The sequence below is a fragment of the Variovorax sp. DXTD-1 genome, assembly GCF_003984625.1.
In the GTDB taxonomy this organism is placed as follows: domain Bacteria; phylum Pseudomonadota; class Gammaproteobacteria; order Burkholderiales; family Burkholderiaceae_C; genus Variovorax.
In genome coordinates, this window is the sequence record NZ_RWKH01000012.1 from 1 (window position 1) to 56454 (window position 56454).

The following is a 56454-nucleotide window of genomic DNA, read 5'->3' on the forward strand; positions in this document are numbered from 1 at the left end:
CGCATCGCTCCGGCTCTGAACGCGCAGGTCGGCGTCGGCACTTTTCCAGGCGCGGTGTCCCTTGTCTCGCACGAGGGAAAGCTGGTGCACCATGAGGCGGTCGGCTTCCTCGACGCTGCCAAGACCAAGCCCATGCCGCGCGACGCCATTTTCCGCCTCGCCTCCATGACCAAGCCATTGACCTCCGTCGCCACAATGATGCTGACGGAGCAGGGTGTGCTGAAGCTCAACGACCCGGTCACGAACTGGCTGCCCGAGCTCAATAATCTGAAGGTCGAGACGCCGGCGGGTGACGTGCCGCTGTCTCGTCCAATCACCGTGCAAGACCTGCTCATGCATACGGCAGGCTTCGTCTATGGCCCAGCCAGCCCGTCGCCGCGCATCGGCAAGATGTACGCAGACTTGGGTATCGAATCGCTGGAGACCGACATCACCGGCGACGAGATGCTCAAACGCCTGGGCACCATCCCACTGGCGTACCAGCCAGGCACGACTTGGTTCTATTCGATTGCTACCGACGTGCTGGGCTTGCTGTTGGAGCGCGCCACCAAAAAACGTCTGGACGTGCTGATGCAGGAGATGCTGATCGGCCCGTTGGGAATGACCGACACCGCCTGGTGGGTGCCACCGGCCAAACGCAGTCGTCTGGCAGAGGCGCTGGAAAGTGACGCGCAGAAGGCGTCGATGCTGCGCGCCTACCGCCACGACACCGACCCGGCGCCACGCACCTACCTCAAAGGCGGCGCCGGATTGGTGGGTACGGGCGCGGACTACCTGAAGTTCGCGCAGATGGTCCTGAACGGTGGAACCGACGGCCAGACCCGATACCTGTCGCGCAAGACGGTCGAATTCATGCTGTCCGACCATCTGATCGGCAAGGCCGGGGTGCCCAATGCGACCACTGGCCCGGGATACGGCTTCGGACTGGGATGGGGCGTTCGCCTGTACGACGGCGTGGGCTGGACGCCTGGCAGCGTGGGCGATGCAATGTGGGCCGGCGTCTGGGGAACGAGCTTCTGGCTCGACCCGCGCGAGCAGCTGGTCGGCGTGCTGATGGCGCAATGTCCCTCCAACCGGATTCACACACGGATGTTGTACAAGAATCTGGTCTATGGAGCTGTGTCTTGACGGGTGGCAACCAGGCTAGCCGATAGTTATTCCGCCGCCCGTCGGATCACCGGTGCTTCGGCTGAATATCAAGGGCGTGGGCCAACGCGCGCGTTCAGTCTGTTGCGTCGCGCCCTAAGCCTGTATCGGTAATCTGCTGCAGCTGCGAAAACTGCATACCGTCGTACTGCCAAAAATGAGCGGACGGGGCGCGCAGCGCTTTGCCGCTCTTCCTGGCAGTGCCGTCGTAAACGCCTCGGACGACAAGCACTTCGCCCGCATCGAAAAACTGATCGGCCTTAACGTCCAGTAAAACAGCTGGCCGACTACCGCCCACGCCTCGCGCATCATTGCGTTCAGACCGCTGTAGTTCTTGCCCAGGCCTCTCGGCACGCCGGGAGACAACTGCCCCTTGAAGTCACCCCGCAGCAGTCGCTCTAGAGCAGAGTTGAAATCCGCTTCGGGGCGGCAGTCCGCGTTTCATCGCACCACCTTTCGCATCGCCAAGTACAGCGGCAAAGTGAAAGCCAGTCCAACCACGAATGTCAGCGCGACATAGGCCCACGGCCGACGAACGCCCGCTGCCGATGCATCTTGAAGCAGCCAAACCGAGAACGCCGCGGCAGCGAGGTAGACGTCCCAAGTGATGCCTGCGACCAACTTGTTGGCCGAAACAGCGGCAATAAAAGGCGCCGGTGCGAAACTGCCGCCGGCTAAGAGGAACGCGACATTGAAGTACCAAGGGACAACCAAGCCGACAAAGGCCAGGATGAAAAGGATGAGCGCTGCATTCTTCGGTGACATGGCTGGGCATCCTATGGGGCCCACTCGGCGGCCGATAGGAAAAATGCGACATCGGCCTGTGCGCGACGATCACTGCGCCATGCCAACCGCGAGCGCCCAGTTTTCCGAGTCCTGCTGGCGAGCGGCTTCGATCAGCGTGCCCAGCGAAGCGCCGGCCAACATGCGCAGGTCGCGCGCCATGTGCGATTGGTCATAGTAGCCATGCCGCAATGCGAGTCCTGCGTCCGTCGCGCCTGTGGCAAGGGCATCACGCAGCAATCCTTCCACGCGGGCCACGCGCTGGAACAGCTTCGGCGTCAGGCCGAAGGTTCCGGCGAACACTCGCTCGAACTGCCGCACGGAGAGGCCCAGGGCATCCTCGGGAGTTGCTGCCCGCAGGGCAACCTGCTGCAGCAGAGCGGCGCGGCGCACGCGCTGAAGATGCACTTCCTCGCGAAGGCGCTCGCGCGCGAACCTCAACAAGAACGCCAAGCGCCTCTCCGGGATGGTCTCTGCCCTGATGCGCTCCACCAGCTGCGGCCACGCTCGGCCGAAGACATCCGCCGCATTGGCAAATTGGTGCGGCAGGGACAGCGGGCTCGATTGCAGCAGCCCCAGCGTCCCGGTCGGCTGCAGCCGCAGCCCGGCATAGCTCAGCCGCGGCGTGCGATAGAGCGTGAGCGGCACGGCGCGGGCACTGCCCACGAACCCGGCAGGAAGAGAGGCGAACACACCCGACGGTTCCTTGACAAAGAACCGGCCCTCGAGCACCACAACGAGCCCGCCCTCGACCAGAGCGGGAAAGTGGCAGGGCACCGGTTGTGTGCCCGGGCTGTCGAATGAGAGGTGCACAGCCATTGAAACCCATGCGCTCACCTCGGGGTGCGGCTGCGCGACGTGGAGTTTCATCAGCGAATTATCCGACTCACGGTCCCCTGCATGGCAGTGGCGGCGCCCAACCGTTGCAGGCGCAGGGCGATTGCCACTTCGGGCGGTGCGCTGTCAGCAACTTCTCGCCGGATTGTTCGACCGCCGCACAGCGTTCAGGCGTCGAGTCCGACGGGAAGAGATCCTGCAACAGTTCCGCAGATTGCGCTGATGTGCAGTCGTAGCATCAGCCGGCACAGATCACGAAACGATTCAGGTTGATCATTGCGGGTGGACTTGACCACCATCGGCGATACGATCCGTTGAAAGAAGCGACACACACCATGCCCATGCCTCAGCAAACCGGTTTCATCTCTTCCACGCAGGCGCGCGGCGCCATGGCGGCGGCCCTTGGCGCGGCAACGCTGTTCATTGCCGGCTGCCAGTCGCAGCCTGAATTCCGCCCGCTCACTTCCGAGGCGCCGCCACCGCCGAGCTTCGTGACCGTGCCCGCCGAGGAGGCCTGCCAGGCCACGCAGGCACGCTACGCGCTCGGCCGGCCGCTCAACCCGCCGCTGCTCGAAGAAATGCGCACCCGCACGGGGTCCAAGTCGGCCCGCACCTCGGCGGCAGGCACGCCGCTGCCGGCGCCGGCCGATCCGGCACGGCTCAATGTCGACCTCGACCCGCAAGGCCTGGTGGTTGCCGCGCGCTGCGGCTGAGGGAGTTCACCTGGCGTTGGCCCAGTAATCCGGCGATGACGACGAAGACCAGCACCTTCACTTCCTCCGCTGCGCCCATCGCGCTGGACTGCTACTACAGCCTTTCCTCGCCCTGGGCCTACCTGGGCGGCCCTCAGCTGCAGGACATCGTGCGCCGGCACCATGTGCGGCTCACGCTCAAGCCCTACGACTTTCAGGCAGTGGTGCCGCAAACCGGGGGCATTCCGCTGAAGACCCGGCCCGAGCCGCGCCGCACGTACCACGCGCTCGAACTGGCGCGCTGGCGCGACTACCTGGGCATGCCGCTCAACCTGGAGCCGGCGTACTACCCCAAGGGCGCGCCGGTCGACCCCCATTGGAACAAGTACCCGGGCTGGATGGTGATTGCCGCACAGCTGAAGGGGCTCGACGCGCAGCCGCTCTCGCATGCGCTGCTGCGCGCGCTGTGGGCGGAAGAGCGCGACACCTCCGAAGCGGCGGTGCGCATCGCGGTGGCTGATGAAAACGGCTATGCCGGCGCCTCGCTGCAGGCGCTGGAGCAGGCGGCCGAAACGCTGGCCATCTACCGCGCCAACAGCGCCGCGGCCGTAGAGGCTGGCGTGTTCGGCGCGCCGACGTTCATCCTGAACGGCGAGCGGTTCTGGGGGCAAGACCGGTTGGGGTTTCTGGACCGGGCGCTGGACAAGTTGCGCGCGGCGGGCTGAACGACCCGGCCCGGGCGCGCCGCACCTCTCCTTACAAGAACGACCGCGGCAGAAGCGCCGGCACCAGCGTGCGGTTCATCCGCTCGCGCCACCAGCGCAGCGCCTGTCCCTGTGCGCCGGTCTTCCATGCGAGCCAGAACGCCTCGGGCGCGCGGGGCTCTTCGGTCGATAGTTCCACCAGCGTGCCGCGTTTCAGTTCATTCGCGATGCAGGCGCGCGGCAGGAATCCGTGGCCCAGCCCGGCCACCTGGCAGGCGACCTTCGCAGCCATCGAAGGCACGGTGATGCGGGGCTGCCCGGCGAGCAGGCCGACGGTGCGGTCCGACAGCGTGCGGGCCGAGTCGCCCACCACGATGGCATTGCAGTCGAGCAGGTCGCCGCGCTGCAGCGGCCGGCCCAGCCGCGTAAGCGGGTGCGTGGGCGCGACGCAGAACGCGAATTCGAGGCTGCCTACGGTCGCGGCCTGGTAGCCGCCGCCGGCGGGGCCTTCGCCCGCGGCGATGACGACGTCGGCGCGCCCCTCGCGCAGCGCCTCCCAGCTGCCGGTGAGCGCCTCGCAGCCGACGCGCAGCCGCGTGCCGCAACGCAGGTCTTCAAAGGCGCGGATGTCGTCGATGAGCGCCTCGGTCGGAATGAGCGAATCGTGCACGAGCCGCAGTTCGGATTCGTAGCCGGTGGCGATCTGGCGCATGCGCGATTCGAGGTCGTTCGCGGCGCTCAGCAGCCAGCGTCCTTCCTTGAGCATTTCGTCGCCGACGGCGGTGAGCGTGACACGCGGGCCGTTGCGCTCGAACAGCAGCATGCCGAGTTGCTCCTCGAGCTTGCTGACCGCGTACGAGATGGTGGAGGGCACCTTGTTCAGGCGTGTGGCGGCGGCCGCGAAGGAGCCGTGGCGCGCAATGGCGTCGACGACCTCGATGGCTTCCAGGCTGAGTTTGAGCACGCGGCGGTTCCTTGCAAAAAGGAATGATCGAAAACTTCGATCATTAGGTGTGAAAAGTTTCGTTGATGACGGATGCTCGGGGCTCGATGATTCAGCCCATGCCAAGGAGATTTCCTCCGAAAGCAATTGTGAATCCAATCGATCATCTATTCAAACAAAAGGAGTATTTTCATGTCCATCAAAGCCACCCCGACCGCCGGTTCCAAGCTGCTTACCCCCACCGACCACACGCTGGTCATGATCGACTTCCAGTCGCAGATGGCCTTTGCCACGCACTCGATCGACGCGGTGAACCTGCGCAACAACGCCGCGCTGGTGGCGCAGGCGGCGGCCGGCTTCAAGGTGCCGACCATCCTGACGACGGTGGCCGAAAAGAGCTTCTCGGGCCCGATGTTCAGCGAGATCACCGACGCCTTTCCGGGCCAGAAGATGCTCGACCGCACCTCGATGAACACCTGGGAAGACGCTGCCGTGATCGACCGCGTGAACGAAATCGGCAAGCCGCGCATCGTGCTGGCCGGCCTGTGGACCAGCGTGTGCATCGTGGGCCCGGCGCTGTCGGCGCTCGACCAGGGCTTTGAGGTGTACGTGATCGCCGACGCCTGCGGCGACGTGTCCACCGAGGCGCACAACCGCTCGATGGACCGCATGGTGCAGGCCGGCGCTCGGCCGATGACCTCGCTGCAATACCTGCTCGAGCTGCAGCGCGACTGGGCCCGCGGCGACACCTACGAGCTGACCACCGGCATCGCGAAGAAGGTGGGCGGTGCGTACGGTCTGGGCGTGACCTACGCGAAGACGATGTTCGGCGCCCACGAAGGCTGATCGCTTCAACGAAGACAAGAAGTGCCCGCCATGAAGACTTATGTCATTTCCCTCGCACTCGGCCTTCTGGTCGGCGTGATCTACGCGCTCTTCCAGGTGCGCTCGCCGGCGCCGCCGGTGATCGCCCTGGTGGGGCTCCTCGGGATCCTGCTCGGCGAGCAGATCCCGTCGCTGGTGCGGCAGGTGTTCGACCGGCCGGCCGCCACCTCGTGGCTGCAGCACCAGGTCAAGCCGCACGTGTTCGGCGAGCTGCCGACCTGCGTGCAGCCCGAGGCGGTGAAGACCGTCGCCGCCCGCCCGTCCGAGCGGAGCGACGCATGAGCTCGCAAGACCCGCAACGCCGTCACTTCCTCGGCGCCCTTGGAGCCCTCGCAGCCACCTCTATCGCACCCGCATCGACCATGGCCCACACCCTGAACCCCACCCCCGACCTCATCCTGCGCAACGGCCGCTTCACCACGCTGGACCGCGCCAACCCCACGGCCGACGCGGTGGCCATCAAGAACGGCCGCTTCACCCGCGTGGGCCGCGCCGAAGATGTGATGCCGCTCGCGGGCGGCAACACCCGCGTGATCGACCTGCAAGGCAAGCGCGTGCTGCCGGGGCTGATCGACAACCACCTGCACATCATTCGCGGCGGGCTCAACTACAACATGGAGCTGCGCTGGGACGGCGTGAAGAGCCTGGCCGATGCGATGGGCATGCTCAAGCGCCAGGTGGCGATCACGCCCGCGCCGCAGTGGGTGCGCGTGGTGGGCGGCTTCACCGAGCACCAGTTCGCCGAGAAGCGCCTGCCCACCATCGCCGAGCTGAACGCGGTGGCGCCCGACACGCCTGTTTTCATCCTGCACCTGTACGACCGCGCGCTGCTCAACGGCGCCGCGTTGCGCGCGGTGGGCTACACCCAGGACACGCCCGCGCCGCCCGGCGGCGAGATCGTGCGCGACAGCGCCGGCAACCCGACCGGCCTGCTGCTGGCCAAGCCGAACGCGGCCATCCTCTACGCCACGCTGGCCAAGGGCCCGAAGCTGCCGTTCGACTACCAGCTCAACTCCACGCGCCACTTCATGCGCGAGCTCAACCGCCTGGGCGTGACCGGTGCCATCGACGCGGGTGGCGGCAACCAGAACTACCCCGACGACTACGAAGTGATCCAGAAGCTGCATGACGACGGGCAGCTCACCATCCGCCTGGCCTACAACCTGTTCACGCAGAAGCCCAAGGCCGAGAAGGAAGACTTCCTGAACTGGACGGCCAGCTCCACCTACAAGCAGGGCGACGACTACTTCCGCCACAACGGCGCGGGCGAGATGCTGGTGTTTTCGGCCGCCGACTTCGAGGACTTCCGCCAGCCGCGCCCCGACATGGCGCCCGAGATGGAAGGCGAGCTCGAAGGCGTGGTGCGCATCCTGGCGCAGAACCGCTGGCCGTGGCGCATGCACGCGACCTACGACGAAACCATCAGCCGCTCGCTCGACGTGTTTGAACGGGTGAACAAAGACACGCCGCTCGCGGGCCTGAACTGGTTCTTCGACCACGCCGAGACGATCTCCGAGAAGTCGATGGACCGCATTGCCGCGCTGGGCGGCGGCGTGGCGGTGCAGCACCGCATGGCCTACCAGGGCGAGTACTTCGTCGAGCGCTACGGCCCCGGCGCGGCCGAGGCCACGCCGCCGGTCAAGCGCATGCTCGAGAAGGGCCTGAAGGTGTCGGCCGGCACCGACGCGACGCGCGTCGCCTCGTACAACCCGTGGGTGTCGCTGTCGTGGCTGGTCACGGGCAAGACGGTGGGCGGCATGCAGCTCTACCCGCAACGCAATTGCCTGGACCGCGAAGGCGCGCTGCGCATGTGGACCGAGAACGTCACCTGGTTCTCGAACGAGCAAGGCAAGAAGGGCCGCATCGAGGCCGGGCAGCTCGCCGACCTGGTGGTGCCCGATCGCGATTTCTTCGCCTGCGCCGAATCGGAGATCGCCGACACGACCGCGCTGCTCACGATGGTGGGCGGCAAGGTGGTCTACGGCACCGGCCCGTTCGCCGCGCACGACGAAGGCACGCTGCCGCCCGCCATGCCCGACTGGTCGCCTGCGCGCACTTTCGGGGGCTATGCGGGCTGGGCCGACACCGCTGAAGGTGCGCCCCTGCAGAAGGTGCTGCGCAACGCCGCAGCGGCGTGCGCCTGCGCCAACGACTGCAACGTGCACGGCCACCAGCACGCAACGGCATGGAGCAGCAAGCTGCCCATCGCCGACCTGAAGAGCTTCTGGGGCGCGCTGGGCTGCGCCTGCTGGGCGGTGTGATGGCGACGATGCGCTGGACAATTTCACCCGCGGTGCGATGGGTCGCCTTGCTGCTGCTCTGCGCGGCCTACCTGCAGGGCGGGCTGAACAAGGCGATGGATTTCAACGCCACCCTCGCCGAGATGAACCACTTCGGCCTGTCGCCGGCCGGCCCGCTGGCCGTGGCGGTGATCGTGCTGGAGCTGGGCGCCGCGGCGCTCATCCTCACTGGCTTCTACCGCTGGCTCGGCGCGCTGGCGCTGGCGGGCTTCACGCTGATGGCGACCTTCGTCGCACTGCGTTTCTGGGAGATGCCGTTGGGGCCCGAGCGCTTCATGGCGGCCAACTCCTTCTTCGAACACCTGGGTCTGGTCGGCGGCTTCCTGCTCGTTGCCTGGCTCGACCTCAAGGAGCGCCGCGATGACTGAGCCTCAAAAGTCCGCCGGCGCTTTCGCGCCGCTGCGCCAGCCGGTCTTCGCGGTGCTGTGGGCCGCCACGGTGCTCGGCAACATCGGCAGTTTCATGCGCGACGTGGCCAGCTCGTGGCTGGTGACCGACCTGTCGGCGAGCCCGACGGCGGTGGCGCTGATCCAGACGGCGGCCACGCTGCCGATCTTTTTGCTGGCGATCCCGGCAGGGGTGCTGTCGGACATCCTCGACCGGCGGCGCTTTTTGATCGGCGTGCAGGTGTTGCTGGCGGCAGTGAGCGGCATGCTGCTGGTGCTGTCGCACACGGGCTCGCTGACGGTCGAGTACCTGGTCGCGCTGACTTTCGTGGGCGGCATCGGCGCGGCACTGATGGGGCCGACCTGGCAGTCGATCGTGCCGGAACTGGTGCCGCGCAGCGACCTGAAGAGCGCGGTGGCGCTGAACTCGCTGGGCATCAACATCGCGCGCTCCATCGGGCCGGCGGCGGGCGGGTTGATCCTCGCGAGCTTCGGCGCGGCGGTCACCTACGGGCTCGACGTGCTGAGCTACGCGTTCGTGATCGCGGCGCTGTTGTGGTGGAAGCGGCCAGCGGCAACGGACAGCGGGCTTTCCGAGAGCTTTCTCGGTGCTTTCCGCGCGGGCATTCGCTACACGCGGGCCAGCAAGGAGCTGCACGTGGTGCTGTTGCGTGCGGCGGTGTTCTTCCTGTTCGCGAGCTCGGTGTGGGCGTTGTTGCCGCTGGTGGCGCGCCAGATGCTCGGCGGCAGCGCGGGCTTCTACGGCTTCCTGCTCGGCGCCGTGGGCGCGGGCGCCATCGGCGGCGCACTGGTGATGCCGCGCCTGCGCGAACGGCTCGATGCCGACGGCATGCTGCTGCTGGCCTCGCTGCTGACGGCCGCAGTGATGGGCGGGCTGGTCTTCGCGCCGCCGCAATGGCTCGCGGTGCCGATGCTGGGGGTGCTGGGCCTGGGCTGGATCATCGCGCTCACCACGCTCAACGGGGTGGCGCAGTCGATCCTGCCGAACTGGGTGCGCGGGCGCGGGCTGGCCGTGTACCTCACGGTGTTCAACGGCGCGATGGCGGCCGGCAGCCTGGGCTGGGGCCTGGTCGCGCAGCAGGTCGGCGTGCCGGTCACGCTGGTGGCGGGCGCGGTGGGGCTGGTGGTGATGGGGCTGGTCTTCCATCGCGTGCGCCTGCCCGCCGGCGAGGCCGACCTGCAGGCCTCGAACCACTGGCCCGAGCCGCTGCTGGCCGAGCCCGTGGCGCACGACCGCGGGCCGGTGATGGTCCAGGTCGAGTACCGCATCCGCAAGGAAGACCGCCCGGCGTTCCTCGAGGCGATGAAGCGGCTGTCGCTGGAGCGCCGCCGCGACGGTGCCTACGCCTGGGGCGTGCACGAGCACACGGCCGATGCACAGCGCGTGATGGAGTGGTTCCTCGTCGAGTCGTGGGCCGAGCATCTGCGCCAGCACCACCGCGTGTCGCACGCCGACGCCGACCTGCAGGCCGAGGCGCTGCGCTTTCACATCGGGCCGGACAAGCCCGAGGTGCATCACTTCCTGGCGCTCTGAGCGGTGCGAACCCTGCTTCTGCCTGACTTTTTTCGCTCCCTTTTCCCTTTCACCCTTTCATCAACCTCAAGGAAACAACCATGACAACACTGACCCTTCGCGACGGCACCGAGCTCTATTACAAGGACTGGGGCAGCGGCCAGCCCATTCTGTTCAGCCACGGCTGGCCGCTGAGCGCCGACATGTGGGACGCGCAAATGCTGTTCTTCGCCGAGCGCGGCTACCGCGTCATCGCGTTCGATCGCCGCGGTTTCGGCCGGTCGAGCCAGCCCTGGACCGGCTACGACTACGACACCTTCGCCGACGATATCGCCGAGCTGATCGAGACGCTCGACCTGAAGGACGTGATCCTCGCGGGCTTCTCGATGGGCGGCGGCGACGTCACGCGCTACATCGCGCGCAAGGGCAGCGCGCGCGTGGCAAAGCTCGCGCTCATCAGCGCCGTGACGCCGCTCTTCATGAAGACAGCCGACCATTCCGTGGGCCCCGAGGCTTCGGTGTTCGCAGGCATCCGCGCCGGGCTGGCCGACGACCGGCCGCAGTTCATCGACGACTTCAGCACGCTTTTCTACGGCACCAACCGCCCGGGCGGGAAGGTGTCGCAGGGCGTGTTCAAGCAGACGCTGCAGATCGCGCTGCAGGCCTCGATCAAGGCCACGATCGACTGCGTGACGGCGTTCTCCGAGACCGACTTCCGCCCCGACATGGCGAAGATCGACGTGCCAACGCTCGTGATCCACGGCGACGACGACCAGGTCGTGCCGTTCGAGGCCACGGGCAAGCTGGCGGCCGAAATGATCGAGGGCAGCCAGCTCAAGGTGTATGCGGGCGCGCCGCACGCCACCTGCACCACGCATGCGGCGCAGGTGAACGCCGACCTGCTGGCGTTCATCCAGGGCTGAGGCAAGGCACACTGAAAGGGCCGTGCCCTGCGGCCCTTTCAGCGCGAAGGGCGGCGCCGGTGGCGATAATCCCCCGATGCGAATCCGCTTTACCAAGATGCAGGGAGCCGGCAACGATTTTGTCGTGCTCGACGAAACGCGCGGCACGCTGGGCCTCACGGCCGCGCAATACCGCTTTCTGGCCGACCGTCACTTCGGCGTCGGCGCCGACCAGATCCTTACGGTGCGACGCCCCTCCAAGGACGCGGCCGAAGACATCGACTTTCAGTACGTGATCCACAACGCCGACGGCGGTGAGGTGGAGCAGTGCGGCAACGGCGCGCGCTGCTTCATGCGCTTTGTGCGGGAGCACCAGCTGACCGACAAGGACATGGTGCGCGTCGAAACGCTGGCCGGCATCATCGAGCCGCGCATGAGCGAAGACGGCCGCGTGACGGTCGACATGGGCCCGCCCATCTTCGAGCCGGCCCGCGTGCCCTTCGACACCGCGGGCCTCGACCCGCAGCCCACCGGCGGGTGGCACACCTGGCACCTGGCACTGGGCACGCATGCCGATTCGGCCATTGTTTCGGTCGCGGTGCTGTCCATGGGCAACCCGCATGCGGTGCAGGTGGTCGACAACGTCGACACGGCGCCGGTGGAGCGGCAGGGCCCGCAAATCGAGCACCATCCGCGCTTTCCGCAGCGGGTGAATGCCGGTTTCATGCAGGTGGTCGACCGCACGCACGTCAAGCTGCGGGTGTTCGAGCGCGGCGCCGGCGAAACGCTGGCCTGCGGCACCGGCGCCTGCGCGGCGGTGGTGGCGGGCATCCGCCTGGGCCTGCTCGACAACCGGGTCGACGTGCAAACGCACGGCGGCGTGCTCACCATCGGCTGGGAGGGCGAGGGCAACCCCGTGCTTATGACCGGGCCGGCCACCACGGTTTTCGAGGGGGACATCGAGGTGCCCGAGCTGCCATGACCAACTTCAGAAACAACAAAGACGACGCCATGAACCCGATCACCGAAGACGACATCGCCAATTACCTGGCGAACACGCCCGACTTTTTCGAGCGGCACGCGCAGTTGCTGGCGCAGGTGCAGCTCACCAGCCCGCACGGCAACCGCGCCGTGAGCCTGCAGGAGCGCCAGGCCGAGATGCTGCGCGAAAAGATCAAGGCGCTGGAGCATCGCCTGATGGACATGGTGCGCCACGGCACCGAGAACGTGGTCATTGCCGACCGCCTGCAGCGCTGGACCAAGGGCCTCTTGACCACGCGCGACCCGCGCAGCCTGCCGTACCGCATCGCGGTCGACCTGCAATCGCTGTTTTTGGTGCCGCAAACCGCCATCAAGGTGTGGGACTGCGAGGCCGACTACCTGAACGAGGCCTACGCCCAGTGGGTGAGCGACGACGTGAAGGCACTGGCCACCTCGCTCACTTCGCCTTACTGCGGGCTCAACTCAGGCTTCGAGGCGGCCAACTGGCTGCCCGAGCCGGCCGGCGCGGTGTCGATTGCGCTGATTCCGCTGCGCGCCGATGCCGAGTCGCCGGCCTTCGGCCTGCTGGTGCTGGCCTCGCCGGACGCACAGCGCTTCAACGCCGAAATGGGCACCGACTTTCTCGAGCGCATCGCCGAACTGGCCTCGGGCGCGCTGTCCCGGCTGCGGCCTTGAGCGGGCGGCATCGGTCCTGGCGGGCCGTGCGGCCCGTGTTGTGGACGGTGCTGCTTGGCGGGCTGCTGGCGTACCTGGCCATTGCGGCCATCGTTTGGAAACGCGCGGTCGAAACCCTCGACAACCCGCCCCAGCGCACGGCCGACGCCGCGCTGATCCTGGGCAACCGCGCCTACCTGCGGGGCAAGCCCAACCCGTGCCTGACCGGCCGGGTCGACGCCGGGATTGCACTGGCCAACGCGGGCCGCGTGAAGCAACTGGTGCTCTCGGGCGGTGTCGACAAGGAAGACGGCCGCATCGAAGCCGAGGTCATGCAGCAGCATGCGCGCGCCCAAGGCTACGCCGGCCCGCTGCTGCTGGAGCCGGCTTCCACTTCCACCCGGCTGAATCTTGCGTTGTCGCGCCCCCTGCTGCAGGCGGCGGGCATTCGCAGCGTGGTCGTGGTGTCGGAGCCCTATCACCTGTGGCGCGTGGAGCGGCTGGTGCGGGCCGCCGGCTTCGACAAGGACTTCGACGTTCAGTACGCCGCCGCCAGCACGCGCTGCTGGCAGCGCTGGGGCATGGTTTTCAAGGGCGCATTGCGCGAGCCTTTGGCTGTCGTGAACAATGCGTTCAATGGCTACCTCCACTGAGACGACCGACACGCGCTGGGTCGAAAAGTACCTGGAGCACGTACGCGTGGAGCGCCGACTGGCGGCGCGCACGGTCGAGCTTTACGCCATTCACCTTCAGGCGCTTGCGGCCAACGCGGCCGAGGCCGGCCTTTCGCTGGACCGCGTGCAAACGGCGCACGTCCGGCGCTGGATGGCGCAGTTGCACGGCGCGGGCCGCGAGCCGCGCGGCATTGCGCTGGTGCTCTCCTGCTGGCGCAGCTTCTACCGCTGGCTCGGCAACGAGGGGCTGGTGGGCTTCAACCCCGTGCAGGACGTGCATGCGCCCAAGGCCGCTCGGCCGCTGCCCAAGGCGCTGGCGGTGGACGATGCGGTGCGGCTCGCCGAAACCTACGACCCCGAGGCAGACCCCTGGACCGAAGCCCGTGACGGCGCCATCGTCGAAGTGCTCTACGGCTGCGGCCTGCGCGTGAGCGAACTCACCGGACTGGATGCGCGCGCCAGCAACACGGCGCTCGGCTGGGTCGATCTGGACGCGATGGAGGCCAATGTGCTCGGCAAGGGCAGCAAGCGGCGCATCGTGCCCCTGGGCAGCAAGACGGCCGAGGCGGTGCGCGACTGGCTTGCGGTGCGTGGCGATTGCCCGGCGTTGGCGACGGCCGGGCTGCGAGACCCGGCAGGCGCCGCGGCGCTTTTTATCAGTGCCAAGGGCTTGCGGATGTCTTCGCACGCGGTCTGGAAGCTGTTGCGCGAGCGCAGCCTGAAGGCCGGCCTCGCGGCACCGGTGCATCCGCACATGCTGCGGCATTCGTTCGCGAGCCACGTGCTGCAGTCGAGCAGCGACTTGCGGGCCGTGCAAGAGCTGCTCGGCCATGCCAACATTGCCACCACGCAGATCTATACCCGGCTGGATTTTCAGCACCTGGCCAAGGCCTATGACGCGGCCCATCCGCGCGCGCAGGCCCGCCCGGAAGGCACGGATGCGCAGGCACGCGCTGAAAAAAGTGCGCGAGCCAAGCCCAAAAAAGACGACACCGACAAATGAAAACCCTCCGCCTCAAACCCGGCAAAGAGCGCTCGCTGCAGCGCCGCCACCCCTGGATCTTCGAATCCGCCATTGCACGCGGCGGTGCCGATTCCGGCGAAACGGTGCGCGTCGAATCGCATGAAGGCGCCTTCCTGGCGTGGGCGGCGTTCAGCCCTGTTTCCAAGATCCGTGCGCGGGCCTGGAGCTTTGTCGAAACGCAACGCATCGACGCCGCCTTTCTGGCATCGGTGTGCGCGCGTGCGGTAGCGGGCAGGGGCCTTTTCGACCTGCAGAGTGACGGGGTGCGGCTGATCCATGGCGAGGCCGATGGCCTGCCGGGCCTCATCGTCGACCGCTATGGCGACACGCTGGTGGCGCAGTTCCTGTCGGCCGGCGTCGAACGCTGGAAGGCCGCCATTGCCGACGCGCTGCTCGAGGCGACCGGCCTGCACAAGCTCTATGAGCGTTCAGACGCCAGCGGGCGCGAGCGCGAAGGCCTGAAGCCCGTCACAGGCTGGCTGCGGGGCGAGGGCTCCACCGAGATCACGATTCGGGAGCACGGCTGGAAGCTCTCGCTCGACATTGCGACCGGCCACAAGACCGGCTTCTACCTCGACCAGCGCGACAGCCGCCAGCGCTTTGCCGAGCTGGCGCAGCACCGGCGCTTCAAGCGCGTGCTCAACTGCTTTTGCTACACCGGCGGCTTTACCGTGGCGGCGCTTGCGGGGCTGCAGGCGGCGGGCGCGATGGAAGGCGCGGAGCTGGTGTCGGTCGATTCGTCGCAGCCGGCGCTCGAAAAGGCGCGGGCCAACCTGGCGCTGAACGGCTTCGGTGGCGAGGATTCAGGCGTGAAGACCGAGTTTCTGGACGCCAACGTCAACACCGTGCTGCGTGAGTTCATCGAGCAGGGCCGCACCTTCGATGCCATCGTGCTCGACCCGCCCAAGTTTGCGCCCACCGCCGCCCATGCCGAGCGTGCCGCCCGCGCCTACAAGGACATCAACCGCCTTGCGCTCAAGCTGCTGGAGCCCGGCGGCGTGCTGCTGACTTTTTCTTGTTCGGGCGGCATCAGCGCCGACCTTTTTCACAAAATCGTGGCTTCGGCGGGCATCGATGCGCAAGTAGACGGCTACATCAGCGAACGCCTTGGCGCGGCGCCTGATCACCCAATGACCATCGAGTTCCCCGAGGGCGAATATCTCAAGGGCCTGGTGGTGGTGCGAAAGCCCGCTTGACCCTCTGCCAACGCAACTGAGTGGCATTGGCTAAACTGCCTCTCCAGTTTTTCTTCTTCCCAGTTTTCCGCCTTCGGAGCACACCATGGCCCTCATTCCCGCCACCATCCTCACCGGCTTTCTAGGCTCGGGCAAGACCACGCTGCTCAAGCGCATCCTGACGGAGGCCCACGGCCAGAAGATCGCGGTGATCGAGAACGAGTTCGGCGAAGAGAACATCGACAGCGACATTCTCGTGACCGAATCGAAAGAGCAGATCATCCAGATGAGCAACGGCTGCGTCTGCTGCACCATTCGCGAAGACCTGCGCGAAGCCCTGCAACTGCTGGCCGCCAAGAAGCGCCAGGGCCTGCTCGACTTCGATCGCGTGGTGATCGAGACCACCGGCCTGGCCGACCCCGGCCCCGTGGCGCAGACCTTCTTCATGGACGACGAAATTGCCGAGAGCTACCTGCTCGACTCGATCCTGACGCTGGTCGATGCCAAGCATGCGCCGCAGCAGCTCAACGACCGCCAGGAAGCGCGCCGCCAGGTGGGCTTTGCCGACCAGATCTTCATCAGCAAAAGCGAGCTGGTGTCGGCCGAGGAAACCGAGGCGCTGATTCATCGCCTGAAGCACATGAACCCACGCGCGCCGCAGCAAAAGGCGCATTTCGGCGACGTGCCGCTGAAGGATATTTTCGACCTGCGCGGCTTCAACCTGAACGCCAAGCTGGACATCGACCCGGACTTCCTCAAGGAAGACGACCACGATCATCACGACCATGACCACGCGCATGGCGAGCATTGCGACCACCCTTCGCACAAGCACGAAGGGCACGGCCACCATCACCACACGGACGACGACGTGAAGAGCTTCGTCTACAAGGCCGACCGCCCCTTCGACCCGGCCAAGCTCGAGGATTTTCTGGGCGCCATCGTCAACATCTATGGCCCGCGCATGCTGCGCTACAAGGGCGTGCTGAGCATGAAGGGCACCGAGCGCAAGGTGATTTTCCAGGGCGTGCATCAGCTGATGGGCAGCGACCTGGGCCCCGAGTGGGGCAAGGACGAAGCGCGCCAGAGCCGCATGGTGTTCATCGGCATCGAGCTGCCGCGCGAAATTTTGGAGCAGGGGCTCGAGCAGTGCCTGGTGTGACCAGGCATCGCCGCTGAGCCAAGCAAACAAAAAGGCGCTGCCCCGAAAGGGCAGCGCCTTTTTTTCGATTCAGCCGAGGCTTACTTGCCCATGCCGCCCATCGGCTTGCCGTTGATCTTCAGGCTGCCTTCGCTGTATTCGACCTGGCTGGTGATGTCGGTGCCGTCGCGCTTGACGAAGCCCATTCCCTCGCCTTGCTCGACCAGCCCCGCCACCATTTCGGGCGGCGGGAGCTGGCCGCTCTCGGCGCCGGTGGCGGCAATCTGCTCCAGCCATTGCATCGGCAGCCGCACGCTGGCCTTCAGCACGCCGCGCTTCATCAGGAGCGCCATGCCGGGGGCTTGCAGGTCTTCGTCGGTCACGCCGACCAAGCCGGCCGTGTAGCTGATTTCGCCGCGCTTGCCGCCGATCTCGACCAGCATCTTGTCCAGGCCGAGCTCGGGGTTGTACTTGGCCATGGCCTTGAGGTCCGGGGCGAGCTGGTCCATCAGCGCCTGCATGGCGGCCTGGGAGGCTTTGCCGCCGCCCTTGCCGCAGCCGTTGATGGCGGCCGACTGCATCCACGCGTCGGCCAGTTTCTTGTAGCCGGCCGCGTGAATGCGGCGTCCGCCGCTGGTCATCTCGAACTTGTCGATCTTCGTTTCGCCGACCTTGCCGGTGCCCTTGATGGTGCCGATCGATTCGTAGAGCCCGTCCTTGATGTTGGCATCGGCAATCATGTCGATGTTCTGCAGCAGCACGGCGGGCAGGGGCTTGCCGCTGCCGCTGGCGCCCAGGCCCTTGGGCGCCGAGAACTCGAAGCTGTCCAGCCGGGCCTCGGTCTTGCCCGTGGCCAGGATCCAGCCTTCGCTCTTGTTCATGTCGGCCTTGCCGGCCAGCTTGCCCATTTTCAGGGTCACGCCGGTGCGCGTGTCGGTCAGGTCCAGGCCGGGCATTGCCAGGCTGTAGTTCACCTGGGTACGGGCGCCGTTCATCTCGGCGCGCATTTGCGCGCCTTGCCAGGTGAACTGTCCCTTGCCTTCTTCGGCCAGCTTGATCGGCGCCACGGTCAGGTCGGTTGCGTAGCCGCCGTTGAACGCCACCTTGGTGTGGGCGGTCAGGGGCTTGGCCTTGCCGAAGAGCTTTTCGGCTTCGGCCTGGGCCTTCACGTCGAGCACCAGTTCGCTGTCGATGGTGGCCGCGGCCAGCGTGCCGCCGGCAATCGGGCCGTGGCGAATGGTGTCGCGCACGGTAATGCGCACCGGCTTGAACGGCGCGCTCTCGGCATCGGCTTCTTCGTCGTCCTCTTCGCCCGGCTCGGCGGGCTTGGCAACCGCGGGCACCTGCGCGGCGGCCGTGTCGGCGGCGCATCCGAACTCGAAGGTCACGGTGCTGACCGCACCGAAGAATCCGCTTTCGTATTTGCGATCGATCACGCGCACCAGCGCGGTCTGCTTCGGCAACTCCTCCAGGGCGGCTTCGTAGCTGGACTTGACTTTGGAGCCCGCCCACCAGGTGCTGCCACCATAGGCAACGGCGATGGCTGCGGCCAGCGTGCCCAAAACTGCTTTCTTGCTCAAGATTTCTTCTCTTTTGTATGAATGATCGGATCGACCGGCGTGGCCCGTTCGGCTTTGCAGGTCTTCGTTGCCCCCTCCGGCAACGCCGGCGATGCTAACGGACGTAAACGGTTTGCAGGCACATCTCCCTTCCGTTTCGAGTTCTCTATACAATCGCGCGCCTGTTCCGGCAGCCACGCTTTCGTTTTAAGAGCGATATGTGGCTTTCGGCACGGGACGCCGCAAGTTTCTGGCGGGCTTTCGGGGGTATAACCCCGGGGTTCGTCACTGCGAGCACTCCGACAATGCGGAGCCCCGGGGCCTCAACCCCGCAGCGGTTCCCTTGGGAGGAGACACCCAGTGAAAGCGCGTTCCAGTTCGTTCAAGGAGCCAGTCACCGTGAAGAAACCCGCCGCCAAGGCAATGCCAGCAACCAAGTCCACCGCCCGGAAAGCGGTGGCTGCAAAGCCGGCTGTACCCGCGGCAAGAAAGATCTCTTCCGCCGCAAAAGCTCCGGCCACGAAAGAAAAAAGCGCTCCAAAGAAGCCAGCAACGCCAACGGCCAAGGCCTCGACCGTTGCAAAGAAGCCCGTCAAGCCTGCAAAGTCTGCTGCGCCGCCGGTGGCATCCGCCCCGGCCAGGAGTGCAACCAAAACTGCAGATGCGGGTCTACCGCCATCCAAAACTGTCGGCCGCACTGCTGCCGTTCCTTCTGCCCCTCCGATACCAATGAAAAAAACGGCTGCCGCCTCTTCTTCCGCCACGGCGACACCTTCGATGCCCGCTCAGACCGCCGCCCCCGCCCCAGCGCGAGGTGGCCGCGTGTCGCGGCTGTCGCAGCTGACCGTGCCTTCCATGCCGCAATCGGTGGCTTCCACCGCTGCCAAGTCCTCCTTCTCGCAGGCGCCCTCCAACGCGCTGGTGCCGCCGCCTCCCGTGGCGGTCAAGAAAGACCCGAAGCTCGCCAACAACTGGAAAGCCAAGTCGGCCGCCGAGTTGACTGACGCCGAAGTCATCGCCATGCCCGACTCCGAGTACATGAACGAAAAGCAGATGGCGTTCTTCCGCCTAAAGCTGGTCGAGCTCAAGCGCGGCATTCTCGAAAACGCCGGTGAAACCACCGAGCACCTGCGCGAAGACACCGTGGTGGTGCCCGATCCGGCCGACCGCGCGACCATCGAGGAAGAGCACGCACTCGAGCTGCGCACGCGCGACCGCGAGCGCAAGCTGCTCAAGAAGATCGAGCAGTCGATCCAGCGCATCGACGCCGGCGACTACGGCTACTGCGACGAAACCGGCGAACCCATCGGCGTCGGCCGCCTGCTGGCCCGCCCCACAGCCACGCTCTCGCTCGAAGCGCAGCAGCGCCGCGAACTCAAGCAGAAGATGTTCGGGGACTGAGCGGAAAGATCACAAAAGCCCAGTTCGCCTCGAAATTCCTGTAGATGGCTAAGGAAGAAACGAGCCGCCTCCTTTCCAAGGTGGCGAAGTTCGTCCGCAATCCGCTGAAGGATTGGTCGGAGCTGAATGCGGCCGCCGATTCCACGCTGCCTGACCAGGCTTACAGCCGGGAAATGCTCAAGGAAATGATCGAGCGGCGCCAGCGCAACGACTTCGTGCGCCGGCGCGAGTTCGACATGCTCCGCAAGCTGCGGCAACGCGAGGCGGCCGCCCATGCCTTCGAAGGAACGGTCACGCCGTCGTCCTTCAACCTGAACACCACCACCGAAAAGTCCGAGGGACGCGCGCTCACGCTCAAGAAGATCGACGAGATCGAAGAGCAGATGTCGCAGCAGTGGTGGAAAGGCCGCGGCCCCAACGGCGAGGTGCTGTCCAACGCGCCGCCCGAAGCCGGCGCCGAGACGCTGCCTCCGCCCATGGACGAGGCCGAAGTGGCCAGCCTGCTCGCGGCACCCACTTTCAGGGCCGCGCCCGCCGCCGAGACTCCTGTTCCGGCCCACGTGGCCGCTCCCTTTTCGGCCAGCATCCCGGGCAGCGCGGCGGTCGACGACACCTCGTTGCTCACCGCGCGGCTCGCGCGTGACAGCGCGCTCGAAGAGGCCGTGATCCGTTTCGCGCATGGCGACGACACCGGCGCCGAGGCGATTCTTCTGCAGGCCCTGGCTTCCGAAAGTGCCGGTGCCGAAGGCGACCACGCCGCCGCCGAGCGCGACGAGATGCGCTGGCGCGCCTTGTTCGACCTGTACCGTGCCACTGGCGACGCCACCCGTTTTGCCGCCGCCCGCATGCGTTACGCGCAGCGCATGAAGCGCATGGGACCCGACTGGGTTCCGCTCGACGAGTTGGCGCGCGACGTGCAGGCGGTAGCCGCCAATGAGCACGCCGAGCTGGCATCGGCGGCTGCCGACTGGACCAGCCCCGCTCGCCTGTCGCGTGATGGGCTGGTCAACCTCACGCGTGCGTTGTCGCAGGCCGGCCCGATCTGGACGCTCGACTGGCGCGCGCTGACCGCCATCGAGGCCGATGCCGTGTCTCCATTGCGCGTGCTGTTCACCCACTGGGCGAATTCGCCGGTCAAGCTTCGCTTCATCGGCTCGGCCAAACTGCTTGCCGTACTGGCAGAGGCCACGCCCAACAACGAACGCAGCACCGAAGACGTGTGGTGGCAGTTGCACCTGGCAGCGCTGCGCATGATGAACCTGCCGGACGACTTCGAACTGGTGGCGCTCAACTACTGCATCACCTACGAGGTGTCGCCGCCCGCGTGGCAAGACCCGAATGGCGAATGCACCACGATCGAGGCGCCGGAGGGGAGCCGCTCGGGCGCCGGCTCCGTGTGGTCGCTGTTGTCCGTCAACGGCGAATCGGACAGCTTTCCGTCCACCGACAGCGGCTTTGCCGCCTTGGCCGGCGACCTGCGCGGCGAGGCGCATTCGAGCCTGCAGCGGCTGGATGTCGACCTGCGCAACACCACCGCGCCGGTCATTTCATGTGCGGCGCTGCTGCGCATGGACCTTGCCGCCGCCGGCACGCTGCTGAGTTGGGTGCGCGCCCGCGACGCCCAGGGCGAGCGGGTCCAGTTCGTGGACGCCCACCGCCTGATTGCGGCGCTGTTCGACCTGGTGGGCATTGCCGACCACGCCACGGTAGCGGCTCGCAAGAACTGACTCCGGCCGGTCGACTTGCGCCGGACGGGGTTGCATTGCCCCGGGGCATCCCCAGATGGCTTCGATGGAACAGTTTCACGGCACCACCATCGTGAGCGTGCGCCGCAAGACCCCCCAGGGCGACCAAGTCGCCATTGGCGGGGACGGGCAGGTCACTCTCGGCAATATCGTCATCAAGGGCACGGCGCGCAAGGTGCGGCGGCTCTATCACGGCAAGGTGCTGGCTGGCTTTGCCGGCGCCACGGCCGACGCCTTCACGCTCTTCGAGCGCTTCGAGGCCAAGCTGGAAAAGCACCAGGGCCACCTGACCCGCGCCGCGGTCGAGCTCACCAAGGACTGGCGCACCGACCGCGTGCTGCGCAAGCTGGAGGCCATGCTGGCCGTGGCGGACGCCACCACCTCGCTCATCATCACCGGCAACGGCGACGTGCTGGAGCCTGAAGATGGCGTGATTGCCATCGGCTCGGGCGGCGCGTATGCACAGTCGGCCGCCAAGGCGCTGATCGACAACACGGACCTGACCGCTGAGCAAATTGTGCGCAAATCGCTCGCGATAGCCGGCGAAATATGCATTTACACGAACATGAACCACACGGTGGAAGCGCTCTAGCCATGTCCATGACCCCGCAGGAAATCGTCTCCGAGCTCGACAACCACATCGTCGGGCAGCCGGCCGCCAAGCGTGCCGTGGCCATTGCGCTGCGCAACCGCTGGCGCCGCCAGCAGGTCGAAGAGAAGCTTCGCACCGAGATCACGCCGAAGAACATCCTCATGATCGGCCCCACGGGCGTGGGCAAGACCGAAATCGCGCGCCGCCTCGCGCGGCTGGCTGATGCGCCGTTCATCAAGGTGGAGGCCACCAAGTTCACCGAGGTGGGCTATGTGGGCAAGGACGTCGATTCGATCATTCGCGACCTGGCCGAGATTGCCGTCAAGCAGACGCGCGAAGCCGAAAGTGCCAAGGTGCGCGCGCGTGCCGAAGACGCCGCCGAAGACCGCATTCTCGACGTGCTGCTGCCGCCCGCGCGCGGCGGCGATGGCGCCACGCCGGCGCTGGACGGCCCCAACCCCACCCGGCAGGCCTTCCGCAAGAAGCTGCGCGAGCACCAGCTCGACGACAAGGAGATCGAACTCGATCTCGCCGAAACCCGCGCCCCGCTCGAAATCATGGGCCCGGCGGGCATGGAGGAAATGACCGAGCAGCTGCGCGGCATGTTCGGCCAGCTCGGCGGCGGCAAGCGCAAGACGCGCAAGCTCAAGATCGCCGAGGCCATGCGCCTGCTGATCGACGAGGAGGCCGCCAAGCTGGTCAACGAAGACGAAATCCGTACCCAGGCCATCACCAACGCCGAGCAGAACGGCATCGTCTTCATCGACGAGATCGACAAGGTCGCCACGCGCAGCGAAGCCCAGGGCTCCGACGTGTCGCGCCAGGGCGTGCAGCGCGACCTGCTGCCGCTGGTCGAAGGCACGGCCGTGACCACCAAGTACGGCGTGGTGCGCACCGACCACATGCTCTTCATTGCGAGCGGCGCCTTCCACCTGAGCAAGCCGAGCGATCTGATCCCCGAATTGCAGGGGCGCTTTCCGATTCGCGTCGAGCTGCAGTCGCTCTCGGTGGCGGACTTCGAAAGCATCCTCACGCAAACGCGCGCTTCGCTCGTGAAGCAGTACCAGGCGCTGCTTGCCACCGAAGGCGTCACGCTCGAGTTCACGCCCGAGGGCGTCAACCGCCTGGCGGCCATTGCATTCGAAGTGAACGAGCGCACCGAGAACATCGGCGCACGCCGTTTGTCGACCGTGATGGAGCGCCTGCTCGATGAGGTAAGCTTCGATGCCACCCGCATCGGCGGACAGACCATCCGCATCGATGCCGCTTACGTCGACGAGCGCCTTGCGGCACTAAGTCACGACGAAGACCTTTCGCGCTTCATCCTCTGAAGCCCGCTTTGCAGCCCCCTGTTACGGGGTTGCGCTTCACGCATTACATTCATTGCGTGAGCTAAGTACTTCTTTTTCAACGAAATTCGCCGATTTCCAGGTTTGGAAATCGGCGCTAAGTCGTTGATTCCATTACAAAAAATACCACCGACGACCAGTTGCGCGTGAAGTGTTTCCTGCTACAGTGCAAAAAAGTGCAGTTAAGTGGGAAAAAGTGCGGATGGTGCCCCTGTCGGGTGCCGCGCCCTTCCCAACACAAAGGTCCTGGTCGTGTTTCAAGGCGCTTCATCGCTCAGTCTCGATGCCAAGGGGCGGCTCTCCGTGCCGACCCGGCATCGTGACGTCCTGAGCGCGACGGCGAACGGCCAGCTCACCATCACCAAGCACCCGCACGGGTGTCTCATGGTGTTCCCGCGTCCCGAGTGGGAGAAATTCCGCGAGCGCATTGCCGCATTGCCGATGTCGGCACAGTGGTGGAAGCGCGTTTTCCTCGGCAACGCCATGGACGTCGAGATGGACGGCACCGGCCGCATCCTCGTGTCGCCCGAACTGCGTGCGGCCACCGGCATCACGCGCGAAACGCTGTTGTTGGGCATGGGCAACCATTTCGAGCTCTGGGACAAGGCCACCTACGAGGCCAAGGAGGCCGAGGCCACCCAGGGCGAGATGCCCGATGTGTTTCAGGACTTCGCGTTCTGAGGGCTTGTGTGAACACTCCATGGATTCATACAACCGTGATGCTGAACGAAGCGGTGGAAGCCCTTCTTTCCGGCAGCATCGCGGCGACCGGCACCTACGTGGACGCGACGTTCGGGCGCGGAGGGCATTCGCGCGCCATTCTCGCGAGGCTGGCTCCGGAAGGCAGGCTGATCGCATTCGACAAGGATGCGGAAGCGGTGGCCGAAGCAGCGCGCATCTCGGATGCGCGTTTTTCCATCCGGCACCAGGGATTCCGTTCGCTGGGTGAATTGCCCGATGCCAGCGTGGCAGGTGTGCTGATGGACCTGGGCGTGAGTTCGCCGCAAATCGACAACCCGGTGCGCGGTTTCAGTTTTCGTTTCGACGGCCCGCTCGACATGCGCATGGACACCACGCGCGGCGAGAGCGTGGCCGAATGGCTGGCAACAGCCGAACTTCAGCAGATTGCAGAGGTGATCCGTGACTATGGCGAAGAACGGTTTGCTGTTCAGATTGCAAAGGCGATTGTTGCTCGCAGACAAGAACGGGGCGCAATTTCAACCACCACCGAACTGGCCGAGCTCGTGGCTGGCACGGTCAAAACCCGCGAGCAGGGCCAGAACCCTGCAACGCGCACATTTCAGGCTTTTCGGATTTTCATCAACGCCGAGCTTGAAGAGCTGCAACAGGCGCTAGAGGCGAGCCTTTCGGTGCTGCAGCCCGGCGGGCGGCTCGCGGTGATCAGCTTCCACTCGCTGGAAGACCGCATCGTGAAGCAGTTCATCGCCAAGCACTCCAAGGAGGTGTACGACCGTCGCGCTCCTTTTGCGGCACCCAAGGTGATGAAGCTGCGCGCGCTCGAGCGCATCAAGCCATCCGACGCGGAAGTGCGCGGCAACCCGCGCTCTCGCAGCGCCATCCTGCGCGTGGCCGAACGGACCGAGGCAGCATGACACGCCTCAACCTGCTCCTGCTGCTGGCCGTCGTTTCGACGGCACTGTACCTCGTGCACACGCAGTACCTGTCGCGCCAGCTGTACACCGAGCTCGACCGTTCGCAGCAGGAAGCGCGTCGCCTCGAGCTAGACCACGACAGGCTGCAAGTGGAAAAGCGCGCGCAAGCCACACCGCTGCGCGTGGAAAAGCTCGCCAAGGAGCAGCTCCAGATGCGCACCACCACGCCGGCCATCACGCAGTACGTGCGGCCCGATGGCACGGTGATTCCGGCCGTGGTGGCCCCGCCGCCCGCGCCGCCGGCCGGCGCCGTGCAAAAACCCACCGCGGCGAGGCCGCAGCGATGAGCCGCCGCAGCGTCCGCTACACCACCAGCCCCTTGCTCGCGAGCAAGACGCCGGTCTGGCGCAGCAAGTTCATCGTGGCCGGCATCGCGCTCGGCTTCGTCGTGCTGGCGGGCCGGGCCGCGTACGTGCAGGTCTTCAACAACAGCTTCTTCCAGCGGCAGGGCGAAGTGCGCTTTGCGCGCACGCTGGAGCTGCCGGCCAATCGCGGGCGCATTCTCGACCGCAACGGGCTCATCCTGGCTTCCAGCGTGGTGGCGCCCAGCATCTGGGCCATTCCGGAAGACATCGAGCGCGACGATCCCGAGGTGCGCGCCAAGCTCAAGCAGGTGGCCAAGCTGCTTGAAATGCCGCAGAAGGAGTTCGACAAGAAGCTCGAGGACGAGGACAAGACCTTCGTCTGGATCAAGCGCCAGGTCGACGAGCCCATTGCCAAGCAGATTGCCGCGCTCAACCTCAAGGGCATCTACCAGCGCAAGGAATACAAGCGCCAGTACCCCGAGGGCGAGGCTGCCGCGCACGTGGTGGGCTTCACCAACGTCGAAGACAACGGACAGGAAGGCATCGAGCTTTCCTTCAACAAGGAGCTGGCCGGCAAGGCCGGCTCGCGCCGCGTCATCAAGGACCGCCTGGGCCGCGTGGTCGAGGGCGTGGGCGAGCAGGTGCCGCCGGTCGACGGCAAGGACATCCAGCTCAGCGTCGACAGCAAGGTGCAGTTCTTTGCGTACCAGAAGCTGCGCGACGCCGTGACCGCGCGCAAGGCCAAGGCCGGCAGCGTGGTGGTGCTCGACGCCGTGACCGGCGAAGTGCTGGCGCTGGCCAACTACCCGAGCTACGTGCCCGACAAGCGCCAGAACCTGACTGGCGAGCAGCTGCGCAACCGCGCGCTCACCGACACCTTCGAGCCCGGCTCGACCATGAAGCCGATCACCGTGGCCATGGCGCTCGAGGCCGGCCGCGTGAAGCCCTCGACGCTGATCGAAACCTCGCCTGGCCGCTACCAGATGGGCGGCTTCACCATCAGCGACACGCACAACTACGGCACGCTCACGGTCGAAGGCGTGATCCAGAAGTCGAGCAACGTCGGCGCGCTGAAGATCGCGCAGAAGATGTCTCCGCACGAAATGTGGGACACCTACACCGCGCTCGGCTACGGCCAGAAGCCGCAGATCCAGTTTCCCGGCGCGGTGACCGGGCGCCTGCGCCCCTGGAAGACCTGGAAGCCGGTCGAGCAGGCCACCATGGCCTACGGCTACGGCCTGTCGGCGTCGCTGTTTCAAATGGCGCATTCGTACACGGCGTTTGCGCACGACGGCGCGATCATTCCGGTCACCATCCTCAAGAACACCGAGTCGCCCGTGGGCGTGCGGGTGTTCTCGCCGTCGAATGCGCTGGCGGTCCGCAAGATGCTGCAGATGGCCGCGGGGCCGGGCGGTACCGGCACGCGCGCGCAGACCATCGGCTATTCGGTCGGCGGCAAGTCGGGCACCGCGCACAAGCAGGTTGGCAAAGGTTACGCGAGCAACAAATATCGCGCGTGGTTCACCGGCATGGCGCCCATAGAAAAGCCGCGCATCATCGTCGGCGTGATGATCGACGAGCCGAGCGACGGCCAGTACTTCGGCGGCGTGGCCGCCGCGCCTGTTTTCAGCGAAGTCGTGCAGCAGACCCTGCGCATGATGAACGTTGCGCCCGATCTCGCGGTCAAACCTCTGGTGGTGACGCAAGGCGTCGACGAGAGCTTCTGAGCATGCTGACACTCACTTCCCCCCAGCTCGCCGCGCTCTGGCTCCAGGAGCGCGTGCAAGGTGCGCTGCATGCGGACAGCCGGCCGGTGGGCGCCGGCGACGGCTTCATTGCCTGGCCCGGCGCCGCAACCGACGGGCGCAAGCACGTGGCGGCCGCACTGGCGCAAGGTGCAGCGGCCTGCCTGGTCGAGCACGAAGGCGTGGAAGCCTTCGGCTTCGACCAGGGCGAATTCAGCGACCGCATCGCAAGCTACCCGGGCCTGAAGGCCGCGACGGGCCCGATCGCCTCCGCGTTCTACGGCAACCCCTCGGCCGCGCTCGAACTGCTGGCCGTGACGGGCACCAACGGCAAGACGTCGACCGCATGGTGGCTGGCCGAAGCGCTGTCCACCTTGACCGTGCCCGGCGGCGTTCGCACCCTGCGGCTGGACGGCAGCGCCGAGCGCAGCGTGCCGTCGCCCTGCGCGGTCATGGGCACGCTGGGCATCGGCGTGCCGCCGGAGCTCACCTACACCGGCCTCACCACACCCGATCCGGTCATGATGCAGCGCGAACTGCGCGCGCTGGTCGAACGCGGTTTCGGCGCCTGCGCCATTGAGGCATCGTCGATCGGCATTGCCGAGCGTCGGCTCGATGGCGCGCGCATTGCGGTGGCCGTGTTCACCAATTTCACGCAGGACCACCTCGATTACCACGGCAGCATGGAGGCCTACTGGGAAGCCAAGGCCGAGCTGTTTCGCTGGCCCGCACTGCGCGCCGCGGTGATCAACATCGACGACGTGCACGGCGCCAGCCTGTGCGCGAACCTGATCGAAGCCGGCGTCGGCGCGCTCGACGTCTGGACCGTTTCGGCCGCCGGCTCGCCGGCGCGGCTCATGGCGCGCGACGTCGGCTACGACGCGCAGGGGCTGCAGTTCTCGGTGGCCGAGCACGGCACCGATTCCGTGGAGCGCATCTCGACCGGGTTGATCGGCCAGTACAACGTGGCCAACCTGCTGGGCGTGCTGGGCACGCTGCGCGCCTTGGGTCTTTCGCTCGCGCAGGCGGCGGCGGCCTGCGCCAACCTCGGCAGCGTGCCGGGCCGCATGGAGCGGGTGAGTGCCGGTGCGGGCGCGCCGCTGGCGGTGGTCGACTACGCCCACACGCCCGACGCGCTCGACAAGGCGCTGGCCGGCTTGCGCCCGCTCGCACAGCAGCGCGGCGGCGCGCTCTGGTGCCTGTTCGGCTGCGGCGGCGACCGCGACCCGATCAAGCGCCCGATGATGGCCGCGGTGGCCGAGCGCCAGGCCGACCGCGTGATCGTGACCAGCGACAACCCGCGCAGCGAAAACCCCGACGCGATCATCAGTCAGATGCTGCTCGGCCTCTCGCGTCCCGAAGCAGCCCAGGTGCAGCCCGACCGTGCGGCCGCCATTGCCGACGCCATTGCGCAGGCCGCGCCGCAAGACGTGGTGCTCATCGCAGGCAAGGGCCATGAAGCCTGGCAGGAAATTGCCGGCCAGCGCATTCCGTTCTCCGACCGGGCCCACGCGCAGGATGCGCTCGCCCAGCGAGGTGCCGCATGAGCGATTCGACGCCGATGATGTTCACGCTCGCCCAGGCGCAGCAATGGATTCCCGGTTCGCGCCTGGTGGGCGACGCCGAAACCACCATTGCCCGCGTCCACACCGACACCCGCACGCTTTCCGAGGGCGATTTGTTCGTGGCGCTCAAGGGCGAGCGCTTCGACGCCAACGAATTCCTGGCCGATGCCAAGGCGCGTGGCGCCGTTGCCGCCATTGCGCACCATGGCCTGGAGGCTGCAGGCCTGGCCGGTCTCGAGGTGCCCGATTCGCTCGCGGCGCTCGGCGCGCTGGGCGCGCATTGGCGCGCGCAGTTCGATCTGCCGCTGATCGCCGTGACAGGCAGCAACGGCAAGACCACGGTCACGCAAATGATCGCGGCCATCCTGGTCGCCTTCAGGGCCGACCGCGCCTTGGCGACGGCCGGCAATTTCAACAACGAGATCGGCGTGCCGCTGACGCTGCTGCGCCTGCGGGCCAAGCACCAGCATGCAGTGGTCGAGCTGGGCATGAACCACCCGGGCGAGATTGCGCGCCTGGCCGCCATTGCGCGCCCGACCATTGCGCTGGTGAACAACGCCCAGCGCGAACACCTCGAGTTCATGGCCACCGTCGATGCGGTGGCGCGCGAAAACGGCGCGGTGTTTTCCTTCTTGCCGGAGGGCGGCACCGCCGTGTTCCCGCATGCCGACGAGTTCACGCCGCTGTGGAACGACATGGCACGTGACGGCGCATCGCCCCGCTGCATGACCTTCGGCGAGCAGGCGGACGCCGATATTTCGCTGGTCCGCGCCGACTGGGGGCATGGCGCCTGGCAGGTCGGCATTCGCACGCCGCTGGGCGACTTCGATGCGAGCCTGCACATTGCGGGCCGGCACAACGTCGTCAATGCGCTTGCGGCCACCGCCTGCGCGCTCGCGGCCGGCGTATCGCTCGACACCATTGCCGCGGGCCTCACCAAATTCGAACCGGTGAAGGGCCGCTCCAAGGCGAGCGAGGTCGTGCTGCCCGGCGGGCATTCGCTCACGCTCGTGGACGACACCTACAACGCGAATCCCGATTCCGTGCGCGCCGCCATCGATGTGCTCGCGGCGCTGCCGGGACCGCGCCTGCTGGTGCTGGGCGACATGGGCGAAGTCGGCGACCACGCGCTCGAATTTCATACCGAGGTGGGCGACTGGGCGCGGCAGCGCGGCATCGAGGCCGTGTACGCGCTGGGTGCCGAAACGGCGCACAGCGTTGCTGCATTCGGCGGTGGAAGCAGCGGCAACGACGGGCGGCATTTCGCGGAGATCGATGCGCTCAACGCGGCCGTGCTCGCGCGCTTGCCGCAGGTCGGCAGCGTGCTGGTCAAGGGCTCGCGCTTCATGAAGATGGAGCGGGTGGTGCAGGCCATCGAGCAATCACGACAACAACAAAAGGAGGCCGGTCATGACGCATGAGCCGCGCAAGACAACATGCTGATGAGCCTGGCCCAATGGCTGCAAACACTTTCGCCCGAGTTCGGGTTTTTGCGCGTTTTTCAGTACCTCACCTTCCGTGCGCTGATGGCTTCGCTCACCGCATTGGTGGTCGGCCTGGTCGCCGGTCCGTATGTGATCCGTCGTCTTGCCGCTTTGAAGATCGGCCAGCCGGTGCGCGGCTACGGCATGGAAACGCACCTGACCAAGAGCGGCACGCCCACCATGGGCGGCGTGCTGGTGCTGTTTGCCATTGCATTCGCCACGCTGCTGTGGTTCGACCTGTCGAACCGGTTCGTCTGGATCGTGCTGTGGGTGACGATGGGCTTCGGCGCCATCGGCTGGGTCGACGACTGGCGCAAGGTGGTGCGCAAGGACCCCGAAGGCATGCGCTCGCGCGAGAAGTACTTCTGGCAGTCGGTGGTCGGCCTGATCGCCGGCTTCTACCTGCTCTTCAGCATTTCGGAAAGCTCGAACTGGCGCGTGCTGCAGCTGTTCTTCGCCTGGGTGCAGTCGGGCTTCGACCTCGACTTTCCGCCGAAGATCAATCTGCTGGTGCCCTTCTTCAAGGAAGTGAGCTATCCGCTCGGCGGCATCGGCTTTGTGGTGCTGACCTACCTGGTGATCGTGGGCGCGAGCAATGCCGTCAACCTGACCGACGGCCTGGACGGCCTGGCGATCATGCCGGTGGTGATGGTGGGCTCGGCGCTGGGCGTGTTCGCCTATGTCACCGGCAGCGCCGTGTATTCCAAGTACCTGCTGTTCCCCAACATTCCAGGATCGGGCGAGCTGCTGGTGTTCTGCTCGGCCATGGCCGGCGCGGGGCTGGCGTTTCTCTGGTTCAACACCCATCCGGCGCAGGTCTTCATGGGCGACGTGGGCGCGCTGGCGCTTGGCGGCGCGCTGGGCACCATTGCGGTCATCGTGCGCCAGGAGATCGTGTTCTTCATTATGGGCGGCATCTTCGTGGTCGAGGCGATCTCGGTCATGGCGCAGGTCATGTACTTCAAGTACACCAAGAAGCGCTACGGCGAGGGCCGGCGCGTGCTCAAGATGGCGCCGCTGCACCACCACTTCGAGAAGAGCGGTTGGCGCGAGACGCAGGTCGTGGTGCGCTTCTGGATCATCACGATGCTGCTGTGCCTCGTGGGTCTTTCAACGCTGAAGCTGCGGTAACGGGCACATGCGACACCTGAAAGACCTCCCCGTATTGATACTCGGCCTTGGTGCGTCCGGGCTGGCGATGGCGCGCTGGTGCGCACGCCACGGCGCGCAGGTGACCGTGGCCGATACGCGCGAGGCGCCCGCGCTGCTTGCAACGCTGCGGGCGGAACTGCCCGACGTGGCGTTCGCCGGCGGACCGTTCTCGGCCGCGCTGATCGAAGGCACGCCGATCCGGGCCGTCTTCCGTTCGCCGGGCCTGTCGCCTGCGACCATCGCACCGGTCGCCGATGCTGCGCGCGCCGTGGGGCTGCCGGTTGGCGGCGAGCTCGACCTCTTTGCGCGTGCGCTGCAGGATTTGCGAACGGTCGAAGTGCCAGTCGTGGAAGCGGAGCCCGAAGTGGAAGCACCGGAGCAGCCTGAGGCGCAGGCCGAATTGGCCTTGGAGGTGGAACCGCCTGCGGCTGCACCTGTCGTGGGTGAAGTCGCCGAAGCGGCCGAAGCAACGGACGCAATCGAAGCTCCGGCAGCATCCGAGGCAGCGAAAGCGCCGGCCGAGCCGACGACCGATGGCGAGCCCGCGGCAACCCCCGCGATGGCGGAAGCGATGCAGCGCGATCCTTCGCTGAGTGTTCCTGTGTCGCAGCCTTCGGACGAAGCACCGAACGCAGAAACACCGAACGCAGAGACACCCGAACCGCCTGAAGCGCCCGCCCCATCGCCGGCGCCCGCCACCGTTTCGCGGCTGCCGAGCACCGGCAAGCCCTACGTGCCTACCGCAGCCAAGGAAGCGGCCGAGTTCGTCGCCAAGATTGCCGAGCTCGCCGCCTCCAACCCGGCTTCCGCCGCCGTCGAGGAAGAGCCGACCGCCCAGCTCCCATTGGTGCCGATCGAAGAGCCGCCGGCACCGAAGGGCTACACGCCCGCCGTGCTTGCCATCACCGGCACCAACGGCAAGACCACGGTCACCGCGCTCGCCGGTCAACTGGTCGAGCGTGCGGGCAAGACCGTGGCGGTGGCGGGCAACATCGGCCCGACGCTGCTCGACACTCTGGCTGCGCACATCGACGCGGAGACGCTGCCTGAGGTGTGGGTGCTCGAACTCTCGAGCTTCCAGCTCGACGGCGTGCAGGGCTTCGAGCCCACGGCCGCAACGGTGCTCAACCTCACGCAGGACCATCTCGACTGGCACGGCGACATGCCCGCGTATGCGTCCGCCAAGGCCCGCATCTTCGGCGCGCAGGGCCTCATGGTGCTGAACCGCGACGACCCGGGCGTGATGGCGATGCTGCCCGCGCCCGTCAGGGCGAAGCTGCAGCGCCCGCAGATCCGCACGCACATCACCTTCGGCAGCGTGATGCCGCTACGCCCGGGCGACTACGGCATCGAGCGCGTCAACGGCATGGCCTGGCTGGTGCGCGCATTGGAAGCCGACGAGACGCAAAAGCGCAAGCGCGGCGCGGTGGTGGAAGAAGAAATCTTCCTTCAGCGCCTGATGCCTGCTGACGCCTTGCGCATCCGCGGGCGCCACAACGCCATGAACGCATTGGCGGCGCTTGCGCTCGCCAGCGCCGCCGACTGTCCGCTCGGCCCCATGCTCTACGGCCTGCGCGAATACCGCGGCGAGCCGCACCGCGTCGAATCGATCGCGCTGGTGGACGATGTCGAATATTTCGACGACAGCAAGGGCACCAACGTTGGTGCCACGGTCGCGGCCCTGAGCGGCCTGGGCGAGGACCGGCGCGTGGTTGTCATCCTCGGCGGCGAAGGCAAGGGCCAGGACTTCGAGCCGCTGGCCGAACCGGTGCGCCAGTTTGCGCGCGCCGTGGTGCTCATCGGCCGCGACGCGCCGCTGATCGAGCAGGCGCTGGCCTCCACCGGCGTCTCGCTGATGCATGCGGGCTCGATGGAAGAAGCCGTCAACCTGGCCGCCGCGCGCGCCAACCCCGGCGATGCCGTGCTGCTGTCACCGGCCTGTGCGAGCTTCGACATGTTCAAGGACTACGAACACCGCGCGGCGGTGTTCCGCGAGGCCGTGCAGACGCTCGCGGACAACCCGCGCGAAGCTGCCTCGTCATCGAATGATTCCGACTTTTCCTCGGGAGACCCGGTTTGAACACCACAGCCGCCGGCGCCACGCCCAACGCCAAGCCCACCCGTTTCGGTGGCTGGTTCGGTCGCGCGCGCAGCGGCATCGACGCCTTGCCCATGCACCTGCCGGTGCGGCTGGGCGGCGCCGGCGTTACGCAGACCAAGGCCACGCCAATGCGCGTGCTGGGTTTCGACCAGGCACTGGTCTGGGTCACCGTTGCGCTGCTCACCTGGGGCCTGGTGATGGTGTATTCGGCCTCCATTGCCCTGCCCGATAACCCGCGCTTTGCGCGCGCGGGCTACGGCCCGGTGTTCTTCCTCACGCGGCATGCGGCGTCGGTGGCGGTGGCGTTCATCGCGGCGCTGCTCGCCTTCCAGATTCCCATGAAGACCTGGGAGCGCTCCGCACCCTGGCTCTTCGTGGCCTCGTTGCTGCTGCTGGTGGCGGTGCTCATTCCGCACATCGGCATCAACGTGAACGGCGCGCGGCGCTGGTTGCCGCTGGGCTTCATGCGCTTTCAGCCGTCCGAGCTCGCCAAGCTCGCGATGGTGCTCTATGCCGCCAGCTACATGGTGCGCAAGATGGAGATCAAGGAGCGCTTCTTCCGCGCGGTGCTGCCGATGGGCATTGCGGTGGTGGTGGTCGGCATGCTGGTGATGGCCGAGCCCGACATGGGCGCCTTCATGGTGATTGCCGTGATTGCCATGGGCATCCTGTTCCTGGGCGGCGTGAACGCGCGCATGTTCTTCGTCATTGCCGCGCTGGTGGTGGTGGCCTTCGGCACCATCGTGGCCAGCAGCCCGTGGCGGCGAGAGCGCATCTTTGCGTACCTCGACCCGTGGAGCGAGGAGCATGCGCTGGGCAAGGGCTACCAGCTCTCGCACTCGCTCATCGCCATCGGCCGCGGCGAGATCTTCGGCGTGGGGCTGGGCGGCAGCGTCGAAAAGCTGCATTGGCTGCCCGAGGCGCACACCGACTTCCTCTTGGCCGTGATCGGCGAGGAGTTCGGCCTGGTCGGCGTGCTGCTGATCATCGGCCTGTTCCTCTGGCTGACCCGCCGCATCATGCACATCGGCCGGCAAGCGATTGCGCTGGACCGCGTGTTCTCGGGTCTCGTGGCACAGGGCGTGGGCGTGTGGATCGGCTTCCAGGCTTTCATCAACATGGGCGTGAACCTGGGCGCGCTGCCCACCAAGGGGCTGACCTTGCCTCTGATGAGCTTCGGCGGTTCGGCCATCCTGATGAACCTGGTGGCGCTGGCCGTGGTGCTGCGCATCGATTATGAGAACCGCGTTCTCATGCGCGGAGGCCGCATATGACAGGCCGCACAGCACTCGTCATGGCCGGCGGAACGGGCGGCCACATCTTTCCGGGACTCGCGGTGGCCGAGGCCCTGCGCGAGCGCGGCTGGCGCGTGCACTGGCTGGGCGCGCCCGGCAGCATGGAAGAGAAGCTGGTGCCGCCGCGTGGCTTCGCTTTCGAGCCGGTCCAGTTCGGCGGCGTGCGCGGCAAGGGGCCGCTCACGCTGTTCCTGCTGCCGCTGCGGCTCCTGCGGGCTTTCTGGCAAAGCCTTGGCGTGGTGCGCCGAGTCAAGCCCGACGTCGTGGTGGGCCTTGGCGGCTACATCACCTTTCCAGGGGGAATGATGAGCGTGCTGCTCAACAAGCCGCTGGTGCTGCACGAACAGAATTCGGTTGCCGGCCTCGCCAACAAGGTGCTCGCGGGCGTGGCCGATCGGGTGTTCACGGCTTTCCCCAATGTGCTGAAGAAGGCGCAGTGGGTGGGCAATCCGCTGCGAGCGGCGTTCACCTCGCAACCTGCGCCGGCCGCGCGCTTTGCAGGCCGCAGCGGGCCGCTGCGGCTCTTGGTGGTCGGCGGCAGCCTGGGCGCCAAGGCGCTCAACGCCGTGGTGCCTCAGGCGCTCGCGCGCATCGAGCCGGGCATGCGCCCCACGGTGCTGCACCAGAGCGGCGCCAGGCAGATCGACGAGCTGCGCGCCAACTACGCCGCCGCCGGCGTCGAGGGCGAGCTCACACCGTTCATCGAAGACACCGCGCAGGCCTATGCCGACGCCGACATCATCGTCGCGCGTGCCGGGGCCAGCACCGTCACAGAAATCGCGGCCGTCGGCGCAGCAGCGCTGTTCGTGCCTTTTCCTTCGGCGGTCGACGACCACCAGACCACCAACGCGCGCTTCCTCGTCGATGCGGGCGGCGGCTGGCTGGTGCAGCAGACCGACCTCACTCCTGAATTGCTGGCTGACTTGCTACAGAAAACCGAGCGCACCGCGCTGATCGAAAAGGCCGCCAAGGCCAAAACCATGCAGAAGACCGAAGCCGTGGAAGCGGTCGTCCGCGCCTGCGAGGAGCTTGCCAGATGAAGCACGCGATTCGTCATATTCACTTTGTGGGCGTCGGCGGCTCGGGCATGAGCGGCATTGCCGAAGTGTTGCTGAACCTGGGCTACCGCATCACGGGTTCCGACCTGGCCGACAGCGCCACGCTGCGCCGGCTCGCGAGCCTGGGCATCGGTACCTTCGTGGGCCACGCGGCCGCGCACATCGAAGGCGCCGACGCAGTGGTGACCTCCACGGCGGTGCAGTCCGACAACCCCGAGGTGCTCGCCGCGCGCGAGAAGCGCATTCCCGTGGTGCCGCGCGCCATGATGCTGGCCGAGCTGATGCGCCTGAAGCAGGGCATCGCGATTGCGGGCACGCACGGCAAGACCACCACCACCAGCCTGGTGGCGAGCGTGCTCGAAGCCGCGGGGCTCGACCCGACCTTCGTCATCGGCGGCCGCCTGAACAGCGCCGGCGCCAACGCACAGCTCGGCAGCGGCGACTACATCGTGGTGGAGGCCGACGAGTCGGACGCTTCGTTCCTGAACCTGCTGCCGGTGATGGCGGTGGTCACGAACATCGATGCCGACCACATGGAAACCTACGGGCACGACTTCGCGAAGCTCAAGAAGGCGTTCGTCGACTTCCTGCACCGCATGCCGTTCTACGGCGTGGCCATCCTGTGCACCGACGATCCGGCGGTGCGCGACATCGTGGGCGAGGTCACCTGCCCGGTGACGAGCTACGGCTTCGACGAAGGCGCCCAGGTGCGCGCGGTCGACGTGCGCGCCGTGGGCGCGCAGATGCATTTCACGGCGCAGCGCCGCAATGGCGTCACGCTGCCCGACCTGCCCATCGTGCTCAACTTGCCTGGCGAGCACAACGTGCGCAATGCGCTCTCCGTGATCGCTGTGGCGGTGGAGCTCGGTATTCCCGACGAAGCGGTGCAGCGCGGGCTGGCCGGCTTCAAGGGCGTGGGCCGCCGCTTCCAGAGCTACGGCGATGTGGCCGTGCAGGGGCAGGCCGGCGTGGACGCGCCGGGCACCTTCACCGTGATCGACGATTACGGTCATCACCCGGTCGAGATGGCCGCGACCATTGCCGCCGCGCGCGGCGCCTTCCCGGGCCGCCGGCTGGTGCTGGCCTTCCAGCCGCACCGCTTCACCCGCACGCGCGACTGCTTCGAGGACTTCGTCAAGGTCATCGGCAACGCCGACGCGGTGCTGCTGGGCGAGGTCTACGCCGCCGGCGAGCCGCCCATCGTGGCGGCCGACGGCCGATCACTGGCGCGTGCACTGCGCGTGGCCGGCAAGGTAGAGCCGGTGTTCGTCGACGAGATCAGCGAGATGCCCCAGGCGATCTTGGACAACGCGCGCGCCGGCGACGTGGTGCTTTGCATGGGCGCGGGCTCCATCGGGGCGGTGCCGGGCAAGGTTGTCGAAATTGCCACCGCAGCGGGCGGCGCGGAGGTTACCCAATGACTCTTCAAGATCCAAAACAATTCGGCAAGGTGGCCGTGCTGTTCGGCGGAAGCTCCGCCGAACGCGAAATTTCGCTCTTGTCCGGTGCCGGCGTGCTCGAGGCGCTGCGTTCGCGCGGTGTCGATGCGCATGCTTTCGATCCGTCCGAGCGCGATCTCGTCGAGCTCAGGCGCGAAGGTTTTGCGCGCTGCTTCATCGCGCTGCACGGCCGGCACGGCGAAGACGGCACGGTGCAGGGCGCGCTCGAGCTGCTCGGCATTCCCTACACCGGCTCGGGCGTGATGGCGTCGAGCGTGGCCATGGACAAGGTCATGACCAAGCGCATCTGGCAGGCCGACGGCCTGCCGACGCCGAAATACGTGCGCCTGGCTTTCGACCAGCAGAGCCGCGAGCAGGTTCGCGCCGTGCCCGATGTGCTGGGCCTGCCGCTGATCGTGAAGCCGCCGCGCGAGGGTTCCTCCATCGGCGTGACCAAGGTCGAGGGCTATTCGCAAATGCAGGACGCGGTGACGCTTTCGGCCAAGTACGACGCCGACGTGCTGTGCGAGGAATTCATCGAAGGCGAGGAAGTGACCTGCGCCGTGCTCGGCCAGGGGCTCGATGCGCGCGCGCTGCCCGTGGTGCGCATTGCCGCACCCGAAGGCGCCTACGACTACCAGAACAAGTACTTCACCGACGACGTGAAGTACCACTGCCCGAGCGGCCTGCCCGAAGCCGAGGAGCACGAGATCCAGCGCATCACGCTGGCCGCGTACCACACGCTCGGTTGCCGCGGCTGGGGCCGTGCCGACGTGATGATTCGCGCGAGCGACCGCAAGCCCTTCCTGCTCGAGATGAACACCTCGCCCGGCATGACCAGCCATTCGCTGGTGCCCATGTCGGCGCGCGCATCGGGCATTGCCTACGAAGACCTGTGCCTGCGCGTGCTGGCCTCGGCTTCGCTGGATGCCGCGGGAGGAGCGCAATAGCCATGGCCGACAGCATCCAGGCGCCGTTCGACGTCAAGCTCATGAACATCGTCTCGAACCTCGCGTTCGCGGTGGTGGCAATCATGCTGCTTGCGGCGGGCGCATGGTGGGTGCTGCGGCAGCCGTTCTTTCCCATTGCCGGCATCAAGGTCGACGGCGACGTGACGCACAACAATGAAGTGACGCTGCGCGCCAACGTGGCGCCCCAGCTTTCGGGCAACTTCTTCACGGTCGATCTCGCCCGCGCGAGAACGGCCTTCGAGTCGGTGCCCTGGGTGCGCAAGGCGGTGGTGCGGCGCGAGTTTCCGAGCAAGCTGCGCGTCACCCTGACAGAGCAGGTGCCCGTGGCCAATTGGGGCGACGAAGCGGGCTCGAAGCTGATCAACAGCTTTGGCGATGTGTTCGAAGCCAACGTGGCCGAGGTGGACGACCGCCTGCCGCGGCTCGATGGCCCCATCGAGCAGGCCGGGCAGGTGCTGGGCATGTACCGCGTGATTGCGCCGATCTTCCAGCCGTATGACTTCAGCGTCGACGAGCTCACGCTTTCGAGCCGGGGCAGCTGGAAGGTGGTGCTGAACAGCGGCGCCGAAATCGAGCTTGGCCGCGGGCAGCCCGAAGAGGTGGCCGCCCGCGCGCAACGTTTCCTGAAAACCGTGACCCAGGTCGCGGGCCAATACCACCGCACCGCGGCGGATGTCGAAGGGGCCGATCTGCGCCACAACGATGCCTACGCGTTGCGCCTTCGTGGCGTCACCACGGTCGTTACCGACCCGAAGACCAAGAAGAAGTAAATAGCGAATACCGAGGACATTCAATGCCCAAAGAATACAAAGACCTGGTTGTCGGACTCGACATCGGCACCGCCAAGGTGATGGTGGTGGTGGCCGAGGTGCTGCCCGGCGGCGAACTCAAGCTGGCCGGGCTCGGCATTGCGCCGAGCAATGGCCTGAAGCGCGGCGTGGTGGTGAACATCGACGCCACCGTGCAGAGCATCCAGCAGGCCCTGAAAGAGGCCGAGCTGATGGCCGACTGCAAGATCAGCCGCGTCTACACGGGCATCACCGGCAGCCACATCCGCGGCATCAATTCAAGCGGCATGGTGGCGGTGAAGGACAAGGAAGTGACGCCCGCCGACGTGGCCCGCGTGGTGGAAACCGCGCGCGCCATCAACATCTCGAGCGACCAGCGCCTGTTGCTGGTGGAGCCGCAGGAGTTCGTGATCGACGGGCAGGACGTGAAGGAGCCGATCGGCATGAGCGGCATGCGGCTCGAAGCCAAGGTACACATCGTCACCGGTGCGCAGAGCGCGGCCGAGAACATCATCAAGTGCGTGCGCCGCTGCGGCCTGGAGGTCGACCAGCTGATGCTGAATCCGCTGGCCTCGAGCCAGGCGGTGCTGACCGAGGACGAGCGCGAGCTCGGCGTGGTGCTGGTGGACATCGGCGCCGGCACGACCGACGTGGCCATCTTCACCAACGGCGCGATCCGCCACACGGCCGTGATTCCGATTGCGGGCGACCTGATCACCAGCGACATTGCCATGGCGCTGCGCACGCCTACCAAGGACGCCGAAGACATCAAGGTCGAGAACGGCTATGCCAAGCAGCTCCTGGCCGACCCCGACACGCAGGTGGAAGTGCCCGGCCTCGGCGACCGCGGCCCGCGCATGCTGAGCAAGCAGGCGCTGGCCGGCGTGATCGAGCCGCGCATCGAAGAAATCTTTTCGCTCGTGCAGCAGGTGGTGCGCGAGTCGGGCTACGAAGAGGTGCTGTCTTCGGGCGTGGTGCTCACGGGCGGCAGTGCCGTGATGCCAGGCATGGTCGAGCTCGGCGAAGACATCTTTTTAAAGCCGGTGCGGCGCGGCATTCCGAAGTATTCGAGCGCGCTGTCCGACATGGTCGCGCAGCCGCGCGCCGCCACCGTGATGGGCCTGCTCGAAGAAGCGCGCTTCGCACGCATGCGCGGCTTCAAGGTCGCGCAGAAGAACGGATCGGTAAAGACTGCGTTCGGACGTTTCAAGGACTTCATCGTGGGGAACTTCTGACCATGAATCGCTCCCCACTCTGGCTCGCACGCGGCGGCCCCCCATTGCATTTCAACGAGCGATGGCGGCGCACAGGTCCACCGCCACGACGACGGCTACGTTGAACTCGTCAAGACACCAGAAAAATTCATAGATACACAACGGCAACTGCAAAATTCAAGGAGTTAGAAATGACCATCGAAATGATCGAAGTCGAAGAATTCAACCAAGGCACTCAGATCAAGGTGATCGGAGTCGGCGGCGGTGGCGGCAATGCCGTCGCGCACATGATGGAGCGCGGCGTGCAGGGCGTTCAGTTCGTCTGCGCCAACACCGACGCGCAGGCGCTCCAGCGCAGCAACGCACACAAGATCATCCAGCTGGGCACCAGCGGCCTGGGCGCCGGCAGCAAGCCCGACAAGGGCCGTGACGCGGCCGAAGCAGCGGTGGATGACATTCGCGCGGCTATCGACGGCGCGCACATGCTGTTCATCACGGCCGGCATGGGCGGCGGCACCGGCACCGGCGCCGCACCCGTGATCGCTCGCGTGGCGAAGGAAATGGGCATCCTCACCGTGGGCGTGGTGACCAAGCCCTTCGACTGGGAAGGCGGCCGCCGCATGACCAATGCCGACGCCGGCCTGGCCGAGCTCGAGGCGAATGTCGACTCGCTGATCGTGGTGCTCAACGAGAAGCTGCTCGATGTGCTGGGCGAAGACATCACCCAGGACGAAGCCTTCGCGCATGCCAACGACGTGCTCAAGAACGCCGTCGGCGGCATCTCGGAAATCATCAACGAGTATGGCGGCGTGAACGTCGACTTCGAAGACGTGCGCACCGTGATGGGCGAGCCGGGCAAGGCCATGATGGGCACCGCAGCCGCTGCCGGCCCGGATCGCGCCCGCATCGCCGCCGAACAGGCCGTGGCTTGCCCGCTGCTCGAGGGCATCGACCTTTCGGGCGCCAAGGGCGTGCTGGTGCTGGTGACCGCGTCGAAGGGTTCGCTGAAGCTGAACGAGTCGAAGCTCGCGATGAACACGATCCGCGCCTACGCCTCGCCCGATGCGCACGTGATCTACGGCGCCGCCTACGACGAGAGCCTGGGCGACGAAATGCGCGTGACCGTGGTGGCCACCGGCCTCTCGCGCGCCGACGCACGCCGCCAGGCACCGACGCTCGAAGTGATCCGCACCGGCACCGACAACATCCCGTTCAACGTGCCCACGCTCGGCGGCACGGGTCATGCAGGCCATGGCGTGAGCCAGCCCAACTACGACGGCATGGCGGTTCCCAGCGTGTGGCGTACCAACCGCACGATGGCCGCGGCCAAGGTGGACGCGCTGTCTTCGGGCGGCATGGACGACTTCGAGATCCCCGCATTCCTGCGCCGTCAAGCTGACTGAGGCCAGGCCACCGAACGCAGAGGGCACGAAGGTTCATTCGCTTCGTGCCCTTTGCGTCCATCGTGGGCGCTTGAAATAGAACCTATGTCTATCGGTGCCATAGCGAGGGGCATAGGCGGCCATGCCCGCCGCGCGCCTAAAATCGTCGGCGTGCTGCAGCAAAGAACCCTCAAGTCGATCAGCCGCGCCGTGGGCGTGGGGCTTCACAGCGGGCAACGCGTGGAGCTCACGCTTCGCCCCGCTCCGGCGGATACCGGCATCGTGTTCCGGCGCGTCGACCTGCCCGAGCCTGTCGACATCCGCATGACCGCCGAAGCGGTGACCGACACGCGCCTGGCTTCCACGGTTTCCACCGGCGGAGCGAAGGTGCAGACAGTCGAACACCTGATGTCGGCCTGCGCGGGCCTGGGCATCGACAACCTCTACATCGACATCACGGCCGACGAAGTGCCGATCCTTGATGGGTCGGCCTCTTCGTTCGTGTTCCTGTTGCAAAGCGCGGGCATCGAGCTGCAGAAGGCGCCGCGCCGTTTCATCCGCGTAACGCGCAAGGTCGAGGTGCGCGAAGGCGAGGGCGCCAACGAGAAGTGGGCGAGCCTTGAGCCGTACCATGGCTACAAGCTGAGCTTCGAGATCGACTTCGACCATCGCGTGGTCAACTCCACCGGCCAACGCGTGGAGTTCGACCTGGGCAAGGATTCCTACAGCCGCGACATCGCGCGCGCCCGCACCTTCGGCTTCACGAAGGAAGTCGAGTACATGCGCAGCAAGGGCCTGGCGCTCGGCGGCGGGCTCGACAACGCCATCGTGATGGACGACACCAAGGTGCTCAATGCCGATGGGCTGCGCTACGACGACGAGTTCGTGAAGCACAAGATCCTCGACGCGATGGGCGACCTGTACATCATCGGCAAGCCGCTGCTGGCCGCGTACACCGCGTTCCGCTCGGGCCACGCGCTCAACAATAAGCTGCTGCGCGAGCTGCTCACCCACAGCGACGCTTACGAAATCGTCACCTTCGAAGACGAAAAGCGCGCACCGCACGGTTTCGGCGAAGTGGCGCGGGCCTGGTAGCAGGCAGGTTCTTCAGTTCCTCGTTCCACGCAATGCTTGTCTTCCGCTGGGCCATCCTGCTGCTTCTGCTGGTGGCGGGCGTGTCGTTCGCGTTCTATGCCGGAACCGGGCAGGTCAAGTACCGGCGCTTCGGCTGGATCGTGCTCAAGTGGACGCTGCTCGCAGCGTTCGGCTTCTTTGCGGTGCTGATTGCCGAGCGCGTGGCCTAGGCTGGTAGCGGGCTTGGCTCGCACCGCGCCGTTGACGGGCGACTGAACGGCGCTACCTCGAGCGGCCTTGCCGGTAGGTGCCGGCGTGCGTTTTCGACAGATCGGCCGCCTCGGCCAGCCTTGCCATCGAGCGGCCCACCTGCGCATGGGTGATGGCAATGCCCAACGCGTCTGCCGCGTCCGCGCCGGGCAGGCCCGGCAGGTCGAGCAGGCGCTTCACCATCTCTTGTACCTGCGCCTTGGCAGCCTGGCCGTGACCGGCCACGGCCTTCTTCATTTGCAGCGCGGTGTATTCGGCCACCGTGAGCTTGCTGTTCACCAGAGAGGTCACGCAGGCGCCGCGCGCCTGGCCCAGCAGGAGCGTCGACTGCGGGTTGACGTTGACGAAAATGATTTCGACCGCCGAAGCGTCGGGCTGGTAGCGCTCGGCGATTTCGGCGATGCCGTCGAACAGCACCTTGAGGCGCGCCGGCAGGTTGCCGCTGCCCAGGTGCCGCGTGCTGATGGTGCCGCTTGCCACGTAGCGCAGCGCGTGGCCGTCCGCATCCACCACGCCGAAGCCGGTGGTGAGAAGGCCGGGGTCGATGCCGAGAATGCGCATGTCGTCAGACGTTGAAGTACCAGCGGATCGAATGGAAGAAGATGGGCGCCGCAAAACACAGTGCGTCCACGCGGTCGAGCAGGCCGTTGGCGCCGGTCACGCCCACGCCTTTCTTGCCCCAGTTGGGAATGCCGCGGTCGCGCTTGAGCGCCTTCATCACCAGGTGGCCCATGGAGCCTGCGATGCAGGCAATGAACGACACGGCGAGCGCCTGGCCAAACTTGAACGGCGTGATGAACGAGAACAGCGCACCCACCAGGCTGGCCACCACGATGCCGATGCCCCAGCTGGTCCAGTTGAAGCTGCGGCTCACGTTGGGTGCAAAGGGCTTGCGCTGCGTGCGGCGCGAGATCACGTGCTGCACCAGCACCGAGGTCTGCACCACGAACACCAGGAAGAACACGAGGAATGCGCTCTTGCCTTCGTAGCCCGGAAAGCTCAGGAGCAGTAGCGCCGGCACGTGGCTCATGCCGTAGACGCAGACCATGATGCCCCACTGCAGCTTGGCGTTGCGCTCCAGAAAGTGACTGGGGTCGTTGGCGAGTGCGCTTGCGACCGGAATCGCAAGGAACACGTAGACCGGAATGAACACGGTGAACAGGTCGAAGCGCGCGGTGGCCACGAGCCAGAACTGGATTGGCAGCACCACGAAGAAAGCCAGGATGAGGCTGCGGTGGTCTCCGCGGCGTGTGGGCGAGAGGGTGATGAACTCGCGCAGCGCGAAGAAGGCGATGAGCGCGAAAAGCACGGTGGCCACGGTTTCGCCCAAGGCCCAGCCTACCCAGAACACGATGACCATGAACCAGGTGGTGCCCAGCAGTTTGCGGTAGTGAGCGAGTTCGGCTTGCCACGTGGCGTCGTGCACGGGGTTGCGGCGTTCCCTGAAGCTCAGGAAGAGCGCCGCTGTGCTCGCGATCACGAGCAGGCCAAAGACGATGAGGAACAGGGTCGCGACTTGCTGGGTCGGGGTGAGGCTGCGCAGGAACTGGTTCATGTCAGTTCTCCGCCGCTTTGTTGTTGGTGGTGGCTGCGTTCTAGGCGCTCTTGTTCAGGGCGTGTGCAAAGGCCACCGGGTACTCCCCTCCGCGAATGTCCCCCGGCTTCGCCTCCTCCTTTATTTCGCTGCGGGGAGCACCCGATGCCCTGTGCACTGGGGCACGCTGCTGGTGTATCGCTGATCAACGACCGCTCTTTGCAACGCGCCCGTCGATGGGGTGCCTTGCGCAGCGAAATAAAGGAGGAGGCTGCAGGCCGGGGGACATTCGCGGAGCAAGGTACCCCGTCGGCGGGAGTGCGCCCTGAACGAAGCACAACAAGACGCAAAGAAAAAGCCTTCATTTCACACATCGCGCAAAGCGATCACCGCAGCACGTGCGCGATCGAGAAAGGGACGGCGCTCTTCGCTCTCTTCGACGCGGATCGGCGCACCGAAAGTGACTGAACACAAGATCGGCACCGGCACGATCTCGCCCTTGGGCATGACGCGCTGAACGTTGTCGATCCATGCCGGCACCAGCACCACTTCGGGAAACATCGTCGCGAGTGTGTAGAGGCCGGACTTGAACTTCTGCGGCTCGCCCGTGTGGCCGCGTGTGCCTTCGGGAAAGATGATGATCGAGTCGCCGCTGCGCAGCGCTTCGACCAAGGGTGCGAGCGGGTCAGGGGCGGGGGCTGCAGCGGGCTCGGACGGCTCTGCTTCCGCCATCACAGCCGGCGGTTCGACAGGAGGCGCGGCCGGCGGGGGAGGCGGTGGCGCAGGAAGATCGAGCCGCCCTTGCACTTCGTCGAACGCCTCGGGGGTGACATCGACGATAGGCGGTGCCATCGGCGCCACCGGCAGCAACGGCTCCATCGAAGGCTCGATGCGCTCGGCGGGCGGTGCAACGGAATTTCGAACGGGCGCCGATGGCGCCTCGGGTTCCGCCGGGGCCGCCGGTGGTGCGGTCGAGCCCGGTGCCGTGGCCGCACGCTCCACATACACCGCGTTGAACACCTCGGTCGTGATCCAGCGCTTGAACGGCGTATTGGCCCAGTAGTCGCGCGCCGCAATGGGCCGCGTGATGCTGCGCAGCTCCTCGGGCAGGGCGGCCCAGATCATCACGAGGTCGGCGTGGCTCTGGTGATTGGCGAAATAGATGCGCTGCTCGGCCTTGGGCGGGCAGCCGTACCACCGCGCCTGGGCCCCCGTGAGCAACCGGACGATCCCCAACAACAACCAACCTGTGAGCTTTGCCAGCATGGGCGCGATGATACGGGTCATGCGATGGCGTTTCGATCCTCTTTCTCTGGTGTGGGCGGTGGCCCTGTTCTTTGTACTCGTGCTGCTGGCCACCATTGGCGCGCGCTGGGGCTGGGTGCGGAGTTTCTTCGGCGACGTGCTGGCCGTGGCATGGGTCTACGTCGTCTTCAAGACCTTCATTGCCACGCGTGTGCTGCCGTTGGCGCTGGCCGCGCTCGGCGTGGGCCTGGCGGTCGAACTGGGACAGTTCCTGGCATCGGCCTGGCACCTGCATATTCCGAACCGCGCCCTGCGCATCGTGCTCGGCAGTACGGCGGACTGGTGGGACGTGGTGGCCTACCTGATCGGCTTTGCGGCCGTGCTGGCCATCGAGGCGCTGTGCGGTGCCGTCAGGGCAGCTCGGCCGACGGCATGCGCGCCACGATGGTCGAAGCCCGCCCGCTGAGGTAGGAAGACGAGCCCAGCCGGCGCTCGAAGAACTTGGGGCTGGGCAGCATCACCGCCAGGCGTGCGGCTTCGCCGGCGCTCAGGCGTGAGGCGGGTTTCTTGAAGTAGTACTGGGCTGCGGCTTCGGCGCCGAACACGCCTTCGCCCCATTCGACATTGTTGAGATAGATCTCGAGGATGCGGCGCTTGTCGAGAAGCACCTCGAGCGTCATGGCGAGCACCAGCTCCTGGCCCTTGCGCAGGAGCGTGCGCTCGCCGGAAAGCAGCAGGTTCTTTGCCAGCTGCTGCGTGATGGTGGAGCCGCCGCGCAGCTGCACCGGCCGCACCGGCTTGCCGCGTGCGATGGCACGCGCTGCCCGCCGCGCCGCAAGCTCTTCGGCCTTGGCATTGCGCTGCCGCGCACGTTCGATGGCTTCCCACTCCACGCCGTTGTGGTCGATGAAGTCGGCATCTTCGCTGGCGATGACTGCCCGCTTGAGGTTGTCGCTGATCTGCGCGTAGGGCACCCACTCCTGGCGCCAGGCGCCCTTGCTGCCCCGGTGAATGGCGATCTGCCAGGCTTCGGAGCGCTGGAACGCCGTGCTCTGCGGAGCGATCACGGCCATGGCGGCAATGCGCGCCACGAAGAAAAGCTCGAGCGCCACCGCCGCGACCAGCAGGTACGCAATCAGCCGCAGCAGCCCCTTCATTGGCCGGCGGCGATTGAAGCGCGCAATTCGGCCAGCACCTGCGCAGCGGGCGGGCGCACACCGCGCCAAGCCTCGAAAGCTTCGGCGGCCTGCTCGACCAGCATGCCGAGGCCGTCGCGTCCGACGGCGCCGTGCGCTTCGGCCCAGGCAATGAAGCCGGCGGCGGCAGGCCCGTACATCAGGTCGACCGCGAGTGCGCCGGGGCGCAGCACCTGGGCGCGCACCGGCACCGCATCGCCCGCAAGGCTGGAGGCGGTGGCGTTGATCACCACGTCGAAATTGCCGGGTACTTCGTCGAGCGCCCATGCTTCCAGCGTGGCGCCGTGGCGCAAGGCCAAGGCCGCATGGCGCTGCACCACGGCCATGGCCTTGCCGACGGTTCGGTTGGCCACCACGATGCGCGAGGCGCCCGCATCGAGCAGCGGACCGAGCACGCCCGCGGCAGCGCCGCCCGCGCCGATGAGCAGCAGTTCGCAGCCTGCCAAAGGCACGGCGGCGTTGCGGACGATGTCGTTGACCAGGCCGATGCCGTCGGTGTTGTCGGCGTGAATGCTGCCGTCCGCTTCGAAGCGCAGCATGTTCACCGCTTGCGCGAGCCGGGCGCGTTCGCTGGTGTGCTGTGCAATTGCGGCGGCATCGAACTTGAACGGCACGGTGACATTGCAGCCGCGCGCGACGTTGCCCTGCTCGGCGGCCTCTCGCCGGAAGCCGGCGACGCCTTCGGCAAAGGCGCCGATCGGCACGAGCCGGCGGGTGTATTCCAGCTCTTGGCCGCAGAGCTCGGCAAATCGGGCATGAATGCGCGGCGAGCGGCTGTGCTCGACGGGGTTGCCCATTACGCAGTACAGGTCCATGGCGCCGTGATCCGCAGTTGTTGCTATTGGGTTGCTATTGAGAAGAGAGCTCGATGGTTTCGTCGCGCGTGAACTTGAAGCGCGACTGCAGCACGATCTGGTCGGTCTGCTTGCGCATCGCGTCGGTGAATTTTCCGAAGTTCCCGATGCTGTGCACGATGGCCTTGGCGCGCCGATCGAGCGTGGTGTCGCCCGAGCTCTCATCGACCACGGTGTCGAGGATCTTGCCGTCGTGGTTGATGGTGATCGTCATCTTGAGCTGACCGTAGAGCTTCTTGCCGGCGGCCGTGGGAAAGTTCTCGGTGCCCCGCACTTCGATGCGGCGGCGCAGCGTGTCCACGTAGATGGCATAGGCCGCCTCGCGCGTGGAAGGGCTCAGGTAGCGCTTCTTGGGGCGTGCGTTTTCTTCGTTCACGCGCCGCTCGATTTCAGCCAGCAGCTCAACCATCTGGCGCCGCTTTTCCTCGCGGGCCACGGCTTCTTTCGGATCACCCGACACGCGCGGATCGGGTGCGGGCATGGCGGCCAGGTCGCGCTTGAGTTGCGCGAGCAGCTGCATCTGCTGCGCCTGCATGGCCTCGACCTGGCGCTGCGCCTCTTCGATGGAGTCGCCCACGGCGGTAAAGCTCGACGGCGGCAGCGGGCTGGTGGCGCGGCCCCGTTCGAGGTCGCCGCCGCCCGCCAGCGAGGTTTGCGCCATGACGCGGGCGGTGGCGTCGGGCTTGTCGTTGGTCTTGCTGTTGACCAGGATCACCTCTAGCGGCGTGTCGCTGAAGACCCGGTTGAACGATTCAGGATCGACGAAGCGCACCGTCAGAAGCGCGGCGTGCGCGATGATCGACACACCGAGTGCAATCTGCAGTGTGCTCAGATCCCTGAAGTTCATTGACGACGCTCCTCGCGGCTCATTGAATGGTTTTTATATTGCGCGCGGCGCTCACGCCGGCGTGTTCTCCGGTGCCGGCTCGCTGTCGGTGAGGTCGACCGCAATCGCGATGGGACCGGCCACTTCTTCTTCCTCGTCGCCGCTTTCCCCGTCGGCCGCGGCATCCGCCTTGGGCGCGTCGAGGCGCTCGAGCACCGTGCCGTGCACGTCGAGCGCAATTTCGTCGATCTCGCCGAGCTTCACGCGCAGGCGCGCGCCGCGCTCCTGCTGGCCCGCCACCGGAAACACCAGCGGCAGCGTGTCCGCACGCACCAGCGCGCCGTTCTGGATGTCCTTGATGACAGTGACTTCAAGCTCGGTGACGCCTTGCTGCTCCAGGTACTTGAGCGTCCAGAAGCGCTCCATGCCGCCCTGGTAGGCGTTGTAGGTCGCGTAGGCCGCGTCGAAGCCCGAGAGAATCGAGAACAGGTCGGCGTCCTTCGGCTTGAACGGCGCGGCCAGCGCGGCCGTCTTGCCGTGGCGCGCGGCCGCAATGATCTGCCACTGGTTCACCAGGTCGGTGTAGCGGCGCAGCGGCGAGGTGCTCCAAGCGTAGCTCTTCACGCCCAGGCCCGCGTGCGGCAACGCCCGCGTGCCCATGCGCACCTTGATGCCCGGCGCCAGGCTGGCCTGGCTGCGGTAGAGCCCGGGCACGCCGAGTTCGCCGAGCCAGCCGCCCCAGCTGCTGTTGGCCAGGATCATGGCCTCGGACACGATCAGGTCGAGCGGCGCGCCGCGTTGGCGCGTGGTGATCTGCACCTGCTCGCTGCCGTCCGGCTCGCCGTCGTTGCCAACGAGGCGAAAGTTGTAGTCGGGCCGGTTGAAGTTCTCGGGCTTGCCGCGCACCACTTCGCGCTGGGCCTTCAATTGCTTTGCAAGGCGGAACAGGAAGGAAAGCGGTGCGCGCAGGTTCGCAGCCGCCTCGGGCGTGTTCTCGCTCGTGAACGATGCGTTTTCGAGCCAGGGCTGCGTGACGATGCTGTCGAGCTGGTCGTGCCGCAGGTTGGCCACGATGGGCACGCGTTCGAGCTTGGTCTCGCTGGACTGCAGTTCGAGCGTGGCTTCGTCGAAGCGCACGTAGAGCGACACGGCCGGCCGGTCGCCGCCTTCGAGCAGCGTGTAGGCGTTGACCACCTCGTCCGGCAGCATGGTGATCTTGTGGCCCGGCATGTAGACCGTGGACATGCGCGAGCGCGCCACCTGGTCGATGGCGCTGCCCGGCGTGAGCGCAAGGCCCGGCGCCGCAATATGGATGCCGACCGTGACGGTGCCGCTGCCCAGGCCCTGCACCGACAGCGCATCGTCGATTTCAGTGGTCTGCGAATCGTCGATCGAGAAAGCCTGTACGCCGGCAGCCAGCGGCAGGTCGTCGGCGATGGCGGGCGCGGCGAGCGCCGGAAAACCCGTGCCTTTCGGAAAATTCTCGAAAAGAAAGCGGCGCCAGTGGAACTGGTAGGGCGAATCGATGGCGCCGGCGCGCTCCAGCAGTTCGAGCGGCGGGCGCTGCGTGGCGCGCGCGGCGTCGACCACGGCCTTGTACTCGGGCGCGTTCTTGTCGGGCTTGAACAGGATCTTGTAGAGCTGCTCGCGAATCGGCTGCGGGCACACGCCCTCGGCCAGCTGCCCGGCCCACTCGACGATTTGCGCCTGGACGACTTTTTTCTTTTCGATGGCGGCCAGCGCCTGCTGCACGATTTCGGCCGGCGCCTTCTTGAAGCGCCCCTTGCCTGCGCGGCGAAAGTAGTGCGGTGCCTCGAACAGCGCGAACAGCGCGGCGGCCTGCTGCGCGAGCGTGGGCTTGTCGCTGAAATAGTCGGCCGCGAGTTCTGCAAAGCCGAATTCGCCTTCGGCCGCAAACTCCCATGCGAGGTCGAGGTCCATGGTGGCGGCGATGGCGCGCGCTTCGGCAATCAGCTCGGCGGGGGCCGGCTTCTCGAAACGCAGAACGATATTGGCGCCCTTGACCTTGACGCGCTTGCCGGTGTCGAGCTCGACCTGCGCCGATGCTTCGGCCTCCGAAAGCACGCGGCCGCCGAGGTACTTGCCGGCTTCTTCAAACAATACAAACATGAGCCGATTGTCCCACGCTGGACCCGGCCCGCCGCCCGGCGCCGGAGGGACTCAGACCGGGTTGATGAAGTCGATGACGTCGTCCAGATGGTTCTGCTCGAAATCGGACAGCGCGTGGTCGCCCCCCTCGAGCAGCTTGATGTTGCTGTCGGGGTAGCGCGCGGACATTTCGTGCCAGTCCAGCGCCTCGTCGCCCTTGGCGATGATGGCCAGCACGCGCTCGGGGCGCGTGAGGGCGCCGACTTCCATGGTGCGCAGCTCCTGGATGTACTCGGGCCGGAAATAGAAGTGCTCGGCCGGGTCCTGCCACGTGGTCTGGTCGCCGATATAGAGCTGCAGGTCGCGCGCGGGGTGCACGGCGGGGTTGAGCAGCACGGTGCGGCAGCGCGTCATTCCCGCAACGTAGGTGGCATAGAAGCCGCCGAGCGACGAACCGACCACGGCCATCGACTTGCGGGGCCAGTCGGCAATGCCTTTCATCACCATGTCGATTGCTTCGCGCGGAGAGGGCGGCAACTGCGGGCACCACCACTGCAGGTTGGGGTGCTCCAGCGCCACGCGCCGTGCCATCAGCCGCGCCTTGGTCGAGCGGGGCGAGGAGCGGAAACCGTGCAGATACAACAGGTGAGTGGTTTTCGGATCCATGCGAGGCGGAGACTGAAAATGTTGCGTTCGACGCAACTCCATAGAAGGAGCCGGGTAATTTTGCATGAGGTCCTCGTGCGGGGCGCGGATGCCGGTGAGGGCTCTCGCATGCAGGCTTCGTGCGGGGAGGTGAATGTGTACCACTGGAATCTCCGGCCCGCGGGATTTTTCTGCATCCGATCGGGAGCGGGCCGTGTCCCGGAACCCGAAAGTACTCAGCTGACGCACCAGGAGTGGCCAAGTTCGCCTGGTGCTGTTGCGTTTTTGCAAGCGGTGCGAAGTTTCGCGGTCCGGGATCGATGCCTGCATCCCATGAAGATGGGAGGTGCCGCGGCCTTTTGAATCGACGTGGCGGCTTATGCTAAGCCCATGAACATCGAGGCTCCTGATCCTGGAACGGCACGCCGCTGGGGCGTGCTCGTGGTCGAGGACGACAGCCGCGCGCGTGCCTTCTTCGAGGCCAGCGTGCAGCGCAGCGCAACCCTCTTCTGGCTTGGAAGCGCCGGCACCGTGCACGAGGCGTTGGCGTGGCTTGCGCAGACCGCCACCATCCCCGATGTGCTGCTGGTCGACCTTGGCATGCCCGACGGCAGCGGACTGGATGTGATCCGCGAGGCCGTCGCGCGCTTTCCCGGCTGCGAGCCGCTGGTGATCTCGGTCTTCGGCGACGAGGAAAACGTGCTTTCCAGCATCGAGGCCGGCGCGGTCGGCTACATCCACAAGGACGCGGCACCGGAGGACATCGCGCAGACCATCGTCGAGATGAAGGCCGGTGCGTCGCCGATCTCGCCCATGATCGCGCGGCGGGTGCTTGCCAAGTACCGCAGCCTGCAGACGGCAGGCACGCCCGCCGCGGCAGTGCCCCAGGCGGCCACCATCGACAGCACGGCGCCCAGCCTGCTCTCCGCCCGTGAACATGAAGTGCTGACGCTGATCGCGCGCGGCTTCTCCTATGCCGAAATCGCCCGGCTCAAGGGGTTGAGCGTGCACACGGTGCAGACCCACATCAAGAACCTCTACGGCAAGCTGGCGGTGCATTCCAAGAGCGAGGCGGTGTTCGAAGCCACGCGCCTCGGCCTGCTGTCCCACCCCGGGTGAGCCGTGTGGCGGGGCGCATGTTCGCAAGGCCGTGGAGGGCGCTGTTCGCGCTCTGGCTTGCGGTAGTCCTGCTGGCGCCGGTGGGTGCCGCGGCGGCGGATGGCCCCCTTGAGTTGCGCAGCGGCACGGCGACCGTCACCGTCGACGGCGTCACGCATACAGCGCCCGTCGAGCTTTCCTACCATTGGGATCGCCAGCACCGGGGGCGCCCCGGCTTCGCGAGCTTCGAACTGCCGTTCACGCTCGACGCCGCGCCCGAGACGCCGTGGGGCATCTTCATTCCGCGGGCGGGCAACGTGCTCGAGGTGTCGCTCAACGACGCGTTGCTTCAGGTCTACGGAGATCTGGGCCGCGGCAACGGGCCTGACTACGCCAAGGCACCCATCCATGTGCCGATTCCGGGGCATTTGCTGAAAGCCGGCGACAACCGCCTGCAGATTCGCATCCGCGCCGACAGCGCACGGCGGGCCGGGCTTTCACGCGTGACGATCGGGCCGGCCACGCCGGTGCGCACCGAGCTTTTCGAAACGGCCTATGGCTGGCGCTTTACCGGCTCGGTGCTCCTGAGTGCCTTCAGCCTCATCGTCGGCGGCATTGCACTGGCGTTGTGGCTCACCCAGGTGGACGCCGACGCGGTGGGGCGGCATCGGCGCGACGGCATCTATTTGTGGACGGCGCTCGCCGAATTCTGCTGGGCGTTGCGCGTCGCCGACGGTGTCATTGCCGAACCGCCCCTGCCTTGGCCGGCCTGGGGCGTGCTCATGGCCGCCTGCTATGCGGGCTGGGCGGCGTCCGCCATGATGTTCTGCTACCACCTGGCGGGCTGGGACCACAGGCCCCGCATGCGCTGGTTGCGGTGGCCAATGGCGGGAGTGGTCGCCGGAACGGTCGCCGCGAGCTCGATGGCGCTGTTCCGCGAGGAGCCGTACTGGCTTACCGGCTGGCTTGCGGCAGAAATCGTGTTCATTGCGCTGTTCGTCTGCACCTTTGTGGTCGCGACTGTGCGGCGGCCCAACCTGGGGCGCCTGCTGGTGGCGGCCGCCGCACTGGCAACGCTGGGCTTCGGCATCCGGGACTGGCTGGTGATCCGCCTGAGCGACGCCTACGGCGAAACCACTTGGGTGCGCTATTCGTCCGTGTTCTTCGGTATTGCGCTGCTGCTGATCGTGCTGCGTCGCTTTCGCGCCGCCAGCATCGAAGCGCGCGGCTCGGTGGCGGCACTGGCCCAACGAGTGGCGCAGCGCGAACGCGAGCTCGCATCGACCTTCGCGGCGCTGGAGCAGGTGGCGCGCGACCAGGCCCGAACCCATGAGCGCGAACGCATCCTGCGCGACATGCACGACGGCGTGGGCTCGCACATCAGCTCGGCCATCCGGCAGCTGCAGTCGGGCCAGGCCAGCTCCGAGGAGCTGCTGCGCACCCTGCGCGACTCCCTCGACCAGCTCAAGCTCTCGATCGACTCCATTCAGCTGCCGCCGGGCGACGTGGGCGCCCTGCTGGCGGCGCTGCGCTACCGGCTGGAGCCGCGCCTGGCGGCCGCGGGCATCAGGCTGGAGTGGGGCGTGGAAGAGGTGCCAACGGTAAAGGGTCTCGACGCGCAAGGCATGCGGCAGTTGCAGTTCCTGCTGTTCGAGGCGGTTTCCAACGTGATGCAGCACGCCCAGGCGAAAACGCTGCGGATCGAGTCGCAAGCGCCGGCCGGAAGGGTGCAGTTGCGCGTGATCGACGACGGCCGAGGTTTCGACGCGTCCCAGGTGCCGCGGGCGCTCACGGAGCGTGCCGGCGCCGTCGGCGCGCGGCCGGCGGTCGAAAGCCGACCGGGACGCACGGTCGTTCAGTTCGAATTCGACTGACCGGGCGTGCCGGGCGCGGATAATCCAGCCCCATGTCCGCCGTGTTCAATCAGCCCTCCCTGGCGCGCCGCGTCGCGCCCATCTTCCAGGGGTTCGACGGCTTTCTGGCTTTTGCCGTGCTGTTGCTGGCTTTCGCCGGGTTGCTGACCATGTATTCGTCGGGCTACGACCACGGCTCGCGGTTTTCCGACCATGGCCGCAACATGCTGCTGGCGGGCTTCATCATGTTCGTGGTGGCCCAGGTGCCGCCGCAGCGGCTGATGATGTTTGCGGTGCCGGTGTATGTGACGGGCGTGGCGCTGTTGATTGCGGTCGCGCTCTTCGGAATCACGAAGAAGGGCGCCACGCGCTGGATCAACCTCGGCGTGGTGATCCAGCCCAGCGAAATCCTCAAGATCGCGATGCCGCTGATGCTGGCCTGGTGGTTCCAGCGCCGCGAAGGCCAGTTGCGGCCGCTCGATTTTGTGGTGGCGACGGTGTTGCTGGCCATTCCGGTCGGGCTCATCATGAAGCAGCCCGACCTGGGCACTTCGCTGCTGGTGCTCGCCGCCGGCCTGGCGGTGATCTTTTTCGCCGGGCTGCCGTGGAAGCTCATCGTGCCCCCGGTGGTGATCGGTGCCGTGGCGATCACGCTGATCGTGAGTTTCGAGTCGCGGCTGTGCGCGGAGGGCGTCGACTGGCGGGTGCTGCACGACTATCAGAAGCAGCGCGTGTGCACGCTGCTCGACCCCAGCAAGGATCCGCTGGGCAAGGGCTTTCACATCATCCAGGGGATGATCGCCATCGGCTCGGGGGGCGTGGGCGGCAAGGGGTTCATGCAGGGAACGCAGACGCACCTCGAATTCATTCCCGAGCGCACCACCGACTTCATCTTTGCGGCCTATTCCGAGGAATTCGGCCTCGTGGGCAACCTTGCCCTGATCGCGGCCTTCATCCTGCTGATCTTCCGCGGCCTGGCCATCGCGGCCAGCGCCACGAGCCTGTTCTCGCGGCTGCTCGCGGGGGCGGTGACGATGATTTTCTTCACCTATGCCTTCGTCAACATGGGCATGGTCAGCGGCATCCTGCCCGTGGTGGGCGTGCCGCTGCCTTTCATCAGCTACGGCGGCACCGCCATGGTCACGCTGGGGCTGGGGCTGGGCATCCTGATGTCCATCGCGCGCGCCAGAAAGCTCTCTCAAAGCTAGGCACGCGGCCGCAGCGCCAGCGTTGGCCCCGGCCGGGGAAGGCGAAGCGCCGCCGGGCGCGCGCGGTCCGGGGGCGAGCCCTAGAATCCGCTTCATGATCTCTCGCGAACCCACCATCGAGCGCCTTGCCACGGCGCAACAGCTCCTGCTCACGCCGTTCGGCCTCGACGAATCGCACCTGAGCAAGGCCCTGGCCGAGATCACCGCCCACAAGGTGGACGATGCCGACCTGTACTTCCAGTACACGCGCAGCGAGGGCTGGAGCCTGGAAGAAGGCATCGTCAAGACCGGCAGCTTCAGCATCGACCAGGGTGTCGGCGTGCGCGCGGTCAGCGGCGAGAAGACCGCCTTCGCCTATTCGGACGATATTTCCGAGGCGTCGCTGCTCGATGCGGCCCGCACGGTCCGCTCGATTTCCTCCGCCGGCCGCACCGGCCGCGTGAAAACGCCGGCGCGCAAGATCGCTTCGAGCCGCTCGCTCTACAACGGCGTCGACCCCATTTCCACGCTCAACAGCACGGCCAAGGTCAAGCTGCTCGAGCGGGTCGAAAAGCTCGCGCGCTCGCGCGATCCGCGCGTGGCCCAGGTCATGGCCGGCCTGGCGAGCGAGTACGACGTGGTGCTGGTGGCGCGTGCCGACGGCACGCTGGCCGCCGATGTGCGGCCGCTGGTGCGCCTGTCGGTGACCGTGATTGCCGAGCAGAACGGCCGACGCGAGGTTGGCTCCGGCGGCGGTGGTGGGCGCTTTGGGCTCGCTTATTTCACCGACGAGCAGATGGCCGAATATGTCGACCAGGCCGTGAAGGCCGCGCTGACCAACCTCGACGCCCGTCCGGCGCCCGCCGGCGAAATGACGGTGGTGCTCGGCTCCGGCTGGCCCGGCATCCTGCTGCACGAGGCGATCGGCCACGGGCTGGAAGGCGACTTCAACCGCAAGGGCTCGAG

54 protein-coding genes (1 of these 54 only partly in view) are annotated in these 56454 nt (G+C 66.6%); 41 read left to right on the top strand and 13 right to left on the bottom strand.

What is annotated here, in order from left to right; translation table 11 throughout:
- Positions 1 to 1128, top strand: a 1128-nt coding sequence (locus tag EJI00_RS12825; RefSeq protein ID WP_148110635.1) for a serine hydrolase domain-containing protein, incomplete at its 5' end; no start/stop codon positions are given.
- A 459-nt stretch (positions 1129 to 1587) separates the two neighbouring features.
- Here the strand turns inward: EJI00_RS12825 and EJI00_RS12830 are convergent.
- The gene (locus tag EJI00_RS12830; protein ID WP_126747901.1) at positions 1588 to 1911 is read right to left on the bottom strand and encodes a DUF2834 domain-containing protein; all 324 of its coding nucleotides are present in this window, start codon (positions 1909 to 1911) and stop codon (positions 1588 to 1590) included.
- 69 nt (positions 1912 to 1980) lie between these two features.
- A complete protein-coding gene (locus EJI00_RS12835) occupies positions 1981 to 2799 on the bottom strand; it encodes a helix-turn-helix domain-containing protein (protein ID WP_126747902.1) in 819 nt (272 codons plus the stop codon).
- A 302-nt stretch (positions 2800 to 3101) separates the two neighbouring features.
- Between EJI00_RS12835 and EJI00_RS12840 the strand changes: the two genes are divergently transcribed.
- Together EJI00_RS12840 and EJI00_RS12845 are read left to right on the top strand one after the other, a co-directional pair.
- A complete protein-coding gene (locus tag EJI00_RS12840; RefSeq protein WP_260590705.1) occupies positions 3102 to 3479 on the top strand; it encodes an I78 family peptidase inhibitor in 378 nt (125 codons plus the stop codon).
- Positions 3480 to 3514: 35 nt separating this feature from the next.
- Entirely contained in the window at positions 3515 to 4183 is a 669-nt protein-coding gene (locus EJI00_RS12845) for a 2-hydroxychromene-2-carboxylate isomerase (protein WP_126747903.1), read from the top strand.
- 31 nt (positions 4184 to 4214) lie between these two features.
- On the opposite strand, the gene EJI00_RS12850 is transcribed toward EJI00_RS12845, so the two are convergent.
- A complete protein-coding gene (locus tag EJI00_RS12850) occupies positions 4215 to 5126 on the bottom strand; it encodes a LysR family transcriptional regulator (RefSeq protein ID WP_126747904.1) in 912 nt (303 codons plus the stop codon).
- A gap of 171 nt (positions 5127 to 5297) precedes the next feature.
- Between EJI00_RS12850 and EJI00_RS12855 the strand changes: the two genes are divergently transcribed.
- The 12 genes from EJI00_RS12855 to EJI00_RS12910 all read left to right on the top strand — a co-directional run bounded on the left by EJI00_RS12855 (position 5298) and on the right by EJI00_RS12910 (position 16800).
- Positions 5298 to 5951, top strand: coding sequence for a hydrolase (locus EJI00_RS12855; protein WP_126747905.1), 654 nt, complete (start codon positions 5298 to 5300; stop codon positions 5949 to 5951).
- A gap of 30 nt (positions 5952 to 5981) precedes the next feature.
- Positions 5982 to 6272 carry a DUF1427 family protein gene (locus tag EJI00_RS12860; RefSeq protein ID WP_126747906.1) on the top strand — a complete coding sequence of 97 codons (291 nt, stop codon included), beginning with the start codon at positions 5982 to 5984 and terminating at the stop codon, positions 6270 to 6272.
- An 80-nt stretch (positions 6273 to 6352) separates the two neighbouring features.
- Positions 6353 to 8251, top strand: a complete 1899-nt coding sequence (locus EJI00_RS12865; RefSeq protein ID WP_221885039.1) for an amidohydrolase — start codon at positions 6353 to 6355, stop codon at positions 8249 to 8251.
- An 8-nt stretch (positions 8252 to 8259) separates the two neighbouring features.
- On the top strand, positions 8260 to 8658 hold the full coding sequence (locus EJI00_RS12870; protein WP_126747908.1) for a DoxX family protein: 399 nt from the start codon (positions 8260 to 8262) through the stop codon (positions 8656 to 8658).
- Complete coding sequence (locus EJI00_RS12875) at positions 8651 to 10231, top strand: MFS transporter (protein WP_126747909.1); 1581 nt, start codon at positions 8651 to 8653, stop codon at positions 10229 to 10231. The genes EJI00_RS12870 and EJI00_RS12875 overlap by 8 nt, the downstream gene beginning before the upstream one ends.
- Positions 10232 to 10311: 80 nt before the next feature.
- The gene (locus EJI00_RS12880; RefSeq protein WP_126747910.1) at positions 10312 to 11133 is read left to right on the top strand and encodes an alpha/beta fold hydrolase; all 822 of its coding nucleotides are present in this window, start codon (positions 10312 to 10314) and stop codon (positions 11131 to 11133) included.
- A 76-nt stretch (positions 11134 to 11209) separates the two neighbouring features.
- On the top strand, positions 11210 to 12094 hold the full coding sequence (gene dapF / locus EJI00_RS12885; RefSeq protein WP_126747911.1) for a diaminopimelate epimerase: 885 nt from the start codon (positions 11210 to 11212) through the stop codon (positions 12092 to 12094).
- Positions 12091 to 12789, top strand: a complete 699-nt coding sequence (locus tag EJI00_RS12890) for a DUF484 family protein (RefSeq protein WP_126747912.1) — start codon at positions 12091 to 12093, stop codon at positions 12787 to 12789. The genes dapF and EJI00_RS12890 overlap by 4 nt, the downstream gene beginning before the upstream one ends.
- Before the next feature lie 26 nt (positions 12790 to 12815).
- On the top strand, positions 12816 to 13421 hold the full coding sequence (locus tag EJI00_RS12895; protein ID WP_126747913.1) for a YdcF family protein: 606 nt from the start codon (positions 12816 to 12818) through the stop codon (positions 13419 to 13421).
- Entirely contained in the window at positions 13405 to 14445 is a 1041-nt protein-coding gene (locus EJI00_RS12900; protein ID WP_126747914.1) for a tyrosine recombinase XerC, read from the top strand. Before EJI00_RS12895 ends, EJI00_RS12900 begins: the two co-directional genes overlap by 17 nt.
- Positions 14442 to 15662 (top strand): class I SAM-dependent rRNA methyltransferase, encoded by a 1221-nt coding sequence (locus EJI00_RS12905; RefSeq protein ID WP_126747915.1) that lies wholly within the window; start codon positions 14442 to 14444, stop codon positions 15660 to 15662. Before EJI00_RS12900 ends, EJI00_RS12905 begins: the two co-directional genes overlap by 4 nt.
- An 85-nt stretch (positions 15663 to 15747) precedes the next feature.
- A complete protein-coding gene (locus tag EJI00_RS12910; protein WP_126747916.1) occupies positions 15748 to 16800 on the top strand; it encodes a CobW family GTP-binding protein in 1053 nt (350 codons plus the stop codon).
- A gap of 80 nt (positions 16801 to 16880) precedes the next feature.
- Here EJI00_RS12910 and EJI00_RS12915 read toward each other — a convergent pair whose 3' ends face one another.
- Together EJI00_RS12915 and EJI00_RS25585 are read right to left on the bottom strand one after the other, a co-directional pair.
- Positions 16881 to 18359: a YdgA family protein gene (locus tag EJI00_RS12915; RefSeq protein ID WP_260590706.1), complete on the bottom strand. Its 1479-nt coding sequence runs from the start codon at positions 18357 to 18359 to the stop codon at positions 16881 to 16883.
- 302 nt (positions 18360 to 18661) lie between these two features.
- Positions 18662 to 19102 carry a hypothetical protein gene (locus EJI00_RS25585; protein ID WP_126747917.1) on the bottom strand — a complete coding sequence of 147 codons (441 nt, stop codon included), beginning with the start codon at positions 19100 to 19102 and terminating at the stop codon, positions 18662 to 18664.
- A 13-nt stretch (positions 19103 to 19115) separates the two neighbouring features.
- Here EJI00_RS25585 and dksA point away from each other — a divergent pair, with 13 nt between their 5' ends.
- The 21 genes from dksA (at position 19116) to EJI00_RS25085 (ending at position 42901) form a co-directional block, all read left to right on the top strand.
- Entirely contained in the window at positions 19116 to 19739 is a 624-nt protein-coding gene (gene dksA / locus EJI00_RS25590; RefSeq protein WP_012746056.1) for an RNA polymerase-binding protein DksA, read from the top strand.
- A gap of 44 nt (positions 19740 to 19783) precedes the next feature.
- On the top strand, positions 19784 to 21466 hold the full coding sequence (locus tag EJI00_RS12930) for an STAS domain-containing protein (protein ID WP_126747918.1): 1683 nt from the start codon (positions 19784 to 19786) through the stop codon (positions 21464 to 21466).
- A gap of 64 nt (positions 21467 to 21530) precedes the next feature.
- Positions 21531 to 22076, top strand: coding sequence for an ATP-dependent protease subunit HslV (gene hslV, locus EJI00_RS12935; protein WP_026283873.1), 546 nt, complete (start codon positions 21531 to 21533; stop codon positions 22074 to 22076).
- Positions 22077 to 22078: 2 nt separating this feature from the next.
- Complete coding sequence (gene hslU, locus EJI00_RS12940) at positions 22079 to 23407, top strand: ATP-dependent protease ATPase subunit HslU (RefSeq protein ID WP_126747919.1); 1329 nt, start codon at positions 22079 to 22081, stop codon at positions 23405 to 23407.
- 270 nt (positions 23408 to 23677) lie between these two features.
- Entirely contained in the window at positions 23678 to 24106 is a 429-nt protein-coding gene (mraZ, locus tag EJI00_RS12945) for a division/cell wall cluster transcriptional repressor MraZ (protein WP_126747920.1), read from the top strand.
- A gap of 8 nt (positions 24107 to 24114) precedes the next feature.
- Complete coding sequence (gene rsmH, locus EJI00_RS12950) at positions 24115 to 25038, top strand: 16S rRNA (cytosine(1402)-N(4))-methyltransferase RsmH (RefSeq protein WP_126747921.1); 924 nt, start codon at positions 24115 to 24117, stop codon at positions 25036 to 25038.
- Positions 25035 to 25385 (top strand): cell division protein FtsL, encoded by a 351-nt coding sequence (ftsL, locus tag EJI00_RS12955; RefSeq protein WP_126747922.1) that lies wholly within the window; start codon positions 25035 to 25037, stop codon positions 25383 to 25385. Before rsmH ends, ftsL begins: the two co-directional genes overlap by 4 nt.
- The gene (locus EJI00_RS12960; protein ID WP_126747923.1) at positions 25382 to 27130 is read left to right on the top strand and encodes a peptidoglycan D,D-transpeptidase FtsI family protein; all 1749 of its coding nucleotides are present in this window, start codon (positions 25382 to 25384) and stop codon (positions 27128 to 27130) included. Before ftsL ends, EJI00_RS12960 begins: the two co-directional genes overlap by 4 nt.
- A 2-nt stretch (positions 27131 to 27132) precedes the next feature.
- The gene (locus tag EJI00_RS12965; protein ID WP_126747924.1) at positions 27133 to 28695 is read left to right on the top strand and encodes a UDP-N-acetylmuramoyl-L-alanyl-D-glutamate--2,6-diaminopimelate ligase; all 1563 of its coding nucleotides are present in this window, start codon (positions 27133 to 27135) and stop codon (positions 28693 to 28695) included.
- Positions 28696 to 28709: 14 nt separating this feature from the next.
- Positions 28710 to 30134: a UDP-N-acetylmuramoyl-tripeptide--D-alanyl-D-alanine ligase gene (gene murF / locus EJI00_RS12970; RefSeq protein WP_126748049.1), complete on the top strand. Its 1425-nt coding sequence runs from the start codon at positions 28710 to 28712 to the stop codon at positions 30132 to 30134.
- A gap of 15 nt (positions 30135 to 30149) precedes the next feature.
- The gene (gene mraY, locus EJI00_RS12975; RefSeq protein ID WP_126747925.1) at positions 30150 to 31328 is read left to right on the top strand and encodes a phospho-N-acetylmuramoyl-pentapeptide-transferase; all 1179 of its coding nucleotides are present in this window, start codon (positions 30150 to 30152) and stop codon (positions 31326 to 31328) included.
- A 7-nt stretch (positions 31329 to 31335) separates the two neighbouring features.
- Positions 31336 to 33429: a UDP-N-acetylmuramoyl-L-alanine--D-glutamate ligase gene (murD, locus tag EJI00_RS12980; protein WP_126747926.1), complete on the top strand. Its 2094-nt coding sequence runs from the start codon at positions 31336 to 31338 to the stop codon at positions 33427 to 33429.
- Positions 33426 to 34724, top strand: coding sequence for a putative lipid II flippase FtsW (gene ftsW / locus EJI00_RS12985; protein ID WP_126747927.1), 1299 nt, complete (start codon positions 33426 to 33428; stop codon positions 34722 to 34724). Before murD ends, ftsW begins: the two co-directional genes overlap by 4 nt.
- Positions 34721 to 35785: an undecaprenyldiphospho-muramoylpentapeptide beta-N-acetylglucosaminyltransferase gene (murG, locus tag EJI00_RS12990; protein WP_126747928.1), complete on the top strand. Its 1065-nt coding sequence runs from the start codon at positions 34721 to 34723 to the stop codon at positions 35783 to 35785. The genes ftsW and murG overlap by 4 nt, the downstream gene beginning before the upstream one ends.
- Positions 35782 to 37224, top strand: a complete 1443-nt coding sequence (gene murC, locus EJI00_RS12995) for a UDP-N-acetylmuramate--L-alanine ligase (RefSeq protein ID WP_126747929.1) — start codon at positions 35782 to 35784, stop codon at positions 37222 to 37224. The genes murG and murC overlap by 4 nt, the downstream gene beginning before the upstream one ends.
- Positions 37221 to 38192: a D-alanine--D-alanine ligase gene (locus EJI00_RS13000; protein WP_126747930.1), complete on the top strand. Its 972-nt coding sequence runs from the start codon at positions 37221 to 37223 to the stop codon at positions 38190 to 38192. Before murC ends, EJI00_RS13000 begins: the two co-directional genes overlap by 4 nt.
- A 2-nt stretch (positions 38193 to 38194) precedes the next feature.
- Complete coding sequence (locus EJI00_RS13005) at positions 38195 to 38983, top strand: cell division protein FtsQ/DivIB (RefSeq protein ID WP_126747931.1); 789 nt, start codon at positions 38195 to 38197, stop codon at positions 38981 to 38983.
- A 23-nt stretch (positions 38984 to 39006) separates the two neighbouring features.
- Complete coding sequence (ftsA, locus tag EJI00_RS13010) at positions 39007 to 40236, top strand: cell division protein FtsA (RefSeq protein WP_007832444.1); 1230 nt, start codon at positions 39007 to 39009, stop codon at positions 40234 to 40236.
- A 170-nt stretch (positions 40237 to 40406) separates the two neighbouring features.
- Positions 40407 to 41618 (top strand): cell division protein FtsZ, encoded by a 1212-nt coding sequence (ftsZ, locus tag EJI00_RS13015; protein WP_126747932.1) that lies wholly within the window; start codon positions 40407 to 40409, stop codon positions 41616 to 41618.
- A gap of 150 nt (positions 41619 to 41768) precedes the next feature.
- Positions 41769 to 42692 (top strand): UDP-3-O-acyl-N-acetylglucosamine deacetylase, encoded by a 924-nt coding sequence (lpxC, locus tag EJI00_RS13020; protein ID WP_185868127.1) that lies wholly within the window; start codon positions 41769 to 41771, stop codon positions 42690 to 42692.
- A 32-nt stretch (positions 42693 to 42724) separates the two neighbouring features.
- Positions 42725 to 42901: a hypothetical protein gene (locus EJI00_RS25085; protein ID WP_165442064.1), complete on the top strand. Its 177-nt coding sequence runs from the start codon at positions 42725 to 42727 to the stop codon at positions 42899 to 42901.
- A 52-nt stretch (positions 42902 to 42953) separates the two neighbouring features.
- On the opposite strand, the gene ruvC is transcribed toward EJI00_RS25085, so the two are convergent.
- The 3 genes from ruvC to EJI00_RS13035 all read right to left on the bottom strand — a co-directional run bounded on the left by ruvC (position 42954) and on the right by EJI00_RS13035 (position 45741).
- A complete protein-coding gene (ruvC, locus tag EJI00_RS13025; protein ID WP_126747934.1) occupies positions 42954 to 43502 on the bottom strand; it encodes a crossover junction endodeoxyribonuclease RuvC in 549 nt (182 codons plus the stop codon).
- Positions 43503 to 43506: 4 nt separating this feature from the next.
- Complete coding sequence (locus tag EJI00_RS13030; RefSeq protein WP_126747935.1) at positions 43507 to 44496, bottom strand: phosphatidate cytidylyltransferase; 990 nt, start codon at positions 44494 to 44496, stop codon at positions 43507 to 43509.
- Between the two features lie 345 nt (positions 44497 to 44841).
- Entirely contained in the window at positions 44842 to 45741 is a 900-nt protein-coding gene (locus EJI00_RS13035; protein WP_126748051.1) for a 1-acyl-sn-glycerol-3-phosphate acyltransferase, read from the bottom strand.
- 7 nt (positions 45742 to 45748) lie between these two features.
- Between EJI00_RS13035 and EJI00_RS13040 the strand changes: the two genes are divergently transcribed.
- Positions 45749 to 46186, top strand: a complete 438-nt coding sequence (locus EJI00_RS13040; RefSeq protein ID WP_126748050.1) for a DUF2809 domain-containing protein — start codon at positions 45749 to 45751, stop codon at positions 46184 to 46186.
- On the opposite strand, the gene EJI00_RS13045 is transcribed toward EJI00_RS13040, so the two are convergent.
- The 5 genes from EJI00_RS13045 to EJI00_RS13065 are packed head-to-tail and all read right to left on the bottom strand — an operon-like array spanning position 46131 to position 51371.
- Entirely contained in the window at positions 46131 to 46877 is a 747-nt protein-coding gene (locus EJI00_RS13045) for a transglycosylase domain-containing protein (RefSeq protein WP_126747936.1), read from the bottom strand. The two genes, EJI00_RS13040 and EJI00_RS13045, sit on opposite strands and share 56 nt — an antisense overlap.
- Entirely contained in the window at positions 46874 to 47731 is an 858-nt protein-coding gene (gene aroE, locus EJI00_RS13050; RefSeq protein WP_126747937.1) for a shikimate dehydrogenase, read from the bottom strand. Before aroE ends, EJI00_RS13045 begins: the two co-directional genes overlap by 4 nt.
- A 34-nt stretch (positions 47732 to 47765) precedes the next feature.
- Positions 47766 to 48617 (bottom strand): energy transducer TonB, encoded by an 852-nt coding sequence (locus EJI00_RS13055; protein ID WP_126747938.1) that lies wholly within the window; start codon positions 48615 to 48617, stop codon positions 47766 to 47768.
- 51 nt (positions 48618 to 48668) lie between these two features.
- Positions 48669 to 50726: a ribonuclease catalytic domain-containing protein gene (locus EJI00_RS13060; protein WP_126747939.1), complete on the bottom strand. Its 2058-nt coding sequence runs from the start codon at positions 50724 to 50726 to the stop codon at positions 48669 to 48671.
- 51 nt (positions 50727 to 50777) lie between these two features.
- On the bottom strand, positions 50778 to 51371 hold the full coding sequence (locus tag EJI00_RS13065) for a YqiA/YcfP family alpha/beta fold hydrolase (protein WP_126747940.1): 594 nt from the start codon (positions 51369 to 51371) through the stop codon (positions 50778 to 50780).
- 369 nt (positions 51372 to 51740) lie between these two features.
- Here EJI00_RS13065 and EJI00_RS13070 point away from each other — a divergent pair, with 369 nt between their 5' ends.
- The 4 genes from EJI00_RS13070 to tldD all read left to right on the top strand — a co-directional run.
- Complete coding sequence (locus EJI00_RS13070) at positions 51741 to 52469, top strand: response regulator transcription factor (protein WP_126747941.1); 729 nt, start codon at positions 51741 to 51743, stop codon at positions 52467 to 52469.
- Positions 52470 to 52486: 17 nt separating this feature from the next.
- Positions 52487 to 54322, top strand: coding sequence for a 7TM diverse intracellular signaling domain-containing protein (locus EJI00_RS13075; RefSeq protein ID WP_126747942.1), 1836 nt, complete (start codon positions 52487 to 52489; stop codon positions 54320 to 54322).
- A 32-nt stretch (positions 54323 to 54354) separates the two neighbouring features.
- Positions 54355 to 55509, top strand: a complete 1155-nt coding sequence (rodA, locus tag EJI00_RS13080; RefSeq protein WP_126747943.1) for a rod shape-determining protein RodA — start codon at positions 54355 to 54357, stop codon at positions 55507 to 55509.
- 94 nt (positions 55510 to 55603) lie between these two features.
- Positions 55604 to 56454, top strand: the 5' portion of a protein-coding gene (gene tldD / locus EJI00_RS13085; protein WP_126747944.1) for a metalloprotease TldD. 610 nt of this gene lie beyond the right edge of the window; the window shows 851 of its 1461 coding nt (coding positions 1-851); it begins with the start codon at positions 55604 to 55606; its stop codon lies beyond the right edge, outside the window.

Excerpts from the sequence above, each read along its gene's own strand:
- EJI00_RS12830 (WP_126747901.1), bottom strand. The coding sequence starts at position 1,911 with ATGTCACCGAAGAATGCAGCGCTCATCCTTTTCATCCTGGCCTTTGTC.
- EJI00_RS12835 (WP_126747902.1), bottom strand. The coding sequence starts at position 2,799 with ATGAAACTCCACGTCGCGCAGCCGCACCCCGAGGTGAGCGCATGGGTT.
- EJI00_RS12840 (WP_260590705.1), top strand. The coding sequence starts at position 3,102 with ATGCCCATGCCTCAGCAAACCGGTTTCATCTCTTCCACGCAGGCGCGC.
- EJI00_RS12845 (WP_126747903.1), top strand. The coding sequence starts at position 3,515 with ATGACGACGAAGACCAGCACCTTCACTTCCTCCGCTGCGCCCATCGCG.
- EJI00_RS12855 (WP_126747905.1), top strand. The coding sequence starts at position 5,298 with ATGTCCATCAAAGCCACCCCGACCGCCGGTTCCAAGCTGCTTACCCCC.
- EJI00_RS12860 (WP_126747906.1), top strand. The coding sequence starts at position 5,982 with ATGAAGACTTATGTCATTTCCCTCGCACTCGGCCTTCTGGTCGGCGTG.
- EJI00_RS12865 (WP_221885039.1), top strand. The coding sequence starts at position 6,353 with ATGGCCCACACCCTGAACCCCACCCCCGACCTCATCCTGCGCAACGGC.
- EJI00_RS12870 (WP_126747908.1), top strand. The coding sequence starts at position 8,260 with ATGCGCTGGACAATTTCACCCGCGGTGCGATGGGTCGCCTTGCTGCTG.
- EJI00_RS12875 (WP_126747909.1), top strand. The coding sequence starts at position 8,651 with ATGACTGAGCCTCAAAAGTCCGCCGGCGCTTTCGCGCCGCTGCGCCAG.
- EJI00_RS12880 (WP_126747910.1), top strand. The coding sequence starts at position 10,312 with ATGACAACACTGACCCTTCGCGACGGCACCGAGCTCTATTACAAGGAC.
- dapF (WP_126747911.1), top strand. The coding sequence starts at position 11,210 with ATGCGAATCCGCTTTACCAAGATGCAGGGAGCCGGCAACGATTTTGTC.
- EJI00_RS12890 (WP_126747912.1), top strand. The coding sequence starts at position 12,091 with ATGACCAACTTCAGAAACAACAAAGACGACGCCATGAACCCGATCACC.
- EJI00_RS12900 (WP_126747914.1), top strand. The coding sequence starts at position 13,405 with ATGGCTACCTCCACTGAGACGACCGACACGCGCTGGGTCGAAAAGTAC.
- EJI00_RS12905 (WP_126747915.1), top strand. The coding sequence starts at position 14,442 with ATGAAAACCCTCCGCCTCAAACCCGGCAAAGAGCGCTCGCTGCAGCGC.
- EJI00_RS12910 (WP_126747916.1), top strand. The coding sequence starts at position 15,748 with ATGGCCCTCATTCCCGCCACCATCCTCACCGGCTTTCTAGGCTCGGGC.
- dksA (WP_012746056.1), top strand. The coding sequence starts at position 19,116 with ATGCCCGCTCAGACCGCCGCCCCCGCCCCAGCGCGAGGTGGCCGCGTG.
- EJI00_RS12930 (WP_126747918.1), top strand. The coding sequence starts at position 19,784 with ATGGCTAAGGAAGAAACGAGCCGCCTCCTTTCCAAGGTGGCGAAGTTC.
- hslV (WP_026283873.1), top strand. The coding sequence starts at position 21,531 with ATGGAACAGTTTCACGGCACCACCATCGTGAGCGTGCGCCGCAAGACC.
- hslU (WP_126747919.1), top strand. The coding sequence starts at position 22,079 with ATGTCCATGACCCCGCAGGAAATCGTCTCCGAGCTCGACAACCACATC.
- ftsL (WP_126747922.1), top strand. The coding sequence starts at position 25,035 with ATGACACGCCTCAACCTGCTCCTGCTGCTGGCCGTCGTTTCGACGGCA.
- EJI00_RS12960 (WP_126747923.1), top strand. The coding sequence starts at position 25,382 with ATGAGCCGCCGCAGCGTCCGCTACACCACCAGCCCCTTGCTCGCGAGC.
- EJI00_RS12965 (WP_126747924.1), top strand. The coding sequence starts at position 27,133 with ATGCTGACACTCACTTCCCCCCAGCTCGCCGCGCTCTGGCTCCAGGAG.
- murF (WP_126748049.1), top strand. The coding sequence starts at position 28,710 with ATGATGTTCACGCTCGCCCAGGCGCAGCAATGGATTCCCGGTTCGCGC.
- mraY (WP_126747925.1), top strand. The coding sequence starts at position 30,150 with ATGCTGATGAGCCTGGCCCAATGGCTGCAAACACTTTCGCCCGAGTTC.
- murD (WP_126747926.1), top strand. The coding sequence starts at position 31,336 with ATGCGACACCTGAAAGACCTCCCCGTATTGATACTCGGCCTTGGTGCG.
- murG (WP_126747928.1), top strand. The coding sequence starts at position 34,721 with ATGACAGGCCGCACAGCACTCGTCATGGCCGGCGGAACGGGCGGCCAC.
- murC (WP_126747929.1), top strand. The coding sequence starts at position 35,782 with ATGAAGCACGCGATTCGTCATATTCACTTTGTGGGCGTCGGCGGCTCG.
- EJI00_RS13000 (WP_126747930.1), top strand. The coding sequence starts at position 37,221 with ATGACTCTTCAAGATCCAAAACAATTCGGCAAGGTGGCCGTGCTGTTC.
- EJI00_RS13005 (WP_126747931.1), top strand. The coding sequence starts at position 38,195 with ATGGCCGACAGCATCCAGGCGCCGTTCGACGTCAAGCTCATGAACATC.
- ftsA (WP_007832444.1), top strand. The coding sequence starts at position 39,007 with ATGCCCAAAGAATACAAAGACCTGGTTGTCGGACTCGACATCGGCACC.
- ftsZ (WP_126747932.1), top strand. The coding sequence starts at position 40,407 with ATGACCATCGAAATGATCGAAGTCGAAGAATTCAACCAAGGCACTCAG.
- EJI00_RS25085 (WP_165442064.1), top strand. The coding sequence starts at position 42,725 with ATGCTTGTCTTCCGCTGGGCCATCCTGCTGCTTCTGCTGGTGGCGGGC.
- ruvC (WP_126747934.1), bottom strand. The coding sequence starts at position 43,502 with ATGCGCATTCTCGGCATCGACCCCGGCCTTCTCACCACCGGCTTCGGC.
- EJI00_RS13030 (WP_126747935.1), bottom strand. The coding sequence starts at position 44,496 with ATGAACCAGTTCCTGCGCAGCCTCACCCCGACCCAGCAAGTCGCGACC.
- EJI00_RS13035 (WP_126748051.1), bottom strand. The coding sequence starts at position 45,741 with ATGCTGGCAAAGCTCACAGGTTGGTTGTTGTTGGGGATCGTCCGGTTG.
- EJI00_RS13040 (WP_126748050.1), top strand. The coding sequence starts at position 45,749 with ATGATACGGGTCATGCGATGGCGTTTCGATCCTCTTTCTCTGGTGTGG.
- EJI00_RS13045 (WP_126747936.1), bottom strand. The coding sequence starts at position 46,877 with ATGAAGGGGCTGCTGCGGCTGATTGCGTACCTGCTGGTCGCGGCGGTG.
- aroE (WP_126747937.1), bottom strand. The coding sequence starts at position 47,731 with ATGGACCTGTACTGCGTAATGGGCAACCCCGTCGAGCACAGCCGCTCG.
- EJI00_RS13055 (WP_126747938.1), bottom strand. The coding sequence starts at position 48,617 with ATGAACTTCAGGGATCTGAGCACACTGCAGATTGCACTCGGTGTGTCG.
- EJI00_RS13060 (WP_126747939.1), bottom strand. The coding sequence starts at position 50,726 with ATGTTTGTATTGTTTGAAGAAGCCGGCAAGTACCTCGGCGGCCGCGTG.
- EJI00_RS13065 (WP_126747940.1), bottom strand. The coding sequence starts at position 51,371 with ATGGATCCGAAAACCACTCACCTGTTGTATCTGCACGGTTTCCGCTCC.
- EJI00_RS13070 (WP_126747941.1), top strand. The coding sequence starts at position 51,741 with ATGAACATCGAGGCTCCTGATCCTGGAACGGCACGCCGCTGGGGCGTG.
- EJI00_RS13075 (WP_126747942.1), top strand. The coding sequence starts at position 52,487 with ATGTTCGCAAGGCCGTGGAGGGCGCTGTTCGCGCTCTGGCTTGCGGTA.
- rodA (WP_126747943.1), top strand. The coding sequence starts at position 54,355 with ATGTCCGCCGTGTTCAATCAGCCCTCCCTGGCGCGCCGCGTCGCGCCC.